The organism is Staphylococcus sp. HMSC36A10, from assembly GCF_001838845.1.
Lineage (GTDB): Bacteria > Bacillota > Bacilli > Staphylococcales > Staphylococcaceae > Staphylococcus > Staphylococcus aureus.
Map to the genome: position 1 here is coordinate 1 of NZ_KV839086.1, position 57671 is coordinate 57671.

Below are 57671 nucleotides of genomic sequence, written 5' to 3' on the forward strand. Positions count from 1 at the left end.
AGAAACGGAATATGAAATTAATAAAGTTAAAGAAGTAGAGAAGTGTATTAAAGAGCAAGAGTAGCAGACATGTTATAGAAGGCTGTGCAATTTTACATTTGATTCAAAGAAGAAGGTAAACGATAAGATTATTTGCAACTTAAAAAGTCTATTAGCTTCTCGGTATCCATACATCATATGTATAAATGAGTTTAACTAATTAATAAATCACGATATAAATTTAAAATTGCCATTAATTGAAAAGGTTATTGTAGTGTATTTTATAAAGTTGATGCACATCGACTTATTTTTTAAAACTTATATCAAAAAAATATGAGAAAAGTATATACTATTAAAATGTTTTTTACTATAATTATAAATAGTTAAATATTTGGGAATTGAATAAATATATAGGAGGCAATTTTTAGAGATACATAGCAATGTAAAGGTATCAAATAGTTATTGCATAATTTATTATGATGACATAATTTTCAGTAGATAGTTGTAAATTAACACTGAAATAGATGTTTATATTAAGAAGACTTTAATATCATAATTAATCAAAATCTTGCGTCAAACATTTAAACGAATTTTAAGTTGATAACAATTGGCAAAACATTGTTCAAACATCACAATGATAAAGCATATTATCAGTATTGTAGTGTGTGGAAAATGACAGCCATCTAAGGAGAAAAATGATGAAAAGAATATTGGTAGTATTTTTAATGTTAGCAATTATATTGGCAGGTTGTTCTAATAAAGGTGAAAAGTATCAAAAAGATATTGATAAAGTGTACAAAGAACAGAATCAAATGAATAAAATTGCCTCGAAAGTACAAAACACTATTAAAACAGACATTAAACAAGAAGACAGTAATACACATGTTTATAAAGATGGTAAAGTCATTATTATTGGTATTCAATTGTATAAAGATCGTGAAAAAATGTATTATTTCGCATATGAAATAAAAGATGGTAAGGCAGAGATCAATAGAGAAATAGACCCAATTAAGTATATGAAAGACCATAAAGCAGATTATGAAGATGAAAATGTAGAAGTGGAAAAAGATTAACGTAGGCTTTCTTTAAAACTTTTAACCAGTTTCAAAAAGTAAATGAGCTTTAGCGACAATAATTTTTAAAATAAACACGATATAAATTTAAACATTTATATATAAGAACACAAACGCAAGTTTGTAAATAATAATAATAAAGGAGTAAGACAATGGAAAAATCGATCAAAATAATGACAATAATAGGAATTGTTGTTCAGGGTTTAGCAACGGTATTTAGTTTACTATTGATGGTTTTAGCAGCATCAGGTGTAATGACTACAGATGTGTCAACAACAGTTAATGGTGAGGTTGACCCAGTTGATGCAGAAACAGCAGCAGCAATTTTCACTGTATTATTCTTATCCCTATTCATATTTGGAATCATTTCAATTATTTTAGGTGCAATCGGTATGTTTAAAGCATCTAAAAACAAAAAAATGAGTGGTATATTGTTGATTATTGGAGCTGTAATAAGTGGTAACATAATTACATTTGCTTTATGGTTAATCAGTGGTATTAAACTACTTACTAATAACAAGCCTAAAGATGAAATAAGCGACTTATCATAAACATCGTATATTGAAATTTCAAGATTTCTTAACCGATTAAATAAAGTGCTCTCTTAGAAGTAGATTTTCAGTCAATAACTGCTTTTAAGAGAGCATTTTGTATTTGATAATGCTCATAGCATCGGACAAAAACCATTGACGAACTTAAAAAAATACGTTAGACAATGCACTTCTAAATATTAAAGGCATCGACTAACGCATTGTTCAAATATAGTTAATTATTTTTATAAAATTGATGATGATCATTCAAGTAAGCATAGAATAAACCTATAATGAGTCCGCCTCCAATATAGTTACCGATAAAAGCCGCAGCGATATTCGAAATAGCTGGTATGAAGTGCAATGTATCAACTTGATAAATTAAACCACCCATAAATAAGCAACTGTTGTAAACGACGTGTTCATAACCCATAAAGGCGAATATGGTAACACCGAACATCATGACAAACATTTTTGCGAGTACATCGTCAATTTGCATGGCAATAACTAATGAAATATTGATAAAGAAATTGGCGAATATCGCTTTCATTAATATACTTACAAAACCAGTAGACAACGTTTTATGCTCTATAACTGCTGATAACTGATTTAACATATCTGGCGTCATTACATTTGAAAAACGCATGAAACTAAATAAAATGGCAGCACCTAAAATATTTCCTGCAAAGCACAATAAAAATATTTTCAATACTCTAGTCGGTTTAATTACTTTATAATACAGGCCTACAGTAAAGTACATGAAGTTACTGGTTAGTAGTTCGGAGTTTGTAAATAAAATGAGTACTAACGCAAAGCTGAATGTAATGGCGCTGGCCATATTCACTATACCTGGTGGTAAATCTGGTTCGTGTGTTGCTTTAACTGATAGCACGAAGACCGTAATAATACCGATAATAAATCCTGCCATCATCGCGCGTAATAAATAACGTTTTAAATAAACGCTTTGTAATATATCTTTTGTTCTTATTGTTTCGACTACGTTATTTACCCAGTCGTCCCCATAAAATATTTTATCCCATTTAATATGTTTCTCCTTCACAATGACATCCTCACTTTTCATTTGTTAATCAGAGTATACTATGAATCGTCTTATTTGTGAATAATTTCACAAAATTAATTTTAAAAACTAATATTTTTGAATAACAGCTAGGATTTTTTAACAAATCATTTATTTTAAAATAATTAATCGTCAGTTAGTATCAATGAATAAATACAGATTTTCATACAAAAAGCCTAGTAACGATGGGTCAATCATTACTAGGTAGTGCGCATTTATTAAGTTGTAGCTTGTTTCGGACGGCGTATAAATACATCGATTATGAAACCGATAATAGCAAAGAGCATGAATGGTACAAGCCAAGCTAAATCGATATCTGCTAAAGGTAACATCATAAACGATTTCAAAATAACACCGTGTAATAAGTTAAAACTATTTAGTATTTGTAAAATTGAAATAATCAATGTAATAACAGTTGCGAGTCGATAGGCCCAACTGAATCTGAATGTGCTAAACATGTTAGCAAATGATATCAGTACAAGTGCAATAGACACGGGATATATTAATGTCAATAATGGGACAGCAATTTTTAAAATCATTTCTAAACCAAGTGTTGTAAATAAGAACCCTATGATAGAGAAAATAAGTGCAAATATTTTATAAGAAAACTTAGGTACGTGTTTCTTAGTAAATGTGGCGCAAGCATTGACGAGTCCTATACATGTTGTTAAACATGCAAGTATCACTGTCATACCAAATACTATGTTGCCAAATGAACCAAATACTCGTAATGAGTTGTACGTCAATATATCTGTACCATCTTTAAAGTTTCCTGGAGCTGTTGATGCCCCAACGTATGCAAGTGCAAAGTAAATCATTCCAAGTAATATGGCTGCAATAAGACCTGAAAAGCAGACATATTTTAAAATTTTCATGCGATCTGTGAGGCCTTTAAACTTATAGCCATTGACAATGACTACGGAAAAAGCTAACGCAGCAACAAGATCCATTGTAAAATAGCCTTCCAAACTTCCTGAAATGAAAGGATGTGTTATATATTTATCCTTAGGTGCACTTAGTGCAGATTCAGGGTTGAAAATGACAGCAATACTTAATAGAGCGACCATTAATAGTAATAATGGTGTTAATAATTTACCTAAATTATCAACGATTTTCGATGGATTTAAACTAATCCAGTAAACGATGGCAAAAAAGACTGCTGCGAATATAATTAAAGTCCATTGGTTGTGCACAGGTAAAATGTGTCTTGTACCAATTTCGTACGCGACATTTGCAGCACGTGGAATACCGTAAAATGCTCCGATAGACATGTAAATCACGACAGCAAAAATAAACCCGAACCATGGATGTATACGATTGCCTACACTTTCAACACCTTCATCATAAAATGCAACAACAATAACAGTAATAAAGGGGAGTAATATGCCTGTAAGAGCAAAGCCTAGCATACCAATCCACATATTTTGACCCGCTGTATGGCCAAGCATGGGCGGGAATATTAAATTTCCGGCTCCAAAAAATAGTGAAAATAACATGAGGCCCGAAATAATAACTTGTTTTTTCAATGTAATTTCCTTCCTAAAACTAGATATTCATAATAATTTAAAAAATCTGAAAAATAAAAACGTTCTTACTTTATCTTTAAATGACAATACTATGATTCTATTATTTTATAAAAAAGATTGCAATAATAACGTCTTGCTATTATTGGATAATGACAATTAAAGTGTCGTTTTTATGAATTAAAATAAGTGAAAATAAGTTGGAAATACGTTGGAGCGTTGTGATTTTTATGAGAAATTGTATGAGTGAGGACTGCTATTTATAAAAGGTAAACTATGGATGAGTTTATAGTTGTTCCAATAGGTAAATAAGAGATAGCACACTGTACACATAATGATACGTGGATGAGTGAATATGTCTGATAGGAAGGCCTAGTCACTCAAATGAATTTAAGTTTATTACGTGATAAATCACAAATCTCTCTCATGTGATAGGTCTCCCATTAAATCATGCTTATATGAAATGTTCACATATTTGTTAGCTTTTCAAGAAATAATATTAAATATCTTTTCATAGTATAGCAATATTAAATAAATGCATTTATAATTTTAACTGTATTTTAAATATTAATCATGAGGTGATAAGATGAATAAAATTTCAAAGTATATTGCAATAGCATCATTATCGGTAGCGGTTACAGTTTCAGCGCCACAAACGACAAATTCTACAGCGTTTGCCAAAAGTTCTGCTGAAGTTCAACAAACGCAACAAGCTTCTATACCAGCATCACAAAAGGTGAATCTTGGTAATCAAAATATTATGGCAGTGGCTTGGTATCAAAATTCAGCTGAAGCAAAAGCATTATATTTACAAGGTTATAACAGTGCGAAAGTTCAACTAGATAAAGAGATTAAAAAGAATAAGGGTAAACATAAGTTAGCTATTGCTTTGGATTTAGATGAAACAGTTTTAGATAATTCTCCATATCAAGGCTATGCATCAATACATAATAAATCTTTCCCAGAAGGTTGGCATGAATGGGTACAAGCTGCTAAAGCTAAACCTGTCTATGGCGCAAAAGAATTCTTGAAATATGCTGACAAAAAAGGTGTCGATATCTACTATATTTCTGATAGAGATAAAGAAAAAGATTTAAAGGCAACACAAAAGAACTTAAAACAACAAGGTATCCCTCAAGCTAAGAAGAGTCATATTTTACTAAAAGGTAAAGATGATAAGAGTAAAGAATCACGCAGACAAATAGTTCAAAAGGATCATAAACTTGTCATGCTATTTGGAGATAATTTATTAGACTTTACAGATCCAAAAGAAGCTACAGCTGAATCTCGTGAAGCATTAATTGAAAAACATAAAGACGATTTCGGTAAGAAATATATCATTTTCCCTAACCCAATGTATGGTAGTTGGGAAGCTACGATTTACAACAATAACTATAAAGCAAGTGACAAAGCAAAAGATAAATTACGTAAAAATGCTATTAAGCAATTCGATCCTAAAACAGGCGAAGTTAAATAATATATGAATTGGACGTCTACATGTACTTAAAGGTATATGTAGGCGTTTTTAAATTGATCCTTAATTTTAAATGTACCGTACAAAAATAATAGACAATTAATTGCATTTTCCATAAATTTGCTTTTAATATAAAAAGTTCGGGTATAATGAAGGATAAGTGTATGTATAACATTACAGAGCGCAACACGACGTACGTGCATCTAAGAATATAAACAATGTTTAAATCATAGTAGTAGGGAGAGAAATGCATGTTTTTAGCTTGGAATGAAATACGGCGCAACAAATTGAAGTTTGGACTAATTATTGGTGTGTTAACGATGATTAGTTACTTGCTATTTTTATTATCTGGATTGGCGAATGGTCTTATCAATATGAATAAAGAAGGCATTGATAAGTGGCAAGCAGATGCCATTGTTCTAAATAAAGATGCCAATCAAACTGTGCAACAATCTGTTTTTAACAAGAAAGATATTGAAAATAAATACAAGAAACAAGCTACATTGAAGCAAACAGGAGAAATAGTTTCTAATGGTCATCAAAAAGACAATGTTTTAGTGTTCGGTGTTGAAAAGTCATCACTTTTAGTTCCGAGTTTAATAGAAGGGCATAAAGCGACTAAAGATAATGAAGTGTTAGCTGATGAAACACTTAAAAATAAAGGATTTAAAATTGGCGACACATTATCACTATCTCAATCAGATGAAAAATTGCATATCGTAGGTTTTACAGAAAGTGCAAAATATAATGCGTCACCAGTCATTTTCACGAATGACGCTACCATTGCCAAGATCAATCCTAGATTGACTGGAGATAAAATTAATGCAGTTGTTGTACGTGATACAAATTGGAAAGACAAAAAATTAAACCAAGAGCTTGAAGCGGTAAGTATTAATGACTTTATTGAAAATTTACCAGGTTATAAACCACAGAACTTAACATTAAACTTTATGATTTCATTCTTATTTGTCATTTCAGCTACAGTTATAGGCATTTTCTTATATGTCATGACATTACAAAAAACAAGTTTATTTGGCATATTAAAGGCTCAAGGATTTACGAATGGCTATTTAGCGAACGTAGTTATTTCGCAGACGCTCATATTAGCATTATTTGGTACGGCATTTGGCTTACTGTTAACAGGCGTTACAGGTGCATTTTTACCTGATGCAGTACCTGTCAAATTCGATGTACTAACATTGCTCGTATTTGCAATTGTGTTAATGATTGTCTCTGTATTAGGAAGTTTATTCTCCATTTTAACAATTAGAAAAATAGATCCGTTAAAGGCGATCGGGTAGGAGGTGTAGCAAATGTTGAAATTTGAAAATGTAACAAAGTCATTTAAAGATGGGAATCGTAACATTGAAGCGGTTAAAGATACAAATTTTGAGATAAATAAAGGTGATATTATAGCATTGGTTGGACCTTCTGGCTCTGGTAAAAGTACATTTCTAACTATGGCAGGTGCTTTACAAACACCGACATCTGGGCACATTTTAATCAATAACCAAGATATTACGACAATGAAGCAAAAAGCATTGGCAAAAGTTAGAATGTCTGAAATAGGTTTTATTTTACAAGCTACAAACCTTGTACCATTTTTAACGGTAAAGCAACAATTTACATTATTGAAAAAGAAAAATAAGAATGTTATGTCTAATGAAGACTATCAGCAACTTATGTCACAATTAGGTCTAACATCATTGCTTAATAAGTTACCTTCAGAAATTTCAGGTGGTCAGAAACAACGTGTGGCGATAGCCAAAGCGTTGTATACGAATCCGTCGATTATTTTAGCGGATGAACCTACCGCGGCGTTAGATACTGAAAATGCGATTGAAGTTATTAAAATTCTACGTGATCAAGCCAAAAAAAGAAAGAAAGCATGTATTATTGTTACACATGATGAACGACTTAAAGCATATTGTGATCGTTCATATCATATGAAAGATGGCGTCCTTAATTTTGAAAATGAAACAGTAGAATAGTTTTATTAAGCCGGTACATCATGTGCCGGTATTTTTATGTTTATGTATTATTTGAATAAACTTTCACATTCAATTAATAATAATTATTATCGGAAATTAGAAATATTCCGTGAAATATAATATTTTTTGTAGTAAAATGGCCTCTAAGTATTCAATATTTAAATATGGGGATTGAATATAAAATTATCGTAATGGGGGTCAATGGTTATGGATTTATTGATAGGTACTTTATTTTTATTTTTGGTCTTAGTGATTTTTACATTATTTACATATAAAGCGCCTAATGGTATGCGTGCCATGGGAGCATTAGCTAATGCAGCAATCGCAACATTTTTAGTAGAAGCATTTAATAAATATGTTGGTGGCGAAGTATTCGGTATTAAATTTTTAGAAGAGCTAGGAGACGCTGCGGGAGGTCTAGGTGGTGTCGCTGCCGCTGGATTAACAGCATTAGCTATCGGTGTGTCACCAGTATATGCATTAGTTATAGCAGCCGCGTGCGGTGGTATGGATTTATTACCAGGTTTCTTTGCGGGTTATATGATTGGATATGTGATGAAATATACAGAGAAATATGTGCCGGATGGTGTCGACTTAATTGGATCGATTGTCATCTTAGCACCATTAGCTCGTCTTATTGCAGTATTATTAACGCCAGTAGTGAATAGTACATTGATTCGAATTGGTGATATTATCCAAAGTAGTACGAATACGAATCCAATTATCATGGGTATCATTTTAGGTGGTATTATCACGGTTGTCGGCACAGCGCCATTGAGTTCAATGGCATTGACAGCATTATTAGGTTTAACGGGTGTACCTATGGCTATTGGTGCCATGGCAGCATTTAGTTCGGCATTTATGAATGGGACGCTATTCCATCGCTTAAAATTAGGTGATCGTAAGTCTACGATTGCAGTAAGTATTGAACCTTTATCACAAGCAGATATTGTATCAGCCAATCCAATTCCAATCTATATTACAAATTTCTTTGGTGGTGCGATTGCTGGTTTAATTATTGCTATGTCAGGTTTAATTAACGATGCGACAGGTACAGCTACACCGATTGCAGGATTTTTAGTAATGTTTGGATTTAATCATCCAATGACTATTGTAATTTATGGTGTAGTAATGGCGATTGTAGGTGCGCTTGCAGGTTATCTTGGTTCAATCGTATTTAAAAAATATCCAATTGTTACTAAGCAAGACATGATTAATCGAGGTGCAGTTGACGCATAGCATCATCATATTGAATAGTAAAAACAAATAAAACATAGTAACGTGATTCAGTCGATGAAAAAATCGATAATGAGTCACGTTTTTTTATAGAAAAATATAAGACATAAAAATGTCATAATTTATTGTCGACAAATATCATACTGTATAAACATTTATCATTTTCTCAAGTACCTTTTACACGATGGAATGAACTTACTTTTTACGAAATTATGCGTATTTTATAAACAAATATCATTGATATAACGGCAAATGTAAGCGTTTACAACAGAAATAACAGCATGCTACGATATTTTTGTAAATTCACTGATTCAAGTATTTTAAGTCAATATGAGGAGGGATGTTATGAGCGATTCTGAGAAAGAAATTTTAAAAAGAATTAAAGATAATCCGTTTATTTCACAACGTGAACTTGCTGAGGCAATTGGATTATCTAGACCCAGCGTAGCAAACATTATTTCAGGATTAATACAAAAGGAATATGTTATGGGAAAGGCATATGTTTTAAATGAAGATTATCCTATTGTTTGTATTGGCGCAGCGAATGTAGATCGTAAGTTTTATGTGCATAAAGATTTAGTTGCAGAAACATCAAATCCTGTAACGTCAACACGCTCTATTGGTGGCGTAGCAAGAAATATTGCTGAGAACTTAGGTAGGCTTGGCGAAACGGTCGCTTTTTTATCTGCTAGTGGACAAGATAGTGAATGGGAAATGATTAAACGATTGTCCACACCATTTATGAATTTGGATCATGTTCAACAATTTGAAAATGCGAGTACAGGTTCATATACAGCTTTAATTAGTAAAGAAGGCGACATGACATATGGCTTAGCAGATATGGAAGTGTTTGACTACATTACGCCTGAATTTTTAATTAAGCGTTCACACTTATTGAAAAAGGCTAAGTGCATTATTGTCGATTTGAATTTAGGCAAAGAGGCATTAAACTTCTTATGTGCCTATACCACGAAACATCAAATCAAATTAGTTATCACCACGGTTTCTTCCCCAAAAATGAAAAATATGCCTGATTCATTACATGCTATTGATTGGATTATCACGAATAAAGATGAAACAGAAACATACTTAAATTTAAAAATAGAATCTACTGATGATTTAAAAATAGCTGCTAAACGCTGGAATGATTTAGGTGTTAAAAATGTTATTGTGACAAATGGCGTGAAAGAACTCATTTATCGAAGTGGTGAGGAAGAAATCATCAAGTCAGTTATGCCATCAAATAGTGTGAAAGATGTTACAGGTGCAGGCGATTCATTCTGTGCTGCAGTAGTATATAGCTGGTTAAATGGGATGTCTACTGAAGATATATTAATTGCTGGTATGGTTAACGCAAAGAAAACGATAGAAACGAAATATACAGTTAGGCAAAACCTAGATCAACAGCAACTTTATCACGATATGGAGGATTATAAAAATGGCAAATTTACAAAAGTATATTGAGTATTCTCGAGAAGTTCAGCAAGCACGGGAGAACAATCAACCGATTGTAGCATTAGAATCAACAATTATTTCGCATGGTATGCCGTACCCACAAAATGTTGAAATGGCAACAACAGTAGAGCAAATTATCAGGAATAATGGTGCCATTCCAGCAACCATAGCCATTATAGATGGCAAAATTAAAATTGGTTTAGAAAGCGAAGATTTAGAAATAATGGCAACTAGTAAAGACGTTGCTAAAGTATCTAGAAGGGATTTAGCAGAAGTTGTTGCGATGAAGTGTGTTGGTGCTACTACTGTAGCGACGACGATGATATGTGCTGCAATGGCTGGTATTCAATTTTTTGTTACAGGAGGTATTGGGGGCGTCCATAAAGGTGCAGAACATACGATGGACATTTCAGCAGACTTAGAAGAACTGTCTAAAACAAATGTCACTGTTATCTGTGCAGGTGCCAAATCAATTTTAGACTTACCTAAGACGATGGAGTATTTAGAAACAAAAGGCGTTCCAGTTATTGGATATCAAACGAATGAATTGCCAGCATTCTTCACTCGCGAAAGCGGTGTTAAGTTAACAAGTTCGGTTGAAACGCCAGAACGACTTGCTGACATTCATTTAACAAAACAGCAGTTAAATCTTGAAGGTGGCATTGTTGTTGCTAATCCAATTCCATATGAGCATGCCTTATCAAAAGCATATATTGAGGCAATCATAAATGAAGCTGTTGTTGAAGCGGAAAATCAAGGTATTAAAGGTAAGGACGCCACACCGTTCTTGTTAGGGAAAATTGTAGAAAAAACGAATGGTAAAAGTTTAGCAGCAAATATAAAACTTGTTGAAAACAATGCGGCGTTGGGTGCTAAAATTGCTGTCGCTGTTAATAAATTATTGTAGGTGATGATACATGAATATTTTATTCGCTATCACAGGGATAGCATTTGCACTATTTGTTGCGTTTTTATTCAGTTTTGATCGTAAAAACATAGACTTCAAAAAGACGTTAATAATGATATTTATTCAAGTGTTGATTGTGTTATTTATGATGAACACAACGATTGGTTTAACAATCTTAACTGCATTAGGCTCATTTTTTGAAGGGTTAATAAATGTTAGTAAAGCAGGTATAAACTTTGTTTTTGGAGATATACAAAATAAAAATGGCTTTACGTTCTTTTTAAATGTGTTACTGCCATTAGTGTTCATTTCTGTATTAATAGGCATTTTTAATTATATTAAGGTATTACCATTTATTATCAAATATGTAGGTATCGCTATTAATAAAATAACGAGAATGGGGCGCTTAGAAAGTTACTTTGCTATTTCAACAGCAATGTTTGGACAACCAGAAGTATATTTAACAATAAAAGATATTATTCCAAGATTATCTAGAGCGAAATTATATACAATTGCGACGTCTGGTATGAGTGCTGTTAGTATGGCAATGTTGGGTTCATATATGCAGATGATTGAGCCCAAGTTCGTAGTTACAGCTGTAATGTTAAATATTTTTAGTGCGCTTATCATCGCCAGTGTAATCAATCCCTATAAATCTGATGATAGTGATGTTGAAATTGATAACTTAACTAAATCAACGGAAACGAAATCAGTGAATGGAAAAACAGGAAAACCTAAGAAAGTTGCCTTTTTCCAAATGATTGGTGATAGTGCGATGGATGGGTTTAAAATCGCTGTTGTAGTAGCCGTGATGTTGTTAGCGTTTATTTCATTAATGGAAGCAATCAATATCATTTTTGGTAGTGTTGGTTTGAATTTTAAACAGTTAATTGGTTATTTGTTTGCACCTATCGCATTCTTAATGGGGATTCCTTGGAGTGAAGCTGTTCCAGCTGGCTCTTTAATGGCTACAAAATTAATTACAAATGAGTTTGTAGCAATGCTAGATTTTAAAAATGTTTTGGGTGACGTATCAGCTAGAACACAAGGTATTATCTCAGTTTACTTAGTGAGTTTTGCTAATTTCGGTACTGTTGGTATCATCGTTGGTTCAATTAAAGGAATTAGTGATAAGCAAGGAGAAAAAGTTGCATCCTTTGCAATGAGGTTGCTACTTGGTTCAACTCTAGCTTCAATCATTTCAGGATCAATTATTGGCTTAGTATTGTAAATTAATCGAAGTATCTAAATTAAATTCATGGCAAAGCTAAACCCCGTCACCAAGTTGGCGCAACAGCGCATCATAACTTAGTGACGGGGTTTTATCATAACAATCTACTTTTTCGTAGCCGTTTTTGAAATGTATGTTGATGGTTTATCTTTTTCAAAAATTGTTAATCCCGTTATATCTTTTTTATGTTTTGAAGGGACAATGAAGCTAAGTATATAAGCAAAGACAAAAGCAACTGTAAATGAAATGGTAGATACATAGAAAGGTGAGTTACCTTTGCCAACATCATTATAGACGTAAGCAAAGATGATACCCAATATTAATCCACAAATAACACCGAATGTATTCGTACGTTTAGTGAAAATACCAACTGCAAATACACCAGCCAATGGAACGCCGAATAATCCAGTCACAAACAAGAATAAATCCCATAAGTCATTTGAATTAGAAGCAATTAAGTATAGTGACATTCCAAAACCGAAAATACCTGCAATGATGATGACCAAACGAGCAAAGTTAACTTCGTGTCGCTCGCTACCTTTTCCGAAGAAGCGTTGCTTAATGTCGATTGAAATACAAGCAGATATAGAATTTAAACTAGATGAAATGGTAGACTGTGCAGCGGCGAAAATGGCTGCAATAAGTAATCCTGCTACAAATGGTGGCATCTCAGTCAAAATGAAATATGGCACTACAGATGATGTATTGAAGCCTTTTGGTAAAACAGCTTCATGTGTATAAAATGAATACAGCATTGTACCCATACCATAAAATAAGGGTGCTGAAATTAAAGCTAGGATACCATTTGTCCATAACGATTTATTTGTTTCTTTTAAACTATCAGAAGCTTGATAACGCTGCACGACGTCTTGACTCGCTGTGTATTGATACAAGTTGTTGAAAATATTTCCTAGGAAAATAATTGGAATGGCAGCTGCCGCAGTGTTTAGCTTCCAATTATCTGCACTAATTAATTTTTTGTGCTCAATCGCATCTGCAAAGACAGTGCCAAAACCGCCTTTAATGTTCATAACACCTAGAATAATAATAACTAAAGCGCCGCCTAATAAAATGACGCCTTGAATGAAATCACTCCAAACCACACCTTCGAATCCACCTAAAAATGTATATAAAATACATAGTAAACCAACGAGTGATGCAACGATATAAGGGTTCATGTCTGATACAGATGTGATTGCTAATGTTGGTAAGTAGATAACGATTGCAACACGCCCTAAATGGTAAACGACAAATAATAATGAGCCAATGACACGTATGCTAGGGCCAAATCTAGCTTCTAAATATTCATATGCAGATGTTACCTTTAACTTTTTAAAGAAAGGGACATAGAAATAAATAAGTAATGGAATAATTGCTACGATAGCGATGTTACCTGCAATATATGACCAATCTGTTAAAAATGCTTTCTCTGGTGTCGACATAAACGTAATTGCACTTAATGTAGTAGCATAAATTGAAAAGCCAACTACCCAAGATGGCAAGCGACCACTTGCAGTAAAGAAACTATTCGTACTTTGACTCGCGCGCTTGGTAAAATAAACGCCAATGAGTAACATAGCTAGTAGATAAATGATAACGGCAACCCAGTTTAGTGTGCCAAATCCAACTTCTTTCATGGGAAACATCCCCTTTACAATGTATTGATTCTTTGATGTCTATAAATCGTATTTTGCAATGAGTTGATCTAATGTTTGTCGATGTGCTTCGTTAAAAGGTTTGAAAGGTCTTTTCGGTAATCCTGCATCAATGCCACGGTGACGTAGTATTTCTTTCAATGTTGGATAAATCCCCGTTGATAACACTGTTTCGATGATGTCGTTCGAATCATGTTGTAGTTGGTAAGCTTCTTGAATTTGACCTTGTCGTGCTAAGTCGAAGATTTTTCTAGCACGGCGACCATTAACGTTATATGTAGAACCAATTGCACCATCTACGCCAGAAATCGTAGCTTGAACTAACATTTCATCAAAGCCAGATAAGATTAATTTGTCTGGGAATGCTTTTCTAATACGTTCGAGTAGGAAGAAGTTCGGCGCTGTATATTTAACACCAACAATTTTTTCGTGATTAAATAGCTCGCTGAATTGTTCAATAGAAATATTCACACCTGTTAAATCTGGTATTGCATAAATAATCATATTGTTCTGTGTTGCTTCGATAATATCGAAATAGTAATCTCTAATTTCTTCAAAAGTAAATGGATAGTAGAATGGTGTTACGGCAGAAAGTGCATCATAACCGAGTTCTGTGGCATATTTCCCAAGTTCAATGGCTTCATTTAAATCTAACGAACCTACTTGAGCAATCAATTTCACTTTATCCCCAACTGCCTCTTTGGCAACTTTGAAAACTTGCTTCTTCTGCTCTGTATTTAATAAAAAGTTTTCGCCTGAGCTACCATTTACATAAAGACCGTCTAATTCTTCAGTTTCAATGGCATTTTGAGCAATTTGTTTGAGTCCTTGTTCATTTACTTGACCATTTTCATCAAAAGGAACGAGTAACGCAGCATATAAACCTTTTAAATCTTTGTTCATTATGAAGTCCCTCCAAAAATCATTTGATAATATAGTTTACAGCTATAATTGTAAACGCTATCATAAAATGTAACAATATCTTTTTGAAAATTGTAGTCATATTTATGTATAATTAATGAAAATGTTTTTCAAAATCAATAGAAATGGAGTGAGTAAGGTGTATTACATCGCAATCGATATTGGAGGCACTCAAATTAAATCGGCAGTTATTGATAAGCAATTGAATATGTTTGACTATCAACAAATACCAACGCCGGACAACAAAAGTGAGCTTATTACTGACAAAGTATATGAGATTGTAACAGGATATATGAAGCAATATCAGTTGATCCAACCTGTCATAGGTATTTCATCAGCAGGCGTTGTTGATGAACAAAAAGGCGAAATTGTATACGCAGGGCCAACCATTCCGAATTATAAAGGTACTAATTTTAAGCGATTATTAAAATCATTGTCTCCTTATGTCAAAGTAAAAAATGATGTAAACGCTGCATTACTAGGCGAATTGAAATTACATCAATATCAAGCAGAACGGATCTTTTGTATGACGCTTGGTACAGGCATTGGGGGTGCGTACAAGAATAATCAAGGTCATATTGATAATGGTGAGCTTCATAAGGCAAATGAAGTTGGGTATTTATTGTATCGTCCAACTGAAAATACAACGTTTGAGCAACGTGCTGCAACGAGTGCATTGAAAAAGCGCATGATTGACGGAGGATTTACGAGAAGCACACATGTGCCAGTATTGTTTGAAGCAGCTGAAGAAGGTGATGATATTGCAAAACAAATATTGAATGAGTGGGCAGAAGATGTAGCAGAAGGGATTGCCCAAATACAAGTCATGTATGATCCAGGGCTTATATTAATTGGTGGCGGTATATCTGAACAAGGAGACAATCTCATTAAATATATCGAGCCGAAAGTTGCACACTATTTACCAAAAGACTATGTTTATGCACCAATACAAACGACTAAGAGTAAAAATGATGCAGCATTATATGGCTGTTTGCAATGATAGTTGAAAGAAGGAGTCATTCTAAAATAGAATTTGAAACCGTTACGAGAGATGAGAGCTGTTGTTAGTTCCACACATCACACTCTATCTAGGACCAATCTAAACTATATCAACCAACAGTGTGCCACGGGCATATTAAATTGAAGACGGTTGAACGTATAGATCTCAAAAATGTAAAAAAGTATTTGGTATTGAAATTAAAAAAGCACCTAGCAACTCGTTAGGACAATCACGATGATTGTCTACAGTTGCAGGTGGATTTGAATATACTACTAGTTATTTGTTGTCTAGGATAATAGATTTAGTATGTTGATAAGTTTGACTCAGATTCGTATTTTCTAATAAATGATAACTCACGATATCGATTAAAAAGAGTGTCGCAATTTGTGTGTTGATAAATTGATGGTCGGTATTACGCGATTGATCCGTTGTTAAAAGTACTAAATCTGCACAATCTGTAAGTTTACTACCTTCGAAATTTGTGATGGCAACGACATATGCACCATGAGATTTGGCGACTTCCGCTGCTGAAATTAATTCCGAAGTATTACCACTATTTGACATAGCAATAAACATGTCCGAATGAGATAGTAGGGATGCCGATATTTTCATTAAATGTGAATCGGTAGTAACATTACCTTTTAGCCCCATACGAATCATACGATAATAAAATTCAGTCGCTGATAAACCAGAGCTACCTAGTCCAGCAAAGAGTATATGCCGACTTGATTGAAGTTTGTCGATAAAGGTTTGGATAATGTCGTTATCAATAAATTCACCAGTTTGTTGAATGATTTGTTGATGATATTTATGAATTCTTTGAATGATTGGGCTATTTTCAATAACTGTCTCTGTCATTTCTTGTTGAATATTAAATTTTAAATCTTGGAAATTCTCATAATCCAGCTTATGACTAAAGCGTGTCATCGTTGCTGGTGATGTACCAATCGCATGGGCTAAGGAGTTAATCGTTGAAAAGGCATCGCTATAACCATTTTGTCTTATATAATTGACGATGCGTTTATCAGTTTTTGTAAATAAATGTTGATAACGTTGAACACGATTCTCAAATTTCATTGTGTCACCCCTTCATCTTAATGATTACTATTATATATGAAAAATATTTTCAAGATAGTAAAAAGCATTGATAAAAATTATCTTAATGATATATTGTAAATGACTTTACGTGAAAAAACGACTTATGGAGTGAGGAATAATGTTACCACATGGATTAATAGTATCTTGTCAGGCACTACCAGATGAACCATTGCATTCATCTTTTATTATGTCGAAAATGGCATTAGCTGCGTATGAAGGTGGTGCTGTTGGTATTCGCGCAAATACTAAGGAAGACATTTTAGCAATTAAAGAAACGGTAGAATTACCAGTTATTGGCATTGTGAAACGTGACTATGATCACTCAGATGTTTTCATTACTGCAACGTCAAAAGAAGTTGATGAACTGATAGAAAGCCAATGTGAAGTCATTGCATTGGATGCAACGTTACAGCAACGTCCGAAAGAAACGTTAGACGAATTAGTATCATATATTAGAACACATGCACCGAACGTTGAAATCATGGCTGATATCGCGACCGTTGAAGAAGCTAAAAATGCCGCACGACTTGGCTTTGATTATATTGGCACGACGTTACATGGCTATACTAGTTATACGCAAGGACAATTACTTTATCAAAATGACTTCCAATTTTTAAAAGATGTACTACAAAGTGTTGATGCAAAAGTTATTGCGGAAGGTAATGTCATTACACCGGATATGTATAAACGTGTGATGGACTTAGGCGTTCATTGTTCAGTCGTTGGTGGTGCGATAACACGACCAAAAGAAATTACGAAACGTTTTGTTCAAATTATGGAAGATTAAATGATAACGATAAAAAAACGAGATGACCATCATTAATTAAAGGCACCTAATTATCTTAGGTGGCTGAATGAATGTAATGGGTTCATCTCGTTTTGTTTGTTTATGATAGTGATTTTATTTTCAACTTTATCCAAAAATAAGTAAAGCGACGGGGATGGTGATTAATAGCGACAACGCCACGCGTAAAAACCAAATGATGATGAGTTTCCAGACAGGTATTTTAATTTCAGTTGCTAGTATACATGGCACTAATGCTGAGAAAAAGATAATGGCTGATACGCTTACTACACCGACGACAAATTTAGTACTCATTGCAGCTTTAGTTACTAACAAAGATGGTAGAAACATTTCTACAATAGAAATCGCTGACGCTTTTGCAAGTACAGCCTGATCAGCAATTGGGAAAATATAAATAAATGGATAGAATATATAGCCAAGCCAATCAATGAATGGTGTATAGTTCGCTACAATCAGTCCTAAAAAACCAATCGATAATATAGAAGGTAAAATACCAACAGTCATTTCTAAACCGTCTTTCAAATTGTCCCAAACGTTCTTCACGAGAGATGGTGTTAATGCATTTTGTTTCATCGCCTCTGCATATGCAGTTTTCAGTCTGCTTCCTTCAATAGCAACTTCTTGTTCTCCTTCTTGTCCGTTATAATATTCTGTTGATTCATTGGTGATTGGCGGTAGCCATGCAGTAATTGCAGTCACGACAAATGTGATGACTAAAGTTATCCAAAAGTATAAATTCCAATGCGGCATTAATCCTAAAGTTTTAGCAACGATAATCATAAAAGTTGCTGAAACTGTTGAAAAGCCAGTCGCAATAATCGTGGCTTCTTGTTTGTTGTACATCCCTTGCTTATAGACACGATTAGTAATCAATAATCCTAAGGAATAACTGCCGACAAACGAAGCCACTGCATCGACAGCGGATTTTCCTGGTGTTTTAAAAATAGGTCTCATAATAGGCTCCATATAAACACCGACAAATTCTAATAAGCCATAGCCCACTAATAAAGAAAGCGCAATTGCACCTACTGGAATTAAGATACTTAATGGCATCATTAATTTTTCAAACAAAAACGGACCATAGTTAGCTTTAAATAGTATTGATGGACCGATTTTAAATACATACATTATACCGATCATTGCACCTGCAACTTTAAATAATGTAATGACCAAGTTTGTGATTGAAGTCATAAAAGTACGTCTCACTATTGGTAACGCTGTACCAATTAAAATCATAATCAGTGCAACATAGGGCATAAGTGGACCTATGATTGAGCGAATGGCTAGATGAACATGATCGACGAAAATAGTGTTGTTACCATTAATCGTAAAAGGAATAAAGAAACATAGTATGCCCACTAAACTATAGACAAAAAAACGCCATGCACTTGGTTGTTGTGCATTAGAATGATATTGATTCATTAAAGCAACCCCTTTGTTTAAATGAATACACAAAACTGTATGATGCATCTTCCCCTTAATGAGATGAATCATTATTTTAATTTAGAAAAATCTGAAAACTTACTATAATTGTATAGTTTGAATTATTTTTATACCAATACAAATTAACTAATTATATATAGATTGAAACTATATTACTTAATAAAATATTTATCTTAAATGTTGTTGTGTTGATTCAACACCACAACTAAAAGTGTTTATAAATTATTTGGAAATACACATATTTGTAAATGATTAGTATCGATTTAATATCGTATTATTAAATTTTTATTAATTTTGTAGTCTTAATCAAAAAATAATATATGTCATGTTATATTGAAGGTGCAGTTGTTTTTCATTCTCAAGAGGGGGTCAAAAAAATACTTTTGAGGTGATTATATGTTAAGAGGACAAGAAGAAAGAAAGTATAGTATTAGAAAGTATTCAATAGGCGTGGTGTCAGTGTTAGCGGCTACAATGTTTGTTGTGTCATCACATGAAGCACAAGCCTCGGAAAAAACATCAACTAATGCAGCGGCACAAAAAGAAACACTAAATCAACCGGGAGAACAAGGGAATGCGATAACGTCACATCAAATGCAGTCAGGAAAGCAATTAGACGATATGCATAAAGAGAATGGTAAAAGTGGAACAGTGACAGAAGGTAAAGATACGCTTCAATCATCGAAGCATCAATCAACACAAAATAGTAAAACAATCAGAACGCAAAATGATAATCAAGTAAAGCAAGATTCTGAACGACAAGGTTCTAAACAGTCACACCAAAATAATGCGACTAATAATACTGAACGTCAAAATGATCAGGTTCAAAATACCCATCATGCTGAACGTAATGGATCACAATCGACAACGTCACAATCGAATGATGTTGATAAATCACAACCATCCATTCCGGCACAAAAGGTAATACCCAATCATGATAAAGCAGCACCAACTTCAACTACACCCCCGTCTAATGATAAAACTGCACCTAAATCAACAAAAGCACAAGATGCAACCACGGACAAACATCCAAATCAACAAGATACACATCAACCCGCGCATCAAATCATAGATGCAAAGCAAGATGATACTGTTCGCCAAAGTGAACAGAAACCACAAGTTGGCGATTTAAGTAAACATATCGATGGTCAAAATTCCCCAGAGAAACCGACAGATAAAAATACTGATAATAAACAACTAATCAAAGATGCGCTTCAAGCGCCTAAAACACGTTCGACTACAAATGCAGCAGCAGATGCTAAAAAGGTTCGACCACTTAAAGCGAATCAAGTACAACCACTTAACAAATATCCAGTTGTTTTTGTACATGGATTTTTAGGATTAGTAGGCGATAATGCACCTGCTTTATATCCAAATTATTGGGGTGGAAATAAATTTAAAGTTATCGAAGAATTGAGAAAGCAAGGCTATAATGTACATCAAGCAAGTGTAAGTGCATTTGGTAGTAACTATGATCGCGCTGTAGAACTTTATTATTACATTAAAGGTGGTCGCGTAGATTATGGCGCAGCACATGCAGCTAAATACGGACATGAGCGCTATGGTAAGACTTATAAAGGAATCATGCCTAATTGGGAACCTGGTAAAAAGGTACATCTTGTAGGGCATAGTATGGGTGGTCAAACAATTCGTTTAATGGAAGAGTTTTTAAGAAATGGTAACAAAGAAGAAATTGCCTATCATAAAGCGCATGGTGGAGAAATATCACCATTATTCACTGGTGGTCATAACAATATGGTTGCATCAATCACAACATTAGCAACACCACATAATGGTTCACAAGCAGCTGATAAGTTTGGAAATACAGAAGCTGTTAGAAAAATCATGTTCGCTTTAAATCGATTTATGGGTAACAAGTATTCGAATATCGATTTAGGATTAACGCAATGGGGCTTTAAACAATTACCAAATGAGAGTTACATTGACTATATAAAACGCGTTAGTAAAAGCAAAATTTGGACATCAGACGACAATGCTGCCTATGATTTAACGTTAGATGGCTCTGCAAAATTGAACAACATGACAAGTATGAATCCTAATATTACGTATACGACTTATACAGGTGTATCATCTCATACTGGTCCATTAGGTTATGAAAATCCTGATTTAGGTACATTTTTCTTAATGGATACAACGAGTAGAATTATTGGTCATGATGCAAGAGAAGAATGGCGTAAAAATGATGGTGTCGTACCAGTGATTTCGTCATTACATCCGTCCAATCAACCATTTGTTAATGTTACGAATGATGAACCTGCCACACGCAGAGGTATCTGGCAAGTTAAACCAATCATACAAGGATGGGATCATGTCGATTTTATCGGTGTGGACTTCCTGGATTTCAAACGTAAAGGTGCAGAACTTGCCAACTTCTATACAGGTATTATAAATGACTTGTTGCGTGTTGAAGCGACTGAAAGTAAAGGAACACAATTGAAAGCAAGTTAAATTCATCTTCTGAATTTAATATGCTATGTAAATCGTGCTGTTATCATGGCACATCAGATATAAGTAGCATCACAGTGTTGAATTTAAAAATAGTAAAGTGAAATAAAGCGCCTGTCTCATTAGCGAAAACTAAAGGGACAGGCGTATCTGTTTATGAGCTTAATAAATTGTATGAATAATATGGTTGATCGAATAACTGTTTATCATGATGATAAATTGAGTTTTTTAAAATAATGATATATTACATCATTGTTATAGCGTTTAAGAAATCAACAACTTTACGATAAATAGTGATTGCTTCGTCATTAGGTCTACGATCAAAATCATGCTCGTTTTTATTCACGCGTTCAAATGTTGAATGTGGAACATGATTCATGATATGTTCGCTTTCCTCAACGGGAACATCATAATCGCCATTACAATGCGCAATGAAAACAGGTGGAAGTGTTTTAAGTTCATCTGGTGCAATATTATATTTTGAATCAGTATAATCAGCAATGTTAATCATATTTATCCATTTACCTGTGCCACGTGCATAAACGTAGATTAAAAAACGTTGTGCGATTTGATCTTGAACAACCGGTGTTGGTGAAGTGAGTTGTGCAATCATTGTTTCGTTTACGCTTTGAGCTATTTTTGCGTAATAACTATTAGTTGTTTTAAAAGGTTCAGTGTTGATGCGACTATAACCATAAAAATCAATAACACCATCAATATCTCTGTCTCGTGCAATTAATAGACTTAAATATGCACCTGATGATCTGCCAAAGGTAAAAATAGGGCAATTAGAATATTGTGATTGAATCGCATCGAATGATGCGTAGACATCCTCAATAATGCAATCGAGACTTACTTCTGGTAATAAACGATAACTTAGTTGAATTAAATCGTAATGTTCCGTAAGGATATCGATATACTGTGGGGATAAATCGTTAGCTTTACCGAACATTAATCCACCACCGTGGATGTAGACAATAGCGCCTTTTGTTGGTTGATTTTTTGCTTTAATAATTGTGTAAGGTAATGCAAATGCATCTTTAGTAATTACTTTATCTTTAATTTCAGTCACGATTTAATAGGCTCCTTATTTTTGATATTGATGTCATTATAACACTGTCTTAAATTTCCATGAAAAATAGTCTTAAGACGATGAGTCATGATAATTCTGTTCCAATTGACGTAAAGCGTCACGGGTATGCTTCTTTAGACCTTCCCCATAATCCATCATTTTAACAATATCTTTAAAAGCAGCATGTGGAATGGCTAAATCTTCTAAATCTGCCATAGAAAATTCAAGATTGATATCATGTGGTCGCTGTTCAGCAAGTTTATGCACAAAGTCAGGTTCTGTGACAAAAGGCGAAGACATGCCGACCATATCTGCATGTTGTAAAGCATCTAAAGCAGACTCTGGAGAATTAATCCCGCCACTTGCAATTAAAGGGATACGACCTGCTAAATGTTCATAAACAATTTGGTTAACTGGTCGACCGAAATGATCACCTGGTGTACGAGACGTATTTTGATAAATATGTCGACCCCAGCTAGCGATTGCTAAGTATTGGATGTTTGAAACGTCCATGACCCAATCGATTAATTGGTTGAACTCGTCAATGGTATATCCTAAATCACTGCCTCTGGTTTCTTCTGGCGTTGCTCGAAATCCTAAAATAAAATTGTCAGATGCTTCTTTATCAATCACTTCTTGTACCGCACGCATAACTTCTAAACATAATCTTGCACGATTTTTTAATGAGTCGGCACCGTAATGGTCTGTACGTTTATTCGAAAAAGTTGAGAAAAATGTTTGAATCAGCAAACGTTGTGCAATCGAAATTTCCACACCATCAAAACCTGCTTTAATCGCGCGTAATGTAGCATCGCGATACTGCTGAATGATGCTATTGATTTTCTCATGAGACATGGCGATAACATCGTGTTCAATCGGTGAATGCAAAGTCATAGGACTTGGTCCATACACCTTTCCAAAATTTAAAATGGCTTGATTTGAAAAACGACCAGCATGCGCTAGCTGGATAATAGCGAGGCTACCATGTTGTTTCATCGTAGATGCCATGTTAGTTAATCCAGGGATACAAGCATCATGATCAATATTAAAGCCATATTCAAACAATTGACCATAAGGTTCAATGTAAGCAGCGCCGGTGACTTGCATTCCAGCTGAATTAGAGCGACGTGCAGCATAAGCCAAGTCTGCTTTTGTAATATAGCCTTCTTTTGTTGATGCGTTTACGGTCATTGGTGATAATACAAAGCGATTCGAAATTTTGATGCCATTAGGTAAGTGGATTGATTGTAAAAGTGGTTTGTATCGGTACATACTATGATTCCTTTTCTATTCAATATTGTTTTCAAAGTACCATGGAAAGAATGAATAATCAATGATGAACAGTCTTGATAGAATAGAATTGGTACATGGAAAGCATTTTTAAAATTAAACTAATGAATGGCATTTGTAGGTCTGAAAATATGAATATGAAAAAGAAAAATAAAGGCGAAAAGATATAAAAGTTAATTGAAAAACGTTATCATATACGTGGGTATATGAAGAGGGAATGATATTAAGAACGTTAAAATGTTATGTCGGTTTGACATGGCAGGATAAGTTTGGAGATGACGGATTGGTTAAATTAAGCGTATTAGACTATGCCTTAATAGATGAAGGTAAGGATGCAGAAAAGGCATTGCAAGATTCAGTGACACTTGCAAAATTAGCAGATCGACTTGGCTTTAAGCGAATTTGGTTTACGGAACATCATAATGTACCAGCGTTTGCGTGTAGTAGTCCAGAACTTTTGATGATGCATACATTGGCGCAGACAAATCACATACGAGTTGGCTCTGGTGGTGTGATGCTGCCGCACTATCGACCTTATAAAATTGCTGAGCATTTTAGAATGATGGCAGCGTTATATCCAAATCGTATTGATTTAGGTATTGGTAATAATCCAGGTACTACTATGGTAAAGCAAGCTTTAGATGGAATAAATCCTACATATGATAGTTACGATGAATCGATTTCGTTATTACGTGATTATCTTACAATAAAGGATAAACCAAGTGCGCATACGTTAGGTGTCCAACCACACATTGATCATTTTCCAGAAATGTGGTTATTAAGTAGTAGCGCAACATCTGCCAAAATAGCTGCCGAACTAGGTATAGGGCTTTCTGTTGGCACATTTTTGCTACCAGATATAAATGCGATACATGCAGCGAAGGATAACATTGATATTTACAAAAAACATTTCCAAGCATCAACGATTAAAATGGACGAAAAGGTGATGGCATCTGTATTTGTCATTGTAGCTGATAATGAAGCGGAAGTAGCAGCATTGCAACATGCCTTAGATGTTTGGTTATTAGGTAAATTACAATTTGCAGAATTTGAACATTTTCCATCGGTAGACACAGCACAAAAGTATAAGCTTAATGATCGAGACAAAGAGATGATTCAAGCACATCAAGCACGCATCATTGCAGGTACACAAGAACAGGTTAAAACACGATTAGATGATTTCATTGCTACGTTTGAAGTTGATGAGGTGTTAGTAGCACCGCTTATTCCAGGCATTGAACAGCGTTGTAAAACATTAAAATTACTCGCGGAAATCTATTTGTAGCATTTTAAATAGAAGAGAAAGGATGAAGATAAGATGAAAAAGTTAGCCAATTATTTATGGGTAGAAAAAGTAGGAGATTTGTATGTGTTTAGTATGACACCTGAATTGCAAGATGATATTGGGACAGTAGGTTATGTTGAATTCGTAAGTCCAGATGAAGTTAAAGTGGATGATGAAATTGTGAGTATCGAAGCATCGAAAACGGTCATTGATGTGCAAACGCCATTGTCAGGAACGATTATTGAGCGAAACACAAAAGCGGAAGAAGAACCGACAATTTTAAACTCTGAAAAACCAGAAGAAAATTGGTTGTTCAAATTGGATGATGTCGATAAAGAAGCATTCCTAGCATTACCGGAGGCTTAAATGGAAACGTTAAAATCAAATAAAGCGAGACTTGAATATTTAATCAATGATATGCGTCGAGAGAGAAATGACAATGACGTATTGGTAATGCCATCTTCATTTGAAGATTTGTGGGAATTATATCGAGGCTTAGCAAATGTCAGACCGGCATTACATGTAAGTGATGAATATTTAGCTGTACAAGATGCTATGTTAAGTGATTTGAATCGTCAACATGTTACGGATTTGAAGGATTTGAAGCCGATAAAAGGTGACAATATCTTTGTTTGGCAAGGTGATATCACGACGTTAAAAATCGATGCTATTGTTAATGCTGCAAATAGTCGTCTTCTAGGATGTATGCAAGCTAATCATGACTGCATTGATAATATTATTCATACAAAAGCGGGTGTTCAAGTTCGACTTGATTGTGCAGAGATCATTCGACAACAAGGGCGCAATGAAGGTGTAGGTAAAGCCAAAATAACACGTGGATATAATTTGCCAGCAAAGTATATAATTCATACGGTTGGTCCGCAAATACGTCGATTGCCTGTTTCAAAGATGAATCAGGACTTGTTAGCTAAATGTTATCTTAGCTGTCTTAAATTGGCTGATCAACATAGTTTAAATCATGTCGCTTTTTGCTGTATATCTACAGGTGTATTTGCTTTTCCTCAAGATGAAGCAGCAGAAATTGCTGTTCGAACAGTAGAAAGCTATCTCAAAGAAACAAATTCAACATTGAAAGTCGTGTTCAATGTATTTACAGATAAGGATTTACAACTGTATAAGGAGGCATTGAACCGTGATGCAGAGTAGTAAATGGAATGCAATGTCTCTTTTAATGGATGAAAAGACAAAGCAGGCTGAAGTATTGCGTACTGCGATTGATGAAGCAGATGCGATAGTGATTGGAATTGGTGCAGGCATGTCTGCATCTGACGGATTTACATATGTTGGAGAGCGTTTTACGGAAAATTTCCCAGATTTTATTGAAAAATATCGCTTCTTTGATATGTTGCAAGCGAGTTTACATCCTTATGGCAGTTGGCAAGAATATTGGGCATTTGAGAGTCGTTTTATTACATTAAACTATTTAGATCAACCTGTAGGTCAGTCTTACCTCGCTTTAAAATCCTTGGTGGAAGGTAAACAGTACCACATTATAACTACGAATGCAGATAATGCTTTCGATGTAGCTGATTATGATATGACGCATGTATTTCATATACAAGGGGAGTATATACTGCAACAGTGTAGTCAGCATTGTCATGCTCAAACGTATCGCAATGATGATTTAATTCGTAAAATGGTTGTTGCGCAACAAAATATGCTTATACCTTGGGAGATGATTCCAAGATGTCCAAAATGTGATGCCCCAATGGAAGTGAATAAACGTAAAGCGGAAGTTGGGATGGTTGAAGATGCTGAATTTCATGCGCAACTACATCGTTATAATGCTTTTCTAGAGCAACATCAAGATGATAAAGTGTTGTATTTGGAAATTGGAATTGGTTATACTACACCACAATTTGTGAAGCATCCTTTTCAGCGTATGACACGTAAAAATGAAAATGCACTTTATATGACGATGAATAAAAAGGCATATCGCATTCCGAATTCAATTCAAGAACGTACCATACATTTAACTGAGGATATCTCAACATTGATTACAACAGCACTCCGGAACGATAGCACAACGCAAAATAACAACATTGGAGAGACAAAAGATGTACTTAATAGAACCGATTAGGAATGGAGAATATATTACTGATGGTGCGATTGCACTCGCTATGCAAGTTTATGTTAATCAGCATATCTTTTTAGATGAAGATATTTTATTCCCTTATTATTGTGATCCAAAAGTGGAAATTGGACGTTTTCAAAATACTGCTATAGAAGTGAATCAAGATTATATAGATAAACACAGTATTCAAGTAGTTCGCCGAGATACTGGTGGTGGCGCTGTGTATGTTGATAAAGGTGCCGTTAATATGTGTTGTATTTTAGAACAAGACACTTCAATTTATGGTGATTTTCAACGATTTTATCAGCCAGCTATAAAGGCGGTGCATACATTAGGTGCAACAGATGTGATACAAAGCGGTAGAAATGATTTAACATTGAATGGTAAAAAAGTGTCAGGCGCCGCAATGACATTAATGAACAATCGTATTTATGGCGGTTATTCGCTATTACTTGATGTTAATTATGAAGCAATGGATAAAGTGTTAAAGCCTAATCGCAAAAAGATTGCATCGAAAGGGATTAAATCTGTGCGCGCACGTGTTGGTCATCTTAGAGAAGCACTGGATGAAAAGTATCGTGGTATAACCATTGAAGAATTTAAAAATTTAATGGTGACACAGATTTTGGGAATCGATGACATTAAAGAGGCAAAACGATACGAATTAACGGATGCAGATTGGGAAGCGATTGATGAATTAGTTGATAAAAAGTATAAAAATTGGGATTGGAATTATGGCAAGTCACCCAAATATGAATATAATCGAAGTGAAAGATTATCATCAGGTACTGTAGATATTACCATTTCTGTTGAACAAAATCGTATTGCAGATTGTAGAATTTTTGGTGATTTCTTTGGACAAGGTGATATAAAAGATGTGGAAGAAGCATTACAAGGAACAAAAATGACAAGAGAAGATTTAACGCATCAGTTAAAGCAATTAGACATCGTTTATTATTTTGGTAATGTTACGGTTGGATCATTGGTTGAGATGATTTTAAGTTAATATTGTTTAGGCGTTAATGTCGCACCCTCAATGAATATGTGTATTTGCTTTTAAAATGGTGACTATGTAGTTATGTAATTTGAACATACGATTGAAAATGAATTTAGTTAATTAGCAAAGACATCATATTTATAGCGTTTGTGTTTCTAAATGATTGGGTATTTGAAAATGGTTAATGATAGTTTTTAAAGGAATAAATTCATTTTCATTTATATAAGTAAGATTAAATACTAGCTACTAAAGTCTATTTATATACGTCAAAATATAATGACTGCTATAATGAGTAATCAATAGACACAAAGAGGAGATTATGTGATGAATAATAAAGTATTAGTAACCGGTGGTACAGGGTTTGTTGGCATGCGAATTATTTCACGATTATTAGAACAAGGTTATGAGGTACAAACAACGATACGTGATTTAAGTAAAGCTGATAAAGTAATTAAAACAATGCAAGACAATGGCATTTCCACAGAGCGATTAATGTTTGTCGAAGCGGATTTATCACAAGATGAACATTGGGATGAAGCAATGAAAGATTGTAAATATGTCTTGAGTGTAGCATCTCCGGTGTTTTTCGGTAAAACAGACGATGCAGAAGTGATGGCGAAGCCTGCCATTGAAGGCATACAACGTATTTTAAGAGCTGCAGAACATGCTGGCGTGAAGCGTGTGGTGATGACTGCAAACTTTGGTGCAGTTGGTTTTAGCAATAAAGATAAAAATTCAATCACAAATGAAAGTCATTGGACAAATGAAGATGAACCAGGCTTATCAGTATATGAAAAATCAAAATTGTTAGCTGAAAAGGCAGCGTGGGATTTTGTTGAGAATGAAAATACAACAGTAGAATTTGCCACAATCAATCCAGTTGCAATTTTTGGGCCATCATTAGATGCACACGTTTCAGGAAGCTTTCATTTATTAGAAAATTTATTGAATGGTTCAATGAAACGTGTACCGCAAATTCCATTGAATGTTGTTGATGTGAGAGACGTAGCTGAACTACACATTTTGGCAATGACAAATGAACAGGCTAATGGCAAGCGATTTATTGCTACAGCTGATGGACAAATTAATTTGTTGGAAATTGCAAAATTAATTAAAGAAAAGAGACCTGAAATAGCTCAAAAAGTTTCTACTAAAAAATTACCAGACTTTGTTTTGAGTCTAGGTGCTAAATTTAATCATCAAGCTAAAGAAGGTAAACTTTTATTAGATATGAATCGAAATGTAAGTAACGAACGTGCAAAAATACTTCTTGGTTGGGAACCGATTGCGACACAAAAAGAAGCAATTTTAGCAGCTGTCGATAGTATGGCTAAGTATCATTTAATATAATACAAAACACCGTCCATAAGTAAGTGGCTTTCCTCTTGATAAAAGAGGCATTCACTCAATATGTGACGGTGTTTTATATATTTACGTTAACACTATTGCTGTGGCTTTTGACGGCCTTTTAATAAAATTGCTGTCGCACCTACGATAATAATAAATAGAATCGCACCAAATAATCCCATATATTTTACTGCGTTACCGAACACGATACCGACAGTTAAAAAGTCTGTATCTGAGAATGTTGTTGCAGCACCACCTAATTCGCCTAAAAATGGCAAGAATAATAATGGTAAAAACGTGATTAGGATACCATTTAGAGCGGCGCCAGCAACAGCACCTTTAATACCGCCTCTTGCATTACCGAATACAGCAGCCGTTGCACCTAAGAAGAAGTGTGCAACTACGCCAGGTAAAATGACGACGCCACCAAATAAGAATAAGATAAACATACCGATGACACCTGTAATAAAGCTGACAAAGAATCCAATTAATACTGCATTTTGTGCATAAGGGAACACAATAGGGCAGTCTAATGCAGGTTTAGAATTTGGTACAAGCTTTTCAGAAATTCCTTTAAATGCTGGGACGATTTCAGCTAAGATTAAGCGAACGCCCGTTAAAATAATAAATACACCAGCAGCAAATGTCACACCTTGAATTAATGAAAAGACAATAAAGTTTTGACCATCACTAATAGATTCGTGTATATAACTAACGCCCGCAAATAAGCATGCGATGAAGTAAAGTAATGCCATCGTAATCGAGATACTAATTGTACTTTCTCGTAAGAAACTTAAGCCTTTTGGAAATTTAATCTCTTCCGTTGATTTAGACTTACCTTTGAATAATTGACCTACAGCACCTGCGGCAAAGTAACTGATTGAGCCAAAATGACCTAAAGCTACTTGGTCATTCCCTGTAATTTTTCGCATCGTAGGTTGGAGTAATGCAGGTAATACTGCCATGATTAATCCTAATACGAGTGCGCCGATAACAATCGTTAGCCAGCCTTTAATATGACTGACTGTTAAAATGATTGCTAAAAACGCAGCCATGTAAAATGTATGATGACCTGTTAAAAAGATATATTTTAAATTAGTGAAGCGGGCAATTAAAATATTAACAATCATGCCACAGACCATGATGAGTGCAGCTGTTGTTCCAAAATCTTTTAAGGCTAGTGAGACGATAGCTTCGTTGTTAGGTACGATACCTTGCACACCGAATGCGTGTTGGAATATTTTGCCAAATGGCTCAAGAGATCGAACGACGACATCAGCACCTGCACTTAAAATTAAGAAGCCTAATATCGTTTTAATGGTTCCTGAAGTGATCGTTGCGGCAGGTTTTTTCTGAACGATTAAACCTATAAAGGCAATCAGTGCAACAAGAATGGCTGGTTGACTTAAAATATCGACTATAAAATTAAGGATTGCTTGCATAGGTCGTACCTCCTTTAAATCATGTTAAGTTGTTGTAATTTTTCTGAGAGCTTTTGTTGTAATTCAGCTTTATCTAAAATATTATCAAGAACTAAGACATCCCCTAGACGTTCGGCATTTTCAGCTAAATCTCTACCACAAATAAACAAGTCAGCCATCTCTGGACTTGCTGTCATAATGTCACTATGTTCAACTTCGATATCAGATGGTGCATTAAGTTGCCTAAGTGCTTCTTGTGCGTTCATTTCTACCATAAAACTACTTCCTAAACCGTGGCCACATACTACTAAAATTTTCATATTAATCATGCTCCTTTAAAATGTTTTTAATGTCTTGTGCATTTGTTGCAGTTAATAGTTGCTGGACTGTTTGGTTATCGCCCAGTACGGTTGCTAAATTTTGTAATACAGATAAGTGTGAATGATTGTCGATGGCACTCAATACAAAAATGAGAGATGCGTAGTGATCTTCATCACAAAATGCCACATGTTGATTCAACTTTAATAGACTTAAACCAACTTGATGTACGTCATTGTTCGGTCTTGCATGTGCAATTGCAATTTCAGGTGCGATAACGATATAAGGTCCAAGTTCATTAACGCTATCAATCATTGCTTGAACATAGCCTTGTTCAATAATTTGTTCTTGTAGTAATGGCTGAGAAGCTATAGTTATAGCTTCAGTCCAATCATTTACTTGTTCTTTTACAATGATGCGTGTTGTTGACAAAATGTCTAATGACACGTTATTAAGCCTCCTTTGTCATAGTTAAAGCAATGTGTTGTTTAATTTTAAAAATATTCCCATCTAAGAAATCTTGTCGATATAAGTCGTTGCTTAAGCATTCGCTTAACTGTCCCAATGCCTTTAAATGTGCATTGGGGTGGTCCGTTGCTAATGTAATTACAAGGTGAACGGGATCGTTAGCTTTACTACCAAAGATAATCCCTTCAGTGAAATATGTTAGTGCGAAACCTACACCATTCTGTACATAATCAGTACCAGCGTGAATAAGTGCAATATGTGGACTAATGACCATATATGACCCGAATTGTTCAAATTGTTTTAAAATTGCAGCTGTATAATTTGAATAGACAATGCCATCATTGATTAAAGGTTGCACAGCCACTGCAATTGCGGATTCAATTGATAATGGTTGTTTATTTATAATGATGCGATGTTCAGGCAATAAATCTGCGAGTGACTTGCCATCAGTTGCCATTTTCATGACTCGTTGTTCTCTTGAGTCATTGATAATTTGATTCAATTTTTGACGAGATTGTTGATTGATAAATGGATCGACATGAATAACTGGTACAGCTGATATTTCACAAGGTACTGTTGAAATGACATAATCAATGTTATCTTGCAATAATCGACTTTCTTCCAATTGATAAATGGAATAGGCATCCCAAATGTGAAACTCAGGATACAGGTGATTTAGTTTTGATTTTAAAAGTTGTGACGTGCCTATACCAGAACCACATAGTAAGACAACCTTAATCATTGATTGTTTATGTGTTGCAACACGCTCTATACTTGATGCGAAGTGAATTGTAATGTATGTTAATTCATCTTCGTTGAAGCGAATAGCAGCATCTTGTTCAATTGGACTAATATGCTTGCTAACGGCTTCAATGATTTGAGGATAGCGACGCATAACTTCTTGCCTCAAAGGATTAGGTTGTAGCATATCGTATTTAATACGATGTATAGCTGGTTTGATATGTGTGATCAGACTGGTATGTAACTTGTTGTCTTTTGACATATCAATGCCTAATTCTTGGCTAACACAAGTGATCAATTCATGTATATTTTGCGATAAATCATGGTATTCAAAGGTAATTGAAGATGCTGTATGTTCAGTCATTTTAGAGCCTAGTAAATGTAACGTGATAAAGATAATTTCAGACTCTGGAAATGTGACATTACAACTGCGTTCTAAGTTTTCTATCATTTTTGAAGCAATAGCATACTGATTAGTATGTCGCCATTTATCAATTTCATTGATAGGTATATCGAACGAAAAATTTTCATTTAAACGCTGAATGGCAATGAGTATATGATAGATTAAGCCATCGATAGCCGACTGAACTAAATGATAATTTTCACTATTTAATGTCTTAATAATGGCACGGCGAACCAATGCGATTGATTCTGAATTAAAGATATCCGCCTCTATAAAAGGTGCAGCTTGTTTCATATATTGATGTATAAAGTGTGCATACGCTTTACGATAATGATCTTCCTCACCAATAATATTGAATCCTTTATTGTGGACATAATTTAACTTTAAATGGTATTGATCTAGTTGGGCTTGAATCATTTTAATATCATCTGCAATTGTCCGACGCGAAACATTAACATCTTGCGCAAGTTGCTTTGTTGAAACAGGATCGGTTGTTTCGAATAACTTTAAAGCGATATGTGTGAGTCGTTCATCTTTTGAAAAATGAATTTGATTTGTTAGATTGTGCTCTAATTCATTTAATAGTGTCGCGTGAGCTGTTGTTACTTTGATGCCTGCAGCTTTATTACGGCTGACTTGGTAATGATAAGTTTCAGCATATTGCTCAATATATGCTATATCATATTGAATGGTACGAGGTGATACACCAAGTTGATTAGCAATGGTATTGATTGGAATAAACGTTTGCTCATGAATTAAAAGATACAAAATTTCGATTTGTCTATAACTTAACAACGTAATATCCTCCTATTTGTAATTGTAAGCGATTTCTTAAAAACGTAGATATGCAATCTCTTTCATATTTTAATCCGAAAAATTGCATATCAAAATGTTTATGGCGCAAGATTTTATAGGAACTTTTAAAATAAATTAGATATTCATGTTGACAATTTAAAAATGTCGCAGTATATTTAGTTAGACATCTAACGAAATGGTGGTGCAATAAATGGAATTCACTTATTCGTATTTATTTAGAATGATTAGTCATGAGATGAAACAAAAGGCTGATCAAAAGTTAGAGCAATTTGATATTACAAATGAGCAAGGTCATACGTTAGGTTATCTTTATGCACATCAACAAGATGGACTGACACAAAATGATATTGCTAAAGCATTACAACGAACAGGTCCAACTGTCAGTAATTTATTAAGGAACCTTGAACGTAAAAAGCTGATCTATCGCTATGTCGATGCACAAGATACGAGAAGAAAGAATATAGGGCTGACTACCTCTGGGATTAAACTCGTAGAAGCATTCACTTCGATATTTGATGAAATGGAACAAACACTCGTATCGCAGTTATCTGAAGAAGAAAATGAACAAATGAAAGCAAACTTAACTAAAATGTTATCTAGTTTACAATAAATGATAAGTGTGACTGGTAGAAATCAGTCACTTTGTCTTTAATATTATAGTTAGATATCTAATTGTTAGTAAGCTAATTATTGGAAAAGACAAGGAGTATTGAACAATGAAAGACGAACAATTATATTATTTTGAGAAATCGCCAGTATTTAAAGCGATGATGCATTTCTCATTGCCAATGATGATAGGGACTTTATTAAGCGTTATTTATGGCATATTAAATATTTACTTTATAGGATTTTTAGAAGATAGCCACATGATTTCTGCTATCTCTCTAACACTGCCAGTATTTGCTATCTTAATGGGGTTAGGTAATTTATTTGGCGTTGGTGCAGGAACTTATATTTCACGTTTATTAGGTGCGAAAGACTATAGTAAGAGTAAATTTGTAAGTAGTTTCTCTATTTATGGTGGTATTGCACTAGGACTTATCGTGATTTTAGTTACTTTACCATTCAGTGATCAAATCGCAGCAATTTTAGGGGCGAGAGGTGAAACGTTAGCTTTAACAAGTAATTATTTGAAAGTAATGTTTTTAAGTGCACCTTTTGTAATTTTGTTCTTCATATTAGAACAATTTGCACGTGCAATTGGAGCACCAATGATTTCTATGATTGGTATGTTAGCTAGTGTAGGCTTAAATATTATTTTAGATCCAATTTTAATTTTTGGTTTTGATTTAAACGTTGTTGGTGCAGCTTTGGGTACTGCAATCAGTAATGTTGCTGCTGCTCTGTTCTTTATCGTTTATTTTATGAAAAATAGTGACGTTGTGTCAGTTAATATTAAACTTGCGAAACCTAATAAAGAAATGCTTTCTGAAATCTTTAAAATCGGTATTCCTGCATTTTTAATGAGTATCTTAATGGGATTCACAGGATTAGTTTTAAATTTATTTTTAGCACATTATGGAAACTTCGCGATTGCAAGTTATGGTATCTCATTTAGACTTGTGCAATTTCCAGAACTTATTATCATGGGATTATGTGAAGGTGTTGTACCACTAATTGCATATAACTTTATGGCAAATAAAGGTCGTATGAAAGACGTTATCAAAGCAGTTATCATGTCTATCGGTGTTATCTTTGTTGTATGTATGATTGCTGTATTTACAATTGGACATCATATGGTCGGACTATTTACTACTGATCAAGACATCGTTGAGATGGCGACATTTATTTTGAAAGTAACAATGACATCATTGTTATTAAATGGTATAGGTTTCTTGTTTACTGGTATGCTTCAAGCGACTGGGCAAGGTCGTGGTGCTACAATTATGGCCATTTTACAAGGTGCGATTATCATTCCTGTATTATTTATTATGAATGCTTTGTTCGGCCTCACAGGTGTCATATGGTCATTATTAATTGCTGAGTCACTTTGTGCTTTGGCAGCAATGTTAATCGTCTATTTATTACGTGATCGTTTGACAGTTGATACATCTGAATTAATAGAAGGTTAAATATTTCGTACACTTCTGGCTGAGTATATTTCGGTCGGAAGTGTATTTTTCGAATAAAAAATAAATATATGATACGATTATGAAAAAAATAAAGTGAGAATGACATATGTATAAATCTAAAATACTGTTGAAATATATTTTTAGTGAAGAACCAGAAGTTAAAGATTTAACTGAAGAAAAATATAATCAAGATTACGAAGCATTAACATTTAGCTTTAAAGAGGAAACATATCAAAGTAGGTTAGCTAAGAAAACACCGACTAAAGCAGGGTATTTTGTTACATGTTGGACAAAAGACGAGAACAATTGTAATCAACCATACTCAAAAGAGGCATTTGCAGATTACTTAATGATTATAGTTATTGATGAAGAATTAAGCGGTTATTTTTTATTTCCTAGGGAATTATTGGTAGAAAAAGGTATCTTAACTACATTTGAACATAAAGGTAAGATGGCTTTTAGAGTTTATCCTAAGTGGTGTAATCAATTGAATAAAACAGCAGGGCAAACACAAAAGTGGCAATGTAAATATTTTTTTGAATACTAATAAAAAGTCATATGGTTGAACTTATAAGAGATGAATATATCATCTTTCGATAAGATAACCATATGACTTTATTTTTTATCATTTAATGATGAACGGTTTCTTGTCCTACTTTATTCCAAGTGAGGATAAAGCTCAACATTGCAAACACACTGATTGCTGTTAATAAAATAAAACCGACATCCCATCCGAATTTATCAACTACAGCACCTAAGACGATGTTGGCCATTACAGCACCAAACAGATAACCAAATAATCCTGTTAATCCAGCTGCTGTGCCAGCTGCTTTTTTAGGTACATAATCTAATGCTTGTAAACCAATTAACATAACTGGTCCATATATTAAGAAACCAATGGCAATTAATGAGACATTGTCTAACCAAGCATTGCCTGGAGGATTTAACCAATAAATTAATACAAATACTGTGACACCTAACATAAAGAAGAAACCTGCAGGTCCTCGACGACCTTTGAATAATTTATCAGAAATGTAACCACATAATAATGTACCAGGAATTCCAGCCCATTCGTATAAGAAGTATGCCCAACCTGATGCTTTTAAGTCGAAATGCTTTTCTTCACTTAAGTAGACTGGCGCCCAATCAAGTACACCATAACGCACGAAATAAACAAATATATTTGCAAAGGCAATTGCCCATACCCATTTATTGTTTAGTACATATTTAAATAAAATTTCTTTTGTAGTTAATTCTGTTTCTAATGTTTTCTTATCGCTTGTAGCAAAGTCGTTTTTATAAATTTCGATTGGAGGTAAACCTTGAGATTGAGGTGTGTCTCTAATCAATACGTATGAAATTGCGGCAATGATAAGTGCTAAGAGTGCAGGGTAAATGAATACACCTTCGAACCCTTTTAAATAACCAAAGTTGATAAATGCTGTTGTTGTAATACCCCAAGCAGCAATAGGTGCCATAATACCTCCACCAACATTATGCGCAACGTTCCAAAGGGCAGTCTTACTTCCGCGTTCACTTACACTAAACCAGTGAACGAGAACACGGCCTGAAGGTGGCCAGCCCATACCTTGAAACCATCCATTTAAGAATAATAGGACAAACATAATACCGATACCTGATGTAAAGAACGGTACAAATCCCATTAACAAATTGACGATAGCAGTGAGTGCTAATCCAAGAACTAAGAATATCCGAGCATTGCTCCGATCACTTACAGTACCCATAAAGAACTTACTAAATCCATATGCGATGGAAACAGCAGAAAGTGCAAAACCTAGTTCCGCTTTTGTAAAACCTTGCTCTTGCAATGCTGGCATCGCTAATGAAAAGTTTTTACGTAATAAATAGTACCCAGCGTAACCGATGAAAATACCAAGAAATACTTGGAGACGTAATCGTTTATAGGTATCATCTATCTGATTTTCTGGCAAAGGCTTAATATGCTTTGCAGGTTTAAGAAAATTCATAAAATCCTCCTTAATATGTATTTATATGCATTTTGTGCGATAAACTTATATTAGACATCTATGAAAGCGTTGTCAATATACTTTTGTGAAATCTTGCATATTTAGTTATTGAAGTATTTTATAAACATTTAGAAAAAATAAATTGCTACACATAAATTTATAATTATGCAATTATTATGTCGTTATACATACTAGCTGTGTATCTACGAATGAGTACAAACATATTTTTATTTGCAGAAAAGGGGTAAATGGCATATAACTATCTTTTTTATGTAAGTTGGTATAAAATTTATACTAATAGGAGGGATAGTATGAATATAGTAGGGCATCATCACATATCCATGTATACAAAAGATGCAAAACGTAATAAGGATTTTTACACAAATGTCCTTGGATTACGATTAGTTGAAAAGTCGGTTAATCAAGACAATCCTTCAATGTATCATTTGTTTTATGGGGACGAAGTAGGTACAGCCGGAACAATTTTAAGCTTTTTTGAAATTCCCAATGCGGGTCATAAGCAGCCAGGTACTGAAACGATTTATCGATTTTCTTTATTAGTACCAAATCAAGCGGCACTTCATTATTTTGAAAAACGCCTTGATAATAATGGTATTACGTCTGAACGTTTGTACTATCTTGGACAAGAAGGTGTTGTCTTTAAAGATGAAGACGACTTAGAAATCATATTGCTTGTTAATGATAGTTTTGAAGTACCACATCAATGGCAACATAACGTTTATAGTGAAATACCTCAAGCATATCAAATTTTAGGAATAGGGCCAGTCGAATTAAGAGTTAGAAATGCAGCGCGTACGGTAGAATTTTTGGAAAATGTCTTAGGTTATCGCAAAAGAGATAATAAATCATTCGATGTGCTGACATTAGCACCACAAGGTTTATATTCGGATTTTGTAGTTATTGAGCAACAGGGACAACGTGAAAGACCTGGACGAGGTTATATCCATCATATTGCAATTAATACACCACAAATGAGTGACTTAGATGCAATTTACAAGAAATTACAACAACAAACACAAAGTAATTCAGGTATAATTGATCGCTATTTCTTTAAATCATTATACTATCGCCATAATTCAATTATGTATGAATTTGCGACTGAAGCGCCTGGATTTACTATTGATACACCTCTTGAACAATTAGGAAGTCAATTGAACTTGCCTGACTTTTTAGAAGCAGAACGTGAACAAATTGAAAGTAAGTTACACGAAATATAAAGGAGAATGTTTAATGGCAAAATTAGAAATGAATAAAAATACACCTCTTGAGTTTGGTTTGTATTCCTTAGGTGATCATTTATTGAATCCATTGAAAGGTGAAAAAGTTAGTTATGAGCAACGTATTAATGAAATTATTGAAGCAAGTAAATTAGCAGATGAAGCAGGTATTGATGTTTTTGCAGTTGGTGAAAGTCATCAGGAGCATTTTACAACACAGGCACCTACGGTTGTGTTAGGTGCAATTGCCCAAGCGACAAAGCATATCAAAGTTTCAAGTTCTTCAACGATTATTAGTGCAACAGATCCTGTAAGAGTATTTGAAGACTTCGCGACATTAGATTTGATTTCTCATGGTAGAGCCGAAATTGTAGCTGGCAGAGCATCAAGAACAGGTATTTTTGACTTGTTTGGCTATGATTTAAAAGACTATGATGAATTGTTTGAAGAAAAATTAGGTTTACTTTTAGAGTTAAATAAAACTGAGCGTATTACTTGGTCTGGAAAATATCGTCCAGAACTTAGAAATATGAAAATATTCCCAAGACCAATCGATAATACATTGCCAATATGGCGTGCTGTTGGTGGTCCACCTGCAAGTGCTATTAAAGCGGGAAAACAAGGTGTGCCAATGATGATTACAACCCTTGGTGGCCCAGCAATGAACTTTAAAGGTTCTATAGATGCTTATCGTCAAGCAGCAACTGAAGCAGGTTTCGATGCTTCGCCTAAGTCTTTACCAGTAAGTATAGCGAGTCTGTTTTATACAGCTGAAACAACTCAGGATGCTATGAGAGAATTTTATCCACATTTGAATACAGGGATGTCATTTATTCGTGGCGTTGGTTATCCGAAACAGCAATTTGCTAATTCACCAGATTATAGAGAAGCGCTAATGGTTGGAAGCCCGCAACAAATTATTGAAAAGATATTGTATCAACACGAGTTGTATGGTCATCAACGTTTTATGGCACAGCTTGATTTTGGCGGTGTGCCATTTGAAAATGTTATGAAGAATATAGAGTTAATTGGCAACGACATTATACCGGCGATTAAAAAGCATTTATCAAAATAGGAGGGGCGTCATCATGAATATTGTATTATTGTCAGGTTCCACAGTAGGTTCTAAAACGAGAATTGCTATGGATGATTTAAAAAATGAACTAGAAGTCATCAATGAGGGACATCAAATAGAGTTGATGGATTTACGAGAACTTGAATTAGAATTTAGCGTTGGAAAGAATTATCTAGATACTACAGGAGATGTATATAAATTAACGACGTCGTTAATGCAGGCTGATGTGATTTTTATTGGTTTTCCAATTTTTCAAGCTTCCATCCCTGGTGCTTTGAAAAATGTGTTTGATCTACTTCCAGTCAATGCGTTTCGTGACAAGGTAATAGGACTTGTAGCGACAGCAGGTTCTAGTAAACATTATTTAATTCCTGAAATGCATTTAAAACCAATATTGAGTTACATGAAAGCACATACGATGCAAACGTATGTATTTATTGAAGAGAAAGATTTTTCAAATCAACAAATTGTCAATGATGATGTTGTATTTCGGTTAAAAGCGTTGGCACAATCCACAATGCGAACTGCCAAAGTACAACAACAAGTGTTTGAAGAAGAAAACAACCAATACGACTTTTAAAGTATAAAAATAAGACGCTCGGCACACTAAATTTGCAAGTGTTTGAGCGTCTTTTCATATTAACTATATAGCCAATGAACGACGATAAAGGCAAGTGATGACAAGCATATTGAGGTAATAATGATTGTCATAAGCGGTTTAAGTGCGCGATTTTTAAGATCTTTAAATGCAACATTTAACCCTAAAGCAACCATGGCCATTAATAAGCAAATTGTTGATACAGTATTTAAAATATTTAGCAATGCTGACGGAATAGTTACATATGTATTCACTAAGGCCATAATGACAAATCCAATTAAAAAGTATGGAATGCTTATTCGACCATTGCTAGATGATTCTGATGAACGGAAACGCATAATTAAAATAAGTACGATGGTTAATGGAATCAGTAAGAATACTCTGCCAAGTTTACCAAGAAGTGCAATTTTAAGTGCATCACTACCACCAAAGCCACCAGCTAGGACAACGTGTGCAATTTCATGAAGACTAACGCCAGACCAAGCGCCATAAACATTTGTCGTCATTGAAAAGATAGCATAGATAGCTGTATATATAAGTGAAAATATCGTACCAATCAATGCGATGATACCGATACTAATAGCTGTATCCTTTTCACGTGATTTGAATATTGGAGCGACTGCAGCAATAGCGGCAGCACCACAAACGCCTGTACCTACACCTAGTAATAATGCGATGTTTTTGTCACCATGCAACAGTTTGTTGACAAAGAGCATCATTACAATACTAAAAATAACGACACCTACATCGATGGCTAATAGTCTACTACCTTGACCGATAATATCGAATATATTGAGTTTAAGTCCATATAGGATGATTGCAAATCTTAATAAATATTTAGATGAAAACGTAATACCTGAGCTATATTGTTCAGGATATCCTCTAAAGTGACGATATAGAATAGCGATTAATATCGCGATAGTTAATGCGCCAACCTTATCTAAGATTGGCAATTTAGCAGCTAAAAAGCTAAATAATGCGACTATAAATGTTAATGTTAGTCCAATCATAAAATGCTTATTTTTCAATGATGCCATGAGCAGTGCCTCCTTTAATAGCATTTTAGCACTGTTTTGTCGTATTTTTAAATATAAATTTGGAATGGTTAATAAAGTAGAGATTAAATTAAGTTGTGTGATAGGAAACTTGGACATCAATCAAAGTAATAGGCACTACAACGCTTATTGGCGGGGCCCCAACAAAGAGAATTTCGAAAAGAAATTCTACAAGCAATGCAAGTTGGGGAAGGACAACAAATTTAAGATACAAGGCGTAATATTAATATGTTATTATTATGATAATTTACAAAATTATATGAAAAATAAATGAGGGTGTGATGGTATGTTTGGAATGAAAGTGAATGAACAAATAATATTAAAAATTTTAGAAGCCCATGACACAGAAGCGCTTTTCAATTTAGTCAATCGTTCAAGAAATTCACTTAGGGAATGGTTACCTTGGGTAGATGCAACTGAGCAACCATCAGATACGCGTGCGTTTATTAAAAGAGGACTTTTGCAATTTTCTGATGGTAATGGATTTCAGTGTGGCATTTGGTATGAAGGAACGCTAGTTGGTGTCATCGGTTTACATGAAATTAATCGCATGCACAGAAAAACTTCATTAGGATATTATTTAGATAAACAATTTGAGGGTCATGGGATTATGACACAAGCAGTTGAGGCATTGATAAAGTATTGTTTCGAAGAGCTTGACTTAAACCGAATTGAGATTAGTGCCGCAGTTAATAATGAAAAAAGCCGAGCTATTCCTGAAAGGCTGGGATTTACTAGAGAAGGTATGTTACGTGACAATGAATTACTAAATGGTATTTATTCATCGAGTTACATCTATAGTTTATTAAAATCAGAATACGACCAAAAATGACAAATTAGACTTACAAAAGAGTGATGACATTTAAAATGGCATCGCTCTTTCATTTAATTTTTTTAAAATAAAAGGTTGTTGACAGTATTATTTTATAACAATATAATGATTTTGATAATTATTATCAACTAGATAATGTTCATGGGAGGATGCCTTAAAATCATCATTTTAAGAGCCACGTATTATCTTGGCATTTAGGGAGTGTGAGATAGTACGAATGAGGGCATGTCTATGGGGATAATAGAATTTCTATAATGAGGTGTCAAAATGAAAAAGTTAACAACGCTATTATTAGCATCAACGTTATTAATTGCTGCATGTGGGAACGACGATAGTAAGAAGGATGATTCAAAGACATCGAAAAAAGATGATGGTGTTAAAGCAGAATTAAAACAAGCAACAAAAGCATATGATAAATATACTGATGAACAGTTAAATGAATTTTTAAAAGGTACAGAAAAATTTGTTAAAGCGATTGAAAATAATGATATGGCCCAAGCAAAAGCGTTATATCCAAAAGTTCGTATGTATTATGAACGCTCTGAACCAGTTGCAGAAGCATTTGGAGATTTAGATCCTAAAATTGATGCACGTCTTGCAGATATGAAAGAAGAGAAAAAAGAAAAAGAATGGTCAGGATATCATAAGATTGAAAAAGCATTATACGAAGATAAGAAAATTGATGATGTGACTAAAAAAGATGCACAACAATTATTGAAAGATGCAAAAGAATTGCATGCCAAAGCTGATACATTAGATATCACACCAAAATTAATGTTACAAGGTTCTGTTGACCTATTAAATGAAGTTGCAACTTCTAAAATCACAGGTGAAGAAGAAATTTATTCACATACAGATTTATATGATTTTAAAGCGAACATTGAAGGTGCACAAAAAATTTATGACTTATTTAAACCTATTTTAGAGAAAAAAGATAAAAAATTAAGTGATGATATTCAAATGAACTTCGATAAAGTGAATCAATTATTGGATAAATATAAAGATAACAACGGCGGTTATGAGTCATTTGAAAAAGTATCTAAGAAAGACCGTAAAGCATTTGCGGATGCTGTTAATGCATTAGGAGAGCCACTAAGTAAAATGGCTGTGATTACTGAATGACAAATTATGAACAAGTTAACGATAGTACGCAATTTTCAAGACGTACATTTTTGAAAATGTTAGGTATTGGCGGTGCCGGTGTTGCAATTGGCGCAAGTGGTGTTGGTAGCATGTGGTCTTTCAAATCAATGTTCAATACACCAGAAGATCCGGAAAAAGATGCGTATGAATTTTATGGTAAAGTGCAACCAGGCATTACCACACCCACGCAAAAAACATGCAATTTCGTTGCGTTAGATTTGAAGTCAAAAGATAGAGATGCAATTAAGGCAATGTTTAAAAAGTGGACGGTTATGGCTGATCGTATGATGGATGGTGATAAAGTTGGCAAGCCGAGTAACAATCCTTTAATGCCACCAGTAGATACCGGTGAATCGATAGGATTAGGTGCAAGCAAGTTAACGATTACCTTTGGGATTAGTAAGTCTTTGATGAAGAAAATTGGGTTATCTAGTAAAATTCCCGATGCCTTTAAAGATTTACCGCATTTTCCGAATGATCAGTTAATAGACGATTACAGCGATGGTGATATTATGATTCAAGCATGCTCAAATGATTCGCAAGTATCCTTTCATGCGGTTCATAATTTAGTTCGTCCATTTCGAGATATTGTTAAGGTACGTTGGGCGCAATCTGGTTTTATCTCTGCTAAAGGTAAGGAAACACCTAGAAATTTAATGGCATTTAAAGATGGAACAATTAATCCTAGAAAGAGTAATCAACTTAAAGATTATGTGTTTATTGATGACGGATGGGCGAAACATGGAACTTATTGTGTTGTCAGACGTATTCAAATACACATTGAAACGTGGGATCGTACTGCACTGGAAGAACAAGAGGCTACATTTGGTCGGAAACGACATAGTGGTGCGCCGTTAACAGGTGGGAAAGAGTTTGATGAAATTGACTTAAAAGCGAAAGATAGTCATGGCGAGTATATTATTGATAAAGATGCCCATACGAGACTAGCGAAAGAAGCAAATACGTCAATTTTACGTAGAGCCTTTAATTATGTTGATGGTACGGATGACCGCACAGGTAACTTCGAAACAGGCTTGTTGTTCATTGCTTTTCAAAAAGCGACAAAACAATTTATCGATATACAAAATAATTTAGGTAGTAATGATAAATTAAATGAATATATTACACATAGAGGTTCTGCTTCATTTTTAGTATTACCAGGTGTTAGTAAGGGAGGATACCTTGGTGAAACATTATTTGATTAAATTTGTAGCAATGCTAATAACTGCTGCTATGGTGTGTAGCTTTGGGTTACTGAAAAGTCAGGCAGCAAAACAACAAAGTATTAGTGATGTATATAGTGTGATAACGGATGCGAAATCTGCACTTTCTAATAATTCGATATCGAATGACAATAAGCAGAAAGCAATTGAGCAAGTGGTAAGTGCAGTTAAGAAATTATCGCTTGAAGATAATAGCGAAGGTAATGCTGTCAAATCAGATGTGAGAAAGCTTGAAGATGCAAAAGCGAATGATAATCAAAAAGATACACTTTCGCAATTAACGAAGTCATTAATTGCTTATGAAGAGAAATTGGCTAGTAAAGATGCGGGTTCTAAAATTAAACTATTGCAACAGCAAGTCGATGCCAAAGATGCAGTAATGACAAAAGCGATTAAAGATAAAAATAAAGCAGAGCTAGAATCGCTGAACAATAGTTTGAATCAGATTTGGACAAGTAATGAAACGGTAATTCGCAATTATGACGCAAATCAATATGGACAAATTGAAGTCGCATTACTGCAACTTAGAATCGCAATTCATAAGTCGCCATTAGATACAGCGAAAGTGTCACATGCTTGGACAACTTTTAAATCAAATATTGATCATGTCGATAAGAAAAGTGATACGTCTGCAAAAGATCAATACCATGTATCACAATTAAATGATGAGTTAGAGAAGGCGATTAAAGCTATCGACGACAATCAATTGTCGGATGCTGATGCTGCGCTTACACATTTTATAGAAATTTGGCCGTATGTTGAAGGTCAAATTCAAACTAAAGACGGTGCTTTGTATACGAAAATTGAAGATAAAATACCATATTATCAAAGTGTATTAGACGAACATAATAAAGCACATGTGAAAGATGGTTTAGTAGATTTAAATAACCAAATTAAAGAGGTTGTTGGCCATAGTTATAGCTTTGTTGATGTGATGATTATCTTTTTACGTGAAGGTCTAGAAGTGTTATTAATTGTAATGACATTGACTACTATGACGCGTAATGTCAAAGATAAGAAGGGTACTGCAAGTGTGATTGGTGGTGCAATTGCCGGACTTGTACTGAGTATTATCTTAGCAATTACGTTTGTAGAAACTTTAGGTAATAGTGGCATTCTTCGTGAAAGTATGGAAGCGGGATTAGGTATTGTTGCGGTCATATTAATGTTTATCGTTGGTGTTTGGATGCACAAACGTTCAAATGCGAAACGCTGGAATGATATGATTAAAAATATGTATGCCAATGCGATTAGTAATGGTAATTTGGTATTGTTAGCGACGATTGGTTTAATATCTGTGTTGCGTGAAGGTGTTGAGGTTATCATTTTCTATATGGGGATGATAGGTGAGCTAGCGACAAAAGATTTTATTATTGGTATTGCTTTAGCTATCGTTATATTAATTATCTTTGCGTTATTATTTAGATTTATCGTCAGATTGATACCTATATTCTATATATTTAGAGTGTTGTCGATTTTTATTTTTATTATGGGATTCAAAATGCTTGGCGTAAGTATTCAAAAGTTACAATTATTAGGTGCTATGCCGAGACATGTCATTGAAGGATTCCCAACGATTAACTGGTTAGGATTCTATCCAACTTATGAACCATTGATAGCACAAGCTGCCTATATTATGGTAGTTGCTATCTTAATCTTTAAATTTAAAAAATAAAAAACAGGCCGAGTGCCTGTTTTTTTGTTGCGATGTTGGAAATATTCGGTATTGCAGTATAACGATAATCACAGCATTAATTCTTATAAGATTAATGTGTTGGCGGTTTGCCTCGGTATGTAAATTTAACGATGAACGTACTGAACTCAAAGAGCAATATGAGTGGCAATGTGAGTAATATATTTAATGTTAAATCGGGTGGTGCAATGATACTTGCTAATACAAAGCAAGCGAAATAAATATATTTTCGATAATGCTTCAATGATGTGGTATCTATAAGACCGAATTTTGCAAGTCCTATGAATAATATTGGTAATTGAAATAGAATGCCAAATGTGAATAACCAACGTATAAGTTCAATCAAATATGCTTTAAAGCCAATGACAGGCGAAATGTTTAAAGTTAATGATAATTTTAACGCGAATTGAATGATCATTGGAAAGCCAACATAAAATGCAAAAGCGACACCAAAAATAAATAAAAGTACGCTAAAAAAGCTATATTTATAAATAAATTGGCGCTCATTATTATGCAAACCAGGCGCAACAAACGCCCACAATTGATAAAACATAACCGGTGAAATGAGACAAAACGCGATGAAAAATATAATCATCACGTATATTTGGATCATTTCTGTGAATGAAAATGCATGTAAGGACACATGTGCACGGGTAATATACGTTATGAATGGTGTCATCCACCAAAATGATGAAACATATACGACGATGACCGTAATGACGAACGACAATAAAATTTTTACTAACCGATGGCGTAGTTCGCTAAAGTGAACCATTAATGTATCATCAGTACTATTGCTCTCGCTGTTGCTTCGATTCCTTACTGGGTGTATCGTGAGACTCTTTATCTAAATCTTCTGTTGCAGATTTAAATTCTTTTAAAGTAGAACCGATAGCACGACCAAATTGTGGTAATTTTTTCGGACCAAAAATAATTAAAGCGATAATGCTAATGACGACAAGACTTGTTGGACCTGTGATGCCTAAAATAAAAGTGTTAGTTATCATGATAATCAACCTCACTCATAAGTAGTATATAGTATTTACTTTATACCGAACGATAATGATTATCAACAAATTTTATATAATAATTAAAATATTGCTATAAACACAACTTATTGAGGGATTAATTCTGAAATAACAGCTTGGTCTTGCAAGTCGATATAAGTACAAGTGCCCGCTTGAATATCGATATGCCATTTATAAATGCCAGCTTCAGCCATTTCATCACAAAATGTTTCAAAATCTGTTTGTCCTTGTTGATGTCTAGTTAATACATCTTGAACGATAGATTGATTTGATTTTTGAGCAACAGGAATCGTACTTTTCACAGATGACGTAACGATATCATCTTCTGATTGATGTACGTATGTTGCAGTGCCATCTTGAATGTTGACGATATTGTAAGTCATCCCCATATCTTTAAAAGCTTTGAATAGTTTTGGAAAATCAACACCAGTAAATTGTTGATGTGCTTGTTGAATTGCAGATAATGTAAATGCCATAATAGTCTCCTTTGAATCGTTTGATTTAGTGAAAATGCGTGCATCATACTAAAATTAGAATGCTGTTAATTATGCGGGAAGGTGTAACGAAAGTAAACAATTATGACTTGTAGGCGTTGAGGTGTTTGTTTCAAAATGTCATACATAGCTGGATAATCATATTTTTTGTACATATTTGACAAATATAGTTGTCAAAAAGACAAATATCATTTACAGTGTAATTAAGGAGTTGATGCGATGTGCGTAATCGATTGAAAGAATTACGAGCACGAGATGGCTTAAACCAAACGCAGCTTGCCAAACTAGCGGGTGTTTCAAGACAAACCATTTCGCTAATTGAGCGAAATAACTTTATGCCATCGGTATTAACTGCAATAAAGATTGCTCGTATCTTCAATGAAACGGTGGAAACTGTTTTTATTATTGAGGAGGATGAGGTATGAAAATACTAAGATATATCGGATATCTTTTACTAGGTGGACTTGTAGGGGGTATCATTGGTGGAATTTTAGGTAATTTTGATGGATTGGGTATTGAGAACTTGACGTTTGCGACATATACCAATGTCGTTGTAATATCGATTGTTGCGACGATTATTATCATATTGGTAGAAGCCATTGTTTTGATGAATCAAAGACGTGCATTGAAGTATAAGCGACTTGTAGATGAAGAGGTAGATATCGATGCAACAGATCAATATGAATTGCTTGCGAATCGTTATGTTTTAAATGGAAGTATATTAAGCGTTATACAGACAATTATTGCCTTTGTAGTGTTACTAATTTTTGTGGTAGGGCAAGCTGAAGCAAATGCAATGCTATTCTTTTTAATACCATTTTTTGCTAGTGCTATTTTCAATACACAATTTACACTGTTTAATAGAAAATTTGATGACAGAATGCCAAAAATTGCAGATAAGAATTACACTGAAAAGCGATTGGAAATATTGGATGAAGGTGAACGCCATATAGAATTAATTGCATTATTTAAAACATATGCGATCAACTTATCAATATTGATACTAGCCATTATTTTTATAGGGTCTTATTCAATTGCTACAGGAATTAATCAAAGCTTTAGTTTGCTACTTATCATTGCTATTTTCATATATAACGCCTTTAGCTATTTATTGAAGAGAAGACGTTTTTATTAAAATTAAACAAAGAGGAGCATGGATATGACAACATTGTTAAACGTAGATCGTGTGAACAAACAATACAAAGATTCGGATTTTAAATTGCAAGATGCATCTTTAACGATTTCTACTAATGAGACAGTTGGATTAATTGGGAAAAATGGCTCAGGTAAATCGACATTAATTAATATTCTAGTAGGCAATCGACATAAAGATAACGGTAGTATTGCATTTTTTGGAGAAGAACATGCTGCGGATGATGTCGAATATAAAGAACACATAGGTGTTGTGTTTGATGATCTGAGAGTACCTAATAAATTGACTATTAAAGATATTGATAAAGTATTTCAATCTATTTATACGACTTGGAATAGTCAAAAATTCTTTGATTTAATCAAATATTTCGAGTTACCACGACAAACTAAAATTAAAACTTTTTCAAGAGGGATGCGAATGAAGATAGCTTTAACGATTGCGCTTTCTCATGATGTGAAGCTATTAATCTTAGATGAAGCAACTGCAGGTATGGATGTTTCTGGACGAGAAGAAGTAATGGAACTATTAGAAGATTTTGTCGCTCAAGGTGGAGGCATCTTAATATCATCGCATATTTCTGAAGATATAGAACAATTAGCGGATAAATTAGTGTTTATGAAAGATGGACGAATGATTTTAACTGAACAGAAAGATATACTTTTAGCACAATATGGAATTGTTACGACAGGAGATAAAGATGTTGAAATTCCTAAGCATTTAATCATTGCTTCTAGATTGTCAAAGGGGAAATATCAAATTTTAGTTAAAGATTATGCAGAAATTGAAAATGCAGAGCCTTTAAAACACATTGATGACGCTACGAAAATCATAATGCGAGGTGAAGTATAATGAAAGGTATGTTCCTAAGTAGTTTTTATGCAACGAGAAAGCAAACATATATTTATTTTATAGTCGCTATCATAGCTGCGGGATACTTTGCAGTATTTAATCCGTTGATGAGTTCGGCAATGGCTGGGGTTATGTTAATCACACCCATTACTGATAATATTAAACATGAAAAAGACTCAAGATGGATGTATTATGTATCTACTTTACCGGTTAAACGTAGTGATTATATTAAGTCATACTTTGCCTTTTATTTAATCTTATTCGGTGCAAGTTTAATGATTGGATTAGTTGTGACTACGATCGTGACCCAAAGTGTGATGATTGGTATTATGTCAGGTTTAATGAGTTTTGGTATCATAGGGGCATACTCTATCATTTTCCCATTGACATTTAAATTTGGCGCTGAAAACTCTAATGTCATTATGATAGTTGCATCTATCCTACTACTTTTTTCTTTCGTGGTCTTTTTCTTTATATATGGTATGGTTAGTGGTGCATCGGCATTAGAATTTGAAAAAATTAGCACTGAAGGATGGTTAGTTGTCATAGTATATGCGGTCATTGGTATCGTTATAACAAGTGTTTCTTATATATTGTCTATTAAAATTTTTAACAAACAAGAACTATAATCAATATTCTTGGTGTGAAGCTAGTCATTGAAATAATATTTAGAGCAGGTGATAAATCAATACGATTATCATCTGCTCTTTTTGGTGTTGTGGAATGAAATGCGGGATGATAGGTTGAGGTGACATCTCTATATCATATCATTTGTTTTTAGAAGATTAGGTTGTGTGGGAATTGCATCCTTTTATAGTGAGGATTAACGTGTATATATCATTGAGTATGTTGCTGAAATTTATTTGCGTGTATCAATTGATGATGGTATATGCCAATGATTTCCTCGGAAATATAAAAACTCGATCATGTATCATAACTGATGATTGTCACAAAAGTATAATGTGAAGTTCGACACTTTTGGATTCAGTTCAAATACTTTGACCGAGGTGAATACTATTTATTCATGTTTATTACGTAGACGTTGATTTTTAAAATAAATCAGCATGATGCAGAAAGTCGCAACGGATACCGAGATAATCATTACTTGGTCATGCCCCTTAAAGATAAGGCTGATGATATATGATACTACAAGTATGCCTAGTGAAGAAGAAATATATTTTGCGTTTGTCAGTTCATTATGGAAATAAGGCGTGATTAACCATAATCCAATATAGAATATTAAAACACTGATATACATCATATTAATTTCAAACAAGTCATTTAGTTTATTGTTATTACTAAAAACAATTGCAGCATTAATCACACCTAAAGCGATATTGATTAATAGATGCGTATACGATAAACGGAAACCGATAGATGACAATTTATGATTAATGTAATTTTCAGTAATGATCCAATATACACCGAAAAGACTAATTAAAATCATAAATTGGAATATATAAATGTAACTAAAATGATCAATGCTAAATGATGACGAAGCTAAACCAACCAGTACCTCGGCAAAGATAATAATTGTTAGTAACGAAAAACGTTCTACTAAATGCATCATATTAACAGGTGATAATACAAGATATTTCTGAAATGGAATAAGTCCTGTCGCTGCAATGAATACGCCTAAAAATCCAGGGATGTAATGGATACTTTGTGGTAGTACTAATGATAGAAATGATAAAAATGAAATCACAAAGGCTACGCTCGCAAAAGCTTGACATGTACGCTTATCGCCATAATCTAAACCTGTACGTATATGTAATAAATACTGTAATCCGATACTTAAATACATAATTGCCACGCATAAGAAGAATGGGAAGAATGTCTTTTCAAAGTCCGGATATAGGCTGTTAGATAGGAAGACCATGATGAACATATTAAACATCATAAACGAGACGTCTTTGAATGTAACTTGACCAAATCGATTTGTAAAAAATGTTTGATGAGACCACATTAACCATAAGAACAAACTCATGACGATGTATTTGAAAAATAAATCAGCTGAAATGGAACCGTTTTGTGTTGTTAAAATCACATGTGCAATTTTTTGAATGGCATAGACGAAAATTAAATCAAAGAACAACTCATGGAATCCTGCACGCTTTTCAGCTAAATGTTTTGGTGTTAATGCATTAACCATAAAATTTTAACTCCTTTAAGATGTGTAATTAATTTACTAAGTATACTATTTATTTTTTCTAGTGAATAGGGGCAGATTTGGCGATGAAGTGGAAGGAGAGGTGACTGCATGGTAATTGCGGAATTAACAATCATCAGCGATTTAATATTTGACTAGAGACGTAATGGTAATAAAAAATTGATGAGAAATTGATGGTGAAACCAGCTGTGAATAGCGATGCAATGATAGATAGAATTTAATTAGAGTCATTACGCGAAATGATTAATGATAATTTGTGGTAAATCAAAGCATAATTTTGTACTATAGATGAGGATGATAGAGCATATTTAAGAGTGTGAAATGTTAAAGTGAAACCGTTTACGTTTCCGATTGCCCAAACAAATTACATCATTGTATAATATGATTTGTTAAATGCATAACAAGAATGAAAATGTAACATACGTAGCAATTGGTTTCATAAATTGGATGTTAGTGGCGTATTGGTTCATTAGACGTATTAGTAATAAAATTGTATATATCATAAGGAGATGAATATGACATGACGAGAGTCGTATTAGCAGCAGCATACAGGACACCTATTGGCGTTTTTGGAGGTGCGTTTAAAGACGTGCCAGCCTATGATTTAGGTGCGACTTTAATAGAACATATTATTAAAGAGACGGGTTTGAATCCAAGTGAGATTGATGAAGTTATCATCGGTAACGTACTACAAGCAGGACAAGGACAAAATCCAGCACGAATTGCTGCTATGAAAGGTGGCTTGCCAGAAACAGTACCTGCATTTACAGTGAATAAAGTATGTGGTTCTGGGTTAAAGTCGATTCAATTAGCATATCAATCTATTGTGACTGGTGAAAATGACATCGTGCTAGCTGGCGGTATGGAGAATATGTCTCAGTCACCAATGCTTGTCAACAACAGTCGCTTCGGTTTTAAAATGGGACATCAATCAATGGTTGATAGCATGGTATATGATGGTTTAACAGATGTATTTAATCAATATCATATGGGTATTACTGCTGAAAATTTAGTGGAGCAATATGGTATTTCAAGAGAAGAACAAGATACATTTGCTGTAAACTCACAACAAAAAGCAGTACGTGCACAGCAAAATGGTGAATTTGATAGTGAAATAGTTCCAGTATCGATTCCTCAACGTAAAGGTGAACCAATCTTAGTCACTAAGGATGAAGGTGTACGTGAAAATGTATCAGTCGAAAAATTAAGTCGCTTAAGACCAGCTTTCAAAAAAGACGGGACAGTTACAGCAGGTAATGCATCAGGAATCAATGATGGTGCTGCGATGATGTTAGTCATGTCAGAAGACAAAGCTAAAGAATTAAATATCGAACCATTGGCAGTGCTTGATGGCTTTGGAAGTCATGGTGTAGATCCTTCTATTATGGGTATTGCACCAGTTGGCGCTGTAGAAAAGGCTTTGAAACGTAGTAAAAAAGAATTAAGCGATATTGATGTATTTGAATTAAATGAAGCATTTGCAGCACAATCATTAGCTGTTGATCGTGAATTAAAATTACCTCCTGAAAAGGTGAATGTTAAAGGTGGCGCTATTGCATTAGGACACCCTATTGGTGCATCTGGTGCTAGAGTTTTAGTGACATTATTGCATCAACTGAATGATGAAGTTGAAACTGGTTTAACATCATTGTGTATTGGTGGCGGTCAAGCTATCGCTGCAGTTGTATCAAAGTATAAATAATAAGAAAACAGGTTATCACAACAGTATTAATTACATGTTGGCATAACCTGTTTTTATTTGTTTATGGATTTATTGGGTAATATTAGTCATTTGATGGTTTAATTGCAAATGCTCTAACAGGGAACCCAGGTGCATCTTTTGGTTTAGGGCTGATAGCGTAAATGATGGCGCCACGAGTTGGTAATTGATCTAAATTAGTTAATAACTCGACTTGGTATTTATCCTGACCAAGAATATAACGTTCGCCAACTAAATCACCATTTTTTACAACGTCCACAGATGCATCGGTATCGAATGTTTCATGACCAACAGCTTCAACACGACGTTCTTCAATTAAGTACTTCAAAGCATCTAATCCCCAACCCGGTGCATGTTGTTGTCCGTTCGCATCTTTGTTTTCAAACTTTTCAATATTAGGCCAACGTTTTGACCAATCGGTACGAAGTGCAACAAAAGTGCCAGGTTCAATAGTACCATGCTCTTTTTCCCATGCTTCTATATGCGCACGTGTTACAATGAAATCATTGTTGTTCGCTACTTCTGTTGAAAAGTCTAATACAATTAACGGCAATACCAATTCTTTTAAATCAATGTCTTCTAAATAACGTTTATTCTCGACAAAGTGAATTGGTGCATCAATGTGAGTACCATATTGCGTTACAATATTCCAACGTTGCACATAGAAACCATGATCTTTAACCGTGAATAAAGTTGAAACTTCGCCTTTTTCAAACTCACTAAAACGTGGTATTTCCGGATCAAATGTATGCGTTAAATCAACCCAAGTTGCTTGTTTTAAAGTATTTAATTGTTGCCATAAAGGATATTGTGTCATAAAATCACCCGTTTTTAGTTTATTATATGATAAATGCTGCGATTATTCTTGGCGTTTAGCTTTAACAGCATTCACAAGCACAGTCAATGCATCTTTAACTTCTTCTTCTTTTCGCGTTTTCAAACCACAGTCAGGGTTTACCCAGAATAATGAGCGGTCGATTTGTTGTAGTGAACGATTGATTGCTGTAGTAATTTCTTCTTTTGTTGGAATACGTGGACTATGAATATCATACACACCTAGACCAATACCTAAATCATAATTAATATCTTCAAAGTCTTTAATTAAATCACCATGGCTACGAGATGTTTCAATTGAAATAACATCAGCATCTAAGTCATGAATAGCATGAATGATTTGACCGAATTGAGAATAACACATATGTGTATGGATTTGAGTTTCATCACGAACTGAAGACGTTGCAAGTTTAAATGATAAAACAGCATCTTTAAGATATTGTTCGTGATATTCAGAGCGTAATGGTAAGCCTTCACGTAATGCAGGTTCGTCAACTTGGATAACTTTGATTCCTGCAGCTTCAAGTGCTAATACTTCTTCGTTGATTGCTAAAGCAATTTGATCTTGAACGACTTTACGTGGTAAATCAACACGTTCAAATGACCAGTTTAGAATTGTTACAGGTCCAGTTAACATACCTTTAACTGGTTTATCTGTTAAGCTTTGTGCATAAACTGTTTCATCAACAGTTAAAGGCGCTGTCCATTTTACATCACCATAAATGATTGGTGGTTTTACGGCACGTGAACCATATGATTGCACCCAACCGAATTTAGTTACTAAGAAACCTTGTAATTTTTCTCCGAAGAATTCAACCATGTCATTACGTTCAAATTCACCGTGAACTAATACATCTAAGCCAATGTCTTCTTGAATTTTAATCCATCGAGCAATTTCATTTTTTAAGAATGTTTCATATGCTTCGTCTGTAATGCGTTTGTTCTTCCAATCTGCACGGTATTTTCGAACTTCTCGGCTTTGTGGGAATGATCCAATAGTTGTTGTTGGTAAATCCGGTAAGTTCAAACGTTTTTGTTGTTGTTCAATACGTTGCGCGAATGGTGATTGTCTTGAAGTACGCACGCTTTCGAAATCATAATCTAAGTTTTTGAATGATTGATTTTGGAAACGCTCATAACGTGCTTTTAATTTATCATATTTAACACTATCGTTTTGATTAAATAGGCGACGCAATGCATCTAATTCGTCTAATTTTTCAGTTGCAAAGCTTAAGCCTTCGCCAACACTTGTATCTAATGTTTCATCATCTAAAGATACTGGAACATGTAATAATGAAGATGATGGTTGAATGACAAGTTCATTAGTGTGTGCTAACAATTTATCGATTAAGACTTTTTTAGCTTCAATGTCACTTGCCCACACATTACGACCATCAATAATTCCAGCGTATAATGTTTTTGATTTATCAAAATCTCCAGCTTCAATTTGTTTAAGGTTATAGCCATTATCATGGACAAAGTCTAAACCTAAACCACCAACAGGTAAAGAACTTAAGAATTTAAGATGTGCACGTTCAAAGTATGTTTGAATGACTAATTTTTTAGCAACACCAGCTTTTTCGAAATAGTCATAAGCTTCACGTGTAATATTTTCATAGCTTTCGCTGTCGTCTGTAACTAAGATTGGCTCATCAACTTGAATGTACTCAGCACCTGCATCAATTAATGATTCAAACACTTCTTTATAAAGTGGTAATAACGTTTTAACTTTTTCTTCAAAAGTTTGGTGACCGCCTTTTGATAATTTAACAAAAGTAATCGGACCAACAATGACAGGGTGAGCGTTAACGTTTAAAGATTGGGCGTATTTAAAGCGATCTAATAATACATTGCGACTCACTTTAGGCTCAACATTGTCCCATTCAGGTACGATGTAATGATAGTTAGTGTTAAACCATTTTATAAGTGCACTTGCAACATGGTCTTTATTACCGCGAGCAATATCAAATAATAAGTCATCATCGATAGTTCTACCTTGGAAACGTTCTGGGATGATGTTGAATAATAATGACGTATCTAAAATATGGTCATATAAAGAGAAATCACCAACTGGGATGCTATCTAAGTGATAGTACTTTTGTAATAATAAATTTTCTTTATGTAGATCAGTTAATGTTTGATCTAATTCTTCTTTAGAAATCTTTTTTGCCCAATAACTTTCGATGGCTTTTTTCCATTCTCTTTTTCTACCTAATCTTGGGAATCCTAAGTTTGATGTTTTAATTGTTGTCATAATATTGCCTCCTTGTGAGCAGTAATAGATTTTGAGTATGCTGCAAGTTCTAATGAATCTTCGACATTTTGAAACGGTGTGATAATGTATAAACCATTAAAATATTCATGAACAGTATCGATTAAATCCTTTGA

56 protein-coding genes (1 of these 56 running past the window's edge) are annotated in these 57671 nt (G+C 34.2%); 34 read left to right on the top strand and 22 right to left on the bottom strand.

Translation table 11 applies throughout. From position 1 onward, the window contains the following. Positions 1-677 precede the first annotated feature (677 nt). Together HMPREF3247_RS03010 and HMPREF3247_RS03015 are read left to right on the top strand one after the other, a co-directional pair. Entirely contained in the window at positions 678-1052 is a 375-nt protein-coding gene (locus tag HMPREF3247_RS03010) for a DUF4467 domain-containing protein (protein ID WP_000822160.1), read from the top strand. 152 nt (positions 1053-1204) lie between these two features. Beyond that, a complete protein-coding gene (locus HMPREF3247_RS03015; protein WP_000415675.1) occupies positions 1205-1603 on the top strand; it encodes a DUF4064 domain-containing protein in 399 nt (132 codons plus the stop codon). A gap of 214 nt (positions 1604-1817) precedes the next feature. Here the strand turns inward: HMPREF3247_RS03015 and HMPREF3247_RS03020 are convergent, their stop codons facing one another. Together HMPREF3247_RS03020 and brnQ are read right to left on the bottom strand one after the other, a co-directional pair. Continuing rightward, complete coding sequence (locus tag HMPREF3247_RS03020) at positions 1818-2642, bottom strand: formate/nitrite transporter family protein (protein ID WP_000659770.1); 825 nt, start codon at positions 2640-2642, stop codon at positions 1818-1820. A gap of 236 nt (positions 2643-2878) precedes the next feature. Then, a complete protein-coding gene (gene brnQ / locus HMPREF3247_RS03025) occupies positions 2879-4186 on the bottom strand; it encodes a branched-chain amino acid transport system II carrier protein BrnQ2 (protein WP_000745114.1) in 1308 nt (435 codons plus the stop codon). A 583-nt stretch (positions 4187-4769) separates the two neighbouring features. On the opposite strand from brnQ, the gene HMPREF3247_RS03030 reads away from it, so the two are divergent. The 3 genes from HMPREF3247_RS03030 (at position 4770) to HMPREF3247_RS03045 (ending at position 7648) form a co-directional block, all read left to right on the top strand. Next, positions 4770-5660, top strand: coding sequence for a 5'-nucleotidase, lipoprotein e(P4) family (locus HMPREF3247_RS03030; protein WP_001033886.1), 891 nt, complete (start codon positions 4770-4772; stop codon positions 5658-5660). 248 nt (positions 5661-5908) lie between these two features. Further along, complete coding sequence (locus HMPREF3247_RS03040) at positions 5909-6958, top strand: ABC transporter permease (RefSeq protein WP_000477936.1); 1050 nt, start codon at positions 5909-5911, stop codon at positions 6956-6958. 12 nt (positions 6959-6970) lie between these two features. Then, on the top strand, positions 6971-7648 hold the full coding sequence (locus tag HMPREF3247_RS03045) for an ABC transporter ATP-binding protein (protein WP_064129957.1): 678 nt from the start codon (positions 6971-6973) through the stop codon (positions 7646-7648). Between the two features lie 158 nt (positions 7649-7806). Here the strand turns inward: HMPREF3247_RS03045 and HMPREF3247_RS14910 are convergent, their stop codons facing one another. Further along, positions 7807-7947: a hypothetical protein gene (locus tag HMPREF3247_RS14910; RefSeq protein ID WP_011446983.1), complete on the bottom strand. Its 141-nt coding sequence runs from the start codon at positions 7945-7947 to the stop codon at positions 7807-7809. Here HMPREF3247_RS14910 and HMPREF3247_RS03050 point away from each other — a divergent pair. The 4 genes from HMPREF3247_RS03050 to HMPREF3247_RS03065 all read left to right on the top strand — a co-directional run bounded on the left by HMPREF3247_RS03050 (position 7898) and on the right by HMPREF3247_RS03065 (position 12477). Then, positions 7898-8887: a PTS sugar transporter subunit IIC gene (locus tag HMPREF3247_RS03050; protein ID WP_001822575.1), complete on the top strand. Its 990-nt coding sequence runs from the start codon at positions 7898-7900 to the stop codon at positions 8885-8887. The two genes, HMPREF3247_RS14910 and HMPREF3247_RS03050, sit on opposite strands and share 50 nt — an antisense overlap. A gap of 342 nt (positions 8888-9229) precedes the next feature. Next, positions 9230-10348, top strand: a complete 1119-nt coding sequence (locus tag HMPREF3247_RS03055; protein WP_001283968.1) for a carbohydrate kinase — start codon at positions 9230-9232, stop codon at positions 10346-10348. After that, positions 10323-11246, top strand: a complete 924-nt coding sequence (locus HMPREF3247_RS03060; RefSeq protein WP_000002075.1) for a pseudouridine-5'-phosphate glycosidase — start codon at positions 10323-10325, stop codon at positions 11244-11246. The genes HMPREF3247_RS03055 and HMPREF3247_RS03060 overlap by 26 nt, the downstream gene beginning before the upstream one ends. A gap of 10 nt (positions 11247-11256) precedes the next feature. Then, the gene (locus HMPREF3247_RS03065) at positions 11257-12477 is read left to right on the top strand and encodes a NupC/NupG family nucleoside CNT transporter (RefSeq protein ID WP_001022968.1); all 1221 of its coding nucleotides are present in this window, start codon (positions 11257-11259) and stop codon (positions 12475-12477) included. A 104-nt stretch (positions 12478-12581) separates the two neighbouring features. On the opposite strand, the gene HMPREF3247_RS03070 is transcribed toward HMPREF3247_RS03065, so the two are convergent. Next, on the bottom strand, positions 12582-14114 hold the full coding sequence (locus HMPREF3247_RS03070; protein ID WP_000665749.1) for a sodium:solute symporter family protein: 1533 nt from the start codon (positions 14112-14114) through the stop codon (positions 12582-12584). Between the two features lie 39 nt (positions 14115-14153). After that, entirely contained in the window at positions 14154-15035 is an 882-nt protein-coding gene (locus HMPREF3247_RS03075; RefSeq protein WP_001030741.1) for an N-acetylneuraminate lyase, read from the bottom strand. Positions 15036-15192: 157 nt separating this feature from the next. Here HMPREF3247_RS03075 and HMPREF3247_RS03080 point away from each other — a divergent pair, with 157 nt between their 5' ends. Further along, a complete protein-coding gene (locus tag HMPREF3247_RS03080) occupies positions 15193-16053 on the top strand; it encodes an ROK family protein (protein ID WP_000291439.1) in 861 nt (286 codons plus the stop codon). Between the two features lie 276 nt (positions 16054-16329). On the opposite strand, the gene HMPREF3247_RS03085 is transcribed toward HMPREF3247_RS03080, so the two are convergent. Then, positions 16330-17130, bottom strand: a complete 801-nt coding sequence (locus HMPREF3247_RS03085) for a pentose phosphate pathway transcriptional regulator RpiRA (protein ID WP_000667382.1) — start codon at positions 17128-17130, stop codon at positions 16330-16332. A 139-nt stretch (positions 17131-17269) separates the two neighbouring features. Between HMPREF3247_RS03085 and HMPREF3247_RS03090 the strand changes: the two genes are divergently transcribed. Continuing rightward, complete coding sequence (locus tag HMPREF3247_RS03090) at positions 17270-17938, top strand: N-acetylmannosamine-6-phosphate 2-epimerase (RefSeq protein WP_064129958.1); 669 nt, start codon at positions 17270-17272, stop codon at positions 17936-17938. Positions 17939-18064: 126 nt separating this feature from the next. Here HMPREF3247_RS03090 and HMPREF3247_RS03095 read toward each other — a convergent pair whose 3' ends face one another. Then, positions 18065-19378, bottom strand: coding sequence for a YjiH family protein (locus HMPREF3247_RS03095; RefSeq protein ID WP_001077716.1), 1314 nt, complete (start codon positions 19376-19378; stop codon positions 18065-18067). A gap of 417 nt (positions 19379-19795) precedes the next feature. Here HMPREF3247_RS03095 and lip2 point away from each other — a divergent pair, with 417 nt between their 5' ends. Beyond that, positions 19796-21868, top strand: coding sequence for a YSIRK domain-containing triacylglycerol lipase Lip2/Geh (gene lip2, locus HMPREF3247_RS03100; RefSeq protein WP_000943837.1), 2073 nt, complete (start codon positions 19796-19798; stop codon positions 21866-21868). Positions 21869-22109: 241 nt separating this feature from the next. On the opposite strand, the gene HMPREF3247_RS03105 is transcribed toward lip2, so the two are convergent. Then, positions 22110-22937, bottom strand: coding sequence for an alpha/beta hydrolase (locus HMPREF3247_RS03105; RefSeq protein WP_000136014.1), 828 nt, complete (start codon positions 22935-22937; stop codon positions 22110-22112). 72 nt (positions 22938-23009) lie between these two features. Further along, complete coding sequence (locus HMPREF3247_RS03110; RefSeq protein ID WP_000286471.1) at positions 23010-24209, bottom strand: NADH-dependent flavin oxidoreductase; 1200 nt, start codon at positions 24207-24209, stop codon at positions 23010-23012. Between the two features lie 95 nt (positions 24210-24304). Between HMPREF3247_RS03110 and HMPREF3247_RS03115 the strand changes: the two genes are divergently transcribed. The 7 genes from HMPREF3247_RS03115 to HMPREF3247_RS03145 all read left to right on the top strand — a co-directional run bounded on the left by HMPREF3247_RS03115 (position 24305) and on the right by HMPREF3247_RS03145 (position 29954). Further along, a complete protein-coding gene (locus HMPREF3247_RS03115) occupies positions 24305-24397 on the top strand; it encodes a hypothetical protein (RefSeq protein ID WP_001801779.1) in 93 nt (30 codons plus the stop codon). Positions 24398-24510: 113 nt separating this feature from the next. Continuing rightward, positions 24511-25512, top strand: a complete 1002-nt coding sequence (locus HMPREF3247_RS03120; protein ID WP_000240053.1) for an LLM class flavin-dependent oxidoreductase — start codon at positions 24511-24513, stop codon at positions 25510-25512. Between the two features lie 33 nt (positions 25513-25545). After that, positions 25546-25878: a glycine cleavage system H family protein gene (locus tag HMPREF3247_RS03125; protein ID WP_000731878.1), complete on the top strand. Its 333-nt coding sequence runs from the start codon at positions 25546-25548 to the stop codon at positions 25876-25878. Continuing rightward, positions 25879-26679, top strand: coding sequence for a protein-ADP-ribose hydrolase (locus HMPREF3247_RS03130; protein ID WP_000449064.1), 801 nt, complete (start codon positions 25879-25881; stop codon positions 26677-26679). Further along, the gene (locus HMPREF3247_RS03135) at positions 26669-27613 is read left to right on the top strand and encodes an SIR2 family NAD-dependent protein deacylase (RefSeq protein WP_001191957.1); all 945 of its coding nucleotides are present in this window, start codon (positions 26669-26671) and stop codon (positions 27611-27613) included. Before HMPREF3247_RS03130 ends, HMPREF3247_RS03135 begins: the two co-directional genes overlap by 11 nt. Further along, on the top strand, positions 27591-28613 hold the full coding sequence (locus HMPREF3247_RS03140; RefSeq protein ID WP_000280806.1) for a lipoate--protein ligase: 1023 nt from the start codon (positions 27591-27593) through the stop codon (positions 28611-28613). Before HMPREF3247_RS03135 ends, HMPREF3247_RS03140 begins: the two co-directional genes overlap by 23 nt. Before the next feature lie 315 nt (positions 28614-28928). Further along, positions 28929-29954 (top strand): SDR family oxidoreductase, encoded by a 1026-nt coding sequence (locus tag HMPREF3247_RS03145; RefSeq protein WP_001060936.1) that lies wholly within the window; start codon positions 28929-28931, stop codon positions 29952-29954. A gap of 92 nt (positions 29955-30046) precedes the next feature. Here HMPREF3247_RS03145 and HMPREF3247_RS03150 read toward each other — a convergent pair whose 3' ends face one another. Genes HMPREF3247_RS03150 through HMPREF3247_RS03165 form a run of 4 tightly spaced genes read right to left on the bottom strand, consistent with a single transcriptional unit; the run spans position 30047 to position 34097 of the window. Beyond that, on the bottom strand, positions 30047-31393 hold the full coding sequence (locus tag HMPREF3247_RS03150) for a PTS ascorbate transporter subunit IIC (protein WP_001147966.1): 1347 nt from the start codon (positions 31391-31393) through the stop codon (positions 30047-30049). A gap of 14 nt (positions 31394-31407) precedes the next feature. Further along, positions 31408-31692, bottom strand: coding sequence for a PTS sugar transporter subunit IIB (locus tag HMPREF3247_RS03155; protein ID WP_000699538.1), 285 nt, complete (start codon positions 31690-31692; stop codon positions 31408-31410). Position 31693: 1 nt separating this feature from the next. Then, positions 31694-32137 carry a PTS sugar transporter subunit IIA gene (locus HMPREF3247_RS03160; protein ID WP_000050762.1) on the bottom strand — a complete coding sequence of 148 codons (444 nt, stop codon included), beginning with the start codon at positions 32135-32137 and terminating at the stop codon, positions 31694-31696. 4 nt (positions 32138-32141) lie between these two features. Further along, positions 32142-34097, bottom strand: a complete 1956-nt coding sequence (locus HMPREF3247_RS03165; protein ID WP_000954261.1) for a BglG family transcription antiterminator — start codon at positions 34095-34097, stop codon at positions 32142-32144. A 211-nt stretch (positions 34098-34308) separates the two neighbouring features. On the opposite strand from HMPREF3247_RS03165, the gene mepR reads away from it, so the two are divergent. From mepR to HMPREF3247_RS03180, 3 genes are all read left to right on the top strand, one after another. After that, positions 34309-34728 (top strand): multidrug efflux transporter transcriptional repressor MepR, encoded by a 420-nt coding sequence (gene mepR, locus HMPREF3247_RS03170; protein ID WP_000397416.1) that lies wholly within the window; start codon positions 34309-34311, stop codon positions 34726-34728. A 106-nt stretch (positions 34729-34834) separates the two neighbouring features. Next, entirely contained in the window at positions 34835-36190 is a 1356-nt protein-coding gene (gene mepA / locus HMPREF3247_RS03175; RefSeq protein ID WP_000651054.1) for a multidrug efflux MATE transporter MepA, read from the top strand. 106 nt (positions 36191-36296) lie between these two features. Further along, a complete protein-coding gene (locus tag HMPREF3247_RS03180) occupies positions 36297-36737 on the top strand; it encodes a MepB family protein (protein ID WP_000278301.1) in 441 nt (146 codons plus the stop codon). Positions 36738-36819: 82 nt separating this feature from the next. On the opposite strand, the gene glpT is transcribed toward HMPREF3247_RS03180, so the two are convergent. Further along, positions 36820-38178 carry a glycerol-3-phosphate transporter gene (gene glpT, locus HMPREF3247_RS03185; RefSeq protein ID WP_001010111.1) on the bottom strand — a complete coding sequence of 453 codons (1359 nt, stop codon included), beginning with the start codon at positions 38176-38178 and terminating at the stop codon, positions 36820-36822. 311 nt (positions 38179-38489) lie between these two features. Here glpT and HMPREF3247_RS03190 point away from each other — a divergent pair, with 311 nt between their 5' ends. The 3 genes from HMPREF3247_RS03190 to HMPREF3247_RS03200 are packed head-to-tail and all read left to right on the top strand — an operon-like array spanning position 38490 to position 41071. After that, positions 38490-39416, top strand: a complete 927-nt coding sequence (locus HMPREF3247_RS03190) for a VOC family protein (RefSeq protein WP_001028205.1) — start codon at positions 38490-38492, stop codon at positions 39414-39416. Positions 39417-39429: 13 nt separating this feature from the next. Continuing rightward, positions 39430-40491 carry an LLM class flavin-dependent oxidoreductase gene (locus HMPREF3247_RS03195; protein ID WP_001096123.1) on the top strand — a complete coding sequence of 354 codons (1062 nt, stop codon included), beginning with the start codon at positions 39430-39432 and terminating at the stop codon, positions 40489-40491. Between the two features lie 13 nt (positions 40492-40504). Further along, complete coding sequence (locus tag HMPREF3247_RS03200; RefSeq protein ID WP_001028431.1) at positions 40505-41071, top strand: NADPH-dependent FMN reductase; 567 nt, start codon at positions 40505-40507, stop codon at positions 41069-41071. Between the two features lie 59 nt (positions 41072-41130). Here the strand turns inward: HMPREF3247_RS03200 and HMPREF3247_RS03205 are convergent, their stop codons facing one another. Then, complete coding sequence (locus HMPREF3247_RS03205; protein WP_000157643.1) at positions 41131-42126, bottom strand: YeiH family protein; 996 nt, start codon at positions 42124-42126, stop codon at positions 41131-41133. A 304-nt stretch (positions 42127-42430) separates the two neighbouring features. Here HMPREF3247_RS03205 and HMPREF3247_RS03210 point away from each other — a divergent pair, with 304 nt between their 5' ends. From HMPREF3247_RS03210 to HMPREF3247_RS03225, 4 genes are all read left to right on the top strand, one after another. Beyond that, a complete protein-coding gene (locus HMPREF3247_RS03210; RefSeq protein ID WP_000467634.1) occupies positions 42431-42976 on the top strand; it encodes a GNAT family N-acetyltransferase in 546 nt (181 codons plus the stop codon). Between the two features lie 267 nt (positions 42977-43243). Then, entirely contained in the window at positions 43244-44098 is an 855-nt protein-coding gene (gene efeO, locus HMPREF3247_RS03215) for an iron uptake system protein EfeO (protein ID WP_000737194.1), read from the top strand. Next, entirely contained in the window at positions 44095-45324 is a 1230-nt protein-coding gene (gene efeB / locus HMPREF3247_RS03220; RefSeq protein WP_000186214.1) for an iron uptake transporter deferrochelatase/peroxidase subunit, read from the top strand. Before efeO ends, efeB begins: the two co-directional genes overlap by 4 nt. Next, the gene (locus HMPREF3247_RS03225) at positions 45305-47017 is read left to right on the top strand and encodes an FTR1 family iron permease (RefSeq protein WP_000683611.1); all 1713 of its coding nucleotides are present in this window, start codon (positions 45305-45307) and stop codon (positions 47015-47017) included. Before efeB ends, HMPREF3247_RS03225 begins: the two co-directional genes overlap by 20 nt. Positions 47018-47108: 91 nt before the next feature. On the opposite strand, the gene tatC is transcribed toward HMPREF3247_RS03225, so the two are convergent. The 3 genes from tatC to HMPREF3247_RS03240 all read right to left on the bottom strand — a co-directional run bounded on the left by tatC (position 47109) and on the right by HMPREF3247_RS03240 (position 48539). Next, the gene (tatC, locus tag HMPREF3247_RS03230; protein WP_001566900.1) at positions 47109-47810 is read right to left on the bottom strand and encodes a twin-arginine translocase subunit TatC; all 702 of its coding nucleotides are present in this window, start codon (positions 47808-47810) and stop codon (positions 47109-47111) included. Between the two features lie 16 nt (positions 47811-47826). Further along, entirely contained in the window at positions 47827-48051 is a 225-nt protein-coding gene (locus tag HMPREF3247_RS03235; RefSeq protein WP_001794540.1) for a twin-arginine translocase TatA/TatE family subunit, read from the bottom strand. 98 nt (positions 48052-48149) lie between these two features. After that, a complete protein-coding gene (locus tag HMPREF3247_RS03240) occupies positions 48150-48539 on the bottom strand; it encodes a DUF1398 domain-containing protein (RefSeq protein WP_000886013.1) in 390 nt (129 codons plus the stop codon). 239 nt (positions 48540-48778) lie between these two features. Here HMPREF3247_RS03240 and HMPREF3247_RS03245 point away from each other — a divergent pair, with 239 nt between their 5' ends. The 4 genes from HMPREF3247_RS03245 to HMPREF3247_RS03260 are packed head-to-tail and all read left to right on the top strand — an operon-like array spanning position 48779 to position 51188. Beyond that, on the top strand, positions 48779-48982 hold the full coding sequence (locus tag HMPREF3247_RS03245; RefSeq protein WP_001246009.1) for a helix-turn-helix transcriptional regulator: 204 nt from the start codon (positions 48779-48781) through the stop codon (positions 48980-48982). Beyond that, positions 48979-49692 carry a DUF3169 family protein gene (locus tag HMPREF3247_RS03250; protein WP_000698768.1) on the top strand — a complete coding sequence of 238 codons (714 nt, stop codon included), beginning with the start codon at positions 48979-48981 and terminating at the stop codon, positions 49690-49692. Before HMPREF3247_RS03245 ends, HMPREF3247_RS03250 begins: the two co-directional genes overlap by 4 nt. Positions 49693-49716: 24 nt before the next feature. After that, on the top strand, positions 49717-50559 hold the full coding sequence (locus HMPREF3247_RS03255; RefSeq protein ID WP_000209552.1) for an ABC transporter ATP-binding protein: 843 nt from the start codon (positions 49717-49719) through the stop codon (positions 50557-50559). Then, positions 50559-51188 (top strand): ABC-2 transporter permease, encoded by a 630-nt coding sequence (locus tag HMPREF3247_RS03260; RefSeq protein WP_000677725.1) that lies wholly within the window; start codon positions 50559-50561, stop codon positions 51186-51188. The genes HMPREF3247_RS03255 and HMPREF3247_RS03260 overlap by 1 nt, the downstream gene beginning before the upstream one ends. A 389-nt stretch (positions 51189-51577) precedes the next feature. On the opposite strand, the gene HMPREF3247_RS03265 is transcribed toward HMPREF3247_RS03260, so the two are convergent. Then, positions 51578-52711: a low temperature requirement protein A gene (locus tag HMPREF3247_RS03265; RefSeq protein ID WP_064129959.1), complete on the bottom strand. Its 1134-nt coding sequence runs from the start codon at positions 52709-52711 to the stop codon at positions 51578-51580. A 538-nt stretch (positions 52712-53249) separates the two neighbouring features. Here HMPREF3247_RS03265 and HMPREF3247_RS03275 point away from each other — a divergent pair. Beyond that, entirely contained in the window at positions 53250-54431 is a 1182-nt protein-coding gene (locus HMPREF3247_RS03275) for an acetyl-CoA C-acetyltransferase (protein WP_000199069.1), read from the top strand. An 82-nt stretch (positions 54432-54513) separates the two neighbouring features. Here HMPREF3247_RS03275 and HMPREF3247_RS03280 read toward each other — a convergent pair whose 3' ends face one another. The 3 genes in view from HMPREF3247_RS03280 to HMPREF3247_RS03290 are tightly spaced (at most 42 nt apart) and all read right to left on the bottom strand, a layout consistent with a single transcriptional unit that may run on beyond the window. Continuing rightward, complete coding sequence (locus tag HMPREF3247_RS03280; RefSeq protein WP_000195907.1) at positions 54514-55266, bottom strand: cyclase family protein; 753 nt, start codon at positions 55264-55266, stop codon at positions 54514-54516. Positions 55267-55308: 42 nt separating this feature from the next. Continuing rightward, positions 55309-57537, bottom strand: coding sequence for a 5-methyltetrahydropteroyltriglutamate--homocysteine S-methyltransferase (metE, locus tag HMPREF3247_RS03285; protein ID WP_000207619.1), 2229 nt, complete (start codon positions 57535-57537; stop codon positions 55309-55311). Beyond that, on the bottom strand, positions 57534-57671 hold the 3' portion of the coding sequence (locus tag HMPREF3247_RS03290; protein ID WP_000077320.1) for a bifunctional homocysteine S-methyltransferase/methylenetetrahydrofolate reductase. Its footprint extends 1704 nt past the window's final position; the window shows 138 of its 1842 coding nt (coding positions 1705-1842); its start codon lies off the right edge, out of view — the gene reads right to left on this strand; its stop codon occupies positions 57534-57536. The genes metE and HMPREF3247_RS03290 overlap by 4 nt, the downstream gene beginning before the upstream one ends.

Excerpts from the sequence above, each read along its gene's own strand:
- HMPREF3247_RS03010 (WP_000822160.1), top strand. The coding sequence starts at position 678 with ATGAAAAGAATATTGGTAGTATTTTTAATGTTAGCAATTATATTGGCA.
- HMPREF3247_RS03015 (WP_000415675.1), top strand. The coding sequence starts at position 1,205 with ATGGAAAAATCGATCAAAATAATGACAATAATAGGAATTGTTGTTCAG.
- HMPREF3247_RS03030 (WP_001033886.1), top strand. The coding sequence starts at position 4,770 with ATGAATAAAATTTCAAAGTATATTGCAATAGCATCATTATCGGTAGCG.
- HMPREF3247_RS03040 (WP_000477936.1), top strand. The coding sequence starts at position 5,909 with ATGTTTTTAGCTTGGAATGAAATACGGCGCAACAAATTGAAGTTTGGA.
- HMPREF3247_RS03045 (WP_064129957.1), top strand. The coding sequence starts at position 6,971 with ATGTTGAAATTTGAAAATGTAACAAAGTCATTTAAAGATGGGAATCGT.
- HMPREF3247_RS14910 (WP_011446983.1), bottom strand. The coding sequence starts at position 7,947 with ATGGCACGCATACCATTAGGCGCTTTATATGTAAATAATGTAAAAATC.
- HMPREF3247_RS03055 (WP_001283968.1), top strand. The coding sequence starts at position 9,230 with ATGAGCGATTCTGAGAAAGAAATTTTAAAAAGAATTAAAGATAATCCG.
- HMPREF3247_RS03060 (WP_000002075.1), top strand. The coding sequence starts at position 10,323 with ATGGCAAATTTACAAAAGTATATTGAGTATTCTCGAGAAGTTCAGCAA.
- HMPREF3247_RS03065 (WP_001022968.1), top strand. The coding sequence starts at position 11,257 with ATGAATATTTTATTCGCTATCACAGGGATAGCATTTGCACTATTTGTT.
- HMPREF3247_RS03070 (WP_000665749.1), bottom strand. The coding sequence starts at position 14,114 with ATGAAAGAAGTTGGATTTGGCACACTAAACTGGGTTGCCGTTATCATT.
- HMPREF3247_RS03075 (WP_001030741.1), bottom strand. The coding sequence starts at position 15,035 with ATGAACAAAGATTTAAAAGGTTTATATGCTGCGTTACTCGTTCCTTTT.
- HMPREF3247_RS03085 (WP_000667382.1), bottom strand. The coding sequence starts at position 17,130 with ATGAAATTTGAGAATCGTGTTCAACGTTATCAACATTTATTTACAAAA.
- HMPREF3247_RS03090 (WP_064129958.1), top strand. The coding sequence starts at position 17,270 with ATGTTACCACATGGATTAATAGTATCTTGTCAGGCACTACCAGATGAA.
- HMPREF3247_RS03095 (WP_001077716.1), bottom strand. The coding sequence starts at position 19,378 with ATGAATCAATATCATTCTAATGCACAACAACCAAGTGCATGGCGTTTT.
- lip2 (WP_000943837.1), top strand. The coding sequence starts at position 19,796 with ATGTTAAGAGGACAAGAAGAAAGAAAGTATAGTATTAGAAAGTATTCA.
- HMPREF3247_RS03110 (WP_000286471.1), bottom strand. The coding sequence starts at position 24,209 with ATGTACCGATACAAACCACTTTTACAATCAATCCACTTACCTAATGGC.
- HMPREF3247_RS03115 (WP_001801779.1), top strand. The coding sequence starts at position 24,305 with ATGGAAAGCATTTTTAAAATTAAACTAATGAATGGCATTTGTAGGTCT.
- HMPREF3247_RS03125 (WP_000731878.1), top strand. The coding sequence starts at position 25,546 with ATGAAAAAGTTAGCCAATTATTTATGGGTAGAAAAAGTAGGAGATTTG.
- HMPREF3247_RS03130 (WP_000449064.1), top strand. The coding sequence starts at position 25,879 with ATGGAAACGTTAAAATCAAATAAAGCGAGACTTGAATATTTAATCAAT.
- HMPREF3247_RS03135 (WP_001191957.1), top strand. The coding sequence starts at position 26,669 with ATGCAGAGTAGTAAATGGAATGCAATGTCTCTTTTAATGGATGAAAAG.
- HMPREF3247_RS03140 (WP_000280806.1), top strand. The coding sequence starts at position 27,591 with ATGTACTTAATAGAACCGATTAGGAATGGAGAATATATTACTGATGGT.
- HMPREF3247_RS03145 (WP_001060936.1), top strand. The coding sequence starts at position 28,929 with ATGAATAATAAAGTATTAGTAACCGGTGGTACAGGGTTTGTTGGCATG.
- HMPREF3247_RS03150 (WP_001147966.1), bottom strand. The coding sequence starts at position 31,393 with ATGCAAGCAATCCTTAATTTTATAGTCGATATTTTAAGTCAACCAGCC.
- HMPREF3247_RS03155 (WP_000699538.1), bottom strand. The coding sequence starts at position 31,692 with ATGAAAATTTTAGTAGTATGTGGCCACGGTTTAGGAAGTAGTTTTATG.
- mepR (WP_000397416.1), top strand. The coding sequence starts at position 34,309 with ATGGAATTCACTTATTCGTATTTATTTAGAATGATTAGTCATGAGATG.
- mepA (WP_000651054.1), top strand. The coding sequence starts at position 34,835 with ATGAAAGACGAACAATTATATTATTTTGAGAAATCGCCAGTATTTAAA.
- HMPREF3247_RS03180 (WP_000278301.1), top strand. The coding sequence starts at position 36,297 with ATGTATAAATCTAAAATACTGTTGAAATATATTTTTAGTGAAGAACCA.
- glpT (WP_001010111.1), bottom strand. The coding sequence starts at position 38,178 with ATGAATTTTCTTAAACCTGCAAAGCATATTAAGCCTTTGCCAGAAAAT.
- HMPREF3247_RS03190 (WP_001028205.1), top strand. The coding sequence starts at position 38,490 with ATGAATATAGTAGGGCATCATCACATATCCATGTATACAAAAGATGCA.
- HMPREF3247_RS03195 (WP_001096123.1), top strand. The coding sequence starts at position 39,430 with ATGGCAAAATTAGAAATGAATAAAAATACACCTCTTGAGTTTGGTTTG.
- HMPREF3247_RS03200 (WP_001028431.1), top strand. The coding sequence starts at position 40,505 with ATGAATATTGTATTATTGTCAGGTTCCACAGTAGGTTCTAAAACGAGA.
- HMPREF3247_RS03205 (WP_000157643.1), bottom strand. The coding sequence starts at position 42,126 with ATGGCATCATTGAAAAATAAGCATTTTATGATTGGACTAACATTAACA.
- HMPREF3247_RS03210 (WP_000467634.1), top strand. The coding sequence starts at position 42,431 with ATGTTTGGAATGAAAGTGAATGAACAAATAATATTAAAAATTTTAGAA.
- efeO (WP_000737194.1), top strand. The coding sequence starts at position 43,244 with ATGAAAAAGTTAACAACGCTATTATTAGCATCAACGTTATTAATTGCT.
- efeB (WP_000186214.1), top strand. The coding sequence starts at position 44,095 with ATGACAAATTATGAACAAGTTAACGATAGTACGCAATTTTCAAGACGT.
- tatC (WP_001566900.1), bottom strand. The coding sequence starts at position 47,810 with ATGGTTCACTTTAGCGAACTACGCCATCGGTTAGTAAAAATTTTATTG.
- HMPREF3247_RS03240 (WP_000886013.1), bottom strand. The coding sequence starts at position 48,539 with ATGGCATTTACATTATCTGCAATTCAACAAGCACATCAACAATTTACT.
- HMPREF3247_RS03250 (WP_000698768.1), top strand. The coding sequence starts at position 48,979 with ATGAAAATACTAAGATATATCGGATATCTTTTACTAGGTGGACTTGTA.
- HMPREF3247_RS03255 (WP_000209552.1), top strand. The coding sequence starts at position 49,717 with ATGACAACATTGTTAAACGTAGATCGTGTGAACAAACAATACAAAGAT.
- HMPREF3247_RS03260 (WP_000677725.1), top strand. The coding sequence starts at position 50,559 with ATGAAAGGTATGTTCCTAAGTAGTTTTTATGCAACGAGAAAGCAAACA.
- HMPREF3247_RS03265 (WP_064129959.1), bottom strand. The coding sequence starts at position 52,711 with ATGGTTAATGCATTAACACCAAAACATTTAGCTGAAAAGCGTGCAGGA.
- HMPREF3247_RS03275 (WP_000199069.1), top strand. The coding sequence starts at position 53,250 with ATGACGAGAGTCGTATTAGCAGCAGCATACAGGACACCTATTGGCGTT.
- HMPREF3247_RS03280 (WP_000195907.1), bottom strand. The coding sequence starts at position 55,266 with ATGACACAATATCCTTTATGGCAACAATTAAATACTTTAAAACAAGCA.
- metE (WP_000207619.1), bottom strand. The coding sequence starts at position 57,537 with ATGACAACAATTAAAACATCAAACTTAGGATTCCCAAGATTAGGTAGA.